Here is a 42,405-nt window from a genome sequence, read left to right as displayed (position 1 = left end):
GTAGCAAAAGCTACGGGTTTTTTCCAACTAGAATAAAATTAGCGTACTAGCTCAATCGAGTATTTTAATTTTATTTTTAGTTTTTTGTCTGGCGACAATAGCACTGTGGCACCACCTGACTCCATGCCGAACTCAGAAGTGAAACGCAGTAGCGCCGATGGTAGTGTGGGAGTTCCCATGTGAGAGTAGGTCATCGCCAGATATCTCATTTAAAGCCCTTGTCTAGTGACAAGGGCTTTTTTCGTTTATGCTATTTATTTTAATTCGGGTCAGAATATATGTCGTGGCAAACTAATTTATCTTGGGAGCTAGCAAAGCAACGTTCGGTTTTTTTTCAACAGATCCGTAATTTTTTTGAAAAAAACGGCGTGATTGAAGTTGAAACCCCAATATTGTCACAAGGTACAGTCACAGATGTGCATTTAGACGCGTTTAAGAGTCGTTATCATTTTCTCCAAGGAAGTGAAATCAGTGATGATCATTTGTACCTACAAACGTCACCTGAATTTGCTATGAAACGATTGTTAGCATCTGGTTATGGCTCAATATATCAGATTTGCAAAGCTTTTAGACATGAAGAAGCAGGACGGTTCCATAATCCAGAATTCACCATGCTTGAATGGTATCGGATTGGCTATGATCATCATCAATTGATGAACGAAGTGAGTGCATTGTTAACAGAAATTCTTGGTTGTGAAGCAGCTGAGAAAATGTCTTATCAGCAGGCATTTGAGCAGATACTAGCGCTCGATCCGTTAGATGTGACTGCCGAGCAATTGAAAAGTTGTCTATCGTCAGAAGGAATTGAGGGAGATTGGATTTCAAGCGAGCAAGATGTTGATGTGTTACTGCAAGTGCTTTTTTCAGAGTGTATAGAGCATCGCATTGGATTAGAAAAGCCCTGTTTGATTTACGATTATCCATCTAGTCAAAGTGCTTTAGCAAAGATCAGTCAGTCTGATCCTAGAGTAGCAGATCGGTTTGAATGTTATTATAAGGGAGTTGAGCTAGCGAATGGTTTTAATGAATTGACTGATGCTACTGAGCAATTACAAAGGTTCGAGCGGGATAATCAACAGCGGATAGCATTAGGGAAAAAAGTTCAGCCAATTGATAATCGTTTTATTGAAGCGCTCACCTATGGTTTACCTCAATGCGCAGGTGTTGCCTTGGGTATAGATCGATTATTTATGCTCTGTAGTGGCGCAGATCACATTGCTAAAACCATGACATTTACCGTAAACAATGCATAAATTAGTTTTGTGATAATATATCAATTGTGATATTATCTCATTATTAAACTTCATTGTTATTTTAGGTTACTATCGTGTTAGACAGAATAGGAATTACAGCAACATCATTATGTGCATTGCATTGCATATTATTGCCTATTCTTTTACCTGCGTTACCCCTTCTGGGTATTAGCTATTTAGCCGATCATACTTGGGAACATGTATTTTTAATTGTTACCGCTATTTTAGGGGCAATTGCGATGTTTTCAGGCTTCAAGCGCTACCATAAAAAAATGTATCCATTTTACCTGCTTGTAATCGGTGTTGCAGTTTATTGGGTCAAGCATGACTTTTCTGAAAGTGTACAACCACTTTTTATTATCATAGGGGCTACATTGATTGTTGCAGCCCATGTGATTAATTTAAAATTGTGTAATAGTTGTAAACAGTGCACTGATCATCAATGCGCGAGTTAAAGATTTAGATCCTTTAGTTTTCGGGTTAAAGTATTTCTTCCCCACCCTAACTTTTTAGCGGCTTCTTGTTTATGACCTTTTGTATTGGTCAATGCACTTTTAATCATAATTTCTTCAAATTGAGGAAGTGCTTTATCAATGATCCCTTGATTACCTTGTGCTAATTGTTCGTTAGCCCATTTTCTTAGCAATGCTTGCCAACTTTGCTCTCCTTGTTCCGTCATTGGACTCGTATCGGTTAATTCACTGGGTAAGTCACTTAGGTGTATTTCCTTACCACTGGCCATCACGGTTAAAAAGCGACAAATATTTTCGAGTTGTCGTACATTACCAGGCCAATCAAATTGAGTAAGATATTCCAAAGTCTCTTTGTCTAACGTTTTAGGTTCTACGCTAAGCTCTTTTGCAGCTTGTAATAAAAAGTGAGTGCATAGTTGTCCAATATCTTCTCTGCGCTCTTTGAGACTCGGAATATGAATACGAATAACATTGAGTCGATGAAATAAGTCTTCTCTAAAATCTCCATTGGCCACTTTATCTTCGAGATTTTGGTGGGTAGCCGCGATGATCCTGACATCAACCTGAATGGGTGAGTGCCCTCCGACACGATAGAATTGCCCATCTGCAAGCACACGCAATAAACGAGTTTGTATATCCAGTGGCATATCGCCAATTTCATCTAGAAAAAGTGTGCCATTATGTGCCTGCTCAAATCGCCCTTGTCGAACGCTGTTAGCACCAGTAAAAGCGCCTTTTTCATGACCAAATAACTCAGATTCAATTAAGTCTTTCGGGATCGCAGCCATATTTAAGGGAATGAAAGGTTCCTTTTCGCGCGGACTATGCATATGCAAAGCGTGGGCTACTAATTCCTTACCTGTGCCGGATTCACCATTAATGAGCACACTGATACTTGAGCGCGATAGCCTGCCAATGGCTCTGAATACTTCTTGCATTGCTGGAGCTTCACCGATAATGCCAACAGAAGCTGAACTATTTTCTTGTGCTTTTGATTTTGCTTTTAATTCTTGTGCGTGACTTAACGCCCTTTGCGTCAATGATAATGCATCATCGATATCAAAAGGTTTAGGTAAGTATTCAAATGCACCGCCCTGATAAGCATTAACGGCACTATCAAGATCCGAATGCGCTGTCATAATGATCACAGGGATAGCGGGATAACGTTGATTGATATCGTTTAGTAGTGTCATACCATCAATATTAGGCATACGGATATCAGAAATAATCACTTCAGGTTGGCCATGATCTAATGCGATTAATAAATTTTCGCCATTATCAAATGAAGCTGAGCTGATATTGGCATTGGAAAATGCTTTTTCTAATACCCAACGAATTGAGCTGTCGTCATCGACAATCCATACTTGTTCAGTGATCATGAGATAACCTCTTGAGAAATAGGTAGCAAAATTATAAATTCGGTATGACCAGGTTGGCTGACACAGGACAGCTTGCCTTGGTGTTGATTAATTAATGTCTGAGAAATAGACAGTCCTAGACCCGTACCGTTTGCACGACCAGATACCATAGGATAAAACAAGGTATCTTGGATTTTTTCAGGTATTCCAGGACCATTGTCGATAATACTAATTTTTGCTGCGAGCTTGATCCGTTTACCATTGATGGTTTTATTACTTGCTGCACGGGTTTTCAAGGTTATTTTCCCGCCTTCTCCCACGACTTGCATGGCATTATTAATGATATTTAAAATTGCTTGATGAATTTTATCTTCATCAAAATTTATGTCAGGGATTGAGGGATCATAATCCTTGAGTATTTGGCAATGCTTTGGACTGCTGAAACTGACCAACTGCTCGACCTTTTCAAGTACCACATGAATGTTTTGCTTAGCCATTTTTGGTAACTGATTAGGGCCCAGTAACTTGTCAACTAGGTTGGTGAGTCGATCAGCTTGTTCAATGATCATTTGAGTATATTCTTGTTGCTCTGTATTTAATTCTTTGTTGAGCAACTGTGCCGCACCACGTAATCCACCCAGTGGGTTTTTTATTTCATGTGCTAAGCCACGGATCAAATCTCGAGCAGATTCCCATTGTTGGTGTTGGAATGCTTCAGCACTCATTTTCTTTTGCTGATCTATCTGTTTGAACTCCAATAAAATGTACGGCTTTTTATCAAAAATCACCGATGAAGCAGTGATTTCAACGGTGATTTTTCTGCGATCAGAAAACTCTAATGTTACATCACTGTCACTGAATTCTTGGCCTGAGGTTAACAGCTGATTAAGGCGATCATCATCGATTGGGTTATTAAAAAAAACCGTATTGAGCGTGCTGTTTTTTAACTTATTGACACTTTTGATTAATAACGCTTCGGCGGCAGGGTTGGCATATTGAATACGCAACTCACTATTTAGCACGATAACAGCCGTTACCATTTGATTAGGTAAGTTTTGCTGATAATAAAGCTTATCGGATTGCATTTTATCGTTTGTTCTATACATACATTCTCTGTGCACCAAAAAGGTGCAGTTAATGTTTCAGTGTAATGCGTTAATTGGCTATTTGCACCTTTTATATGCTTAATTAGCCTTATTTACTGAAGCTCTGTGCATGTAAAAGGTGGTTGGACTTGATGATGCAATTACCTTGCCTTTTTCATCAATAAGTTCCATTTTTAATTGATGTTCGCCACGTTCGATATTACGAAGGACGAAAATGGAGTGGGATTGGGGTTTGTCATAAGGGGTATTATCCAGTAGTAACCTAATTTTTAACCCTTTTTTAAAGATAGGCTTGATGCGCCCTGATACATAAACCGAGCCAGTGTTATCACGTACTGTGGCTTTATCGGCGGGCTGAATTAATTCTACTTGGTATTTTTCTTCAATTACTTTTGGTTTGATATCAAGAATTGAGGTGTCGATTGAAGACGACATTTGATTGGACTTTTTTACTTCAACTTCTTCAGCACCTGGTTTAGGGCTGTCAGAGTACACAAGTACGCCTTCAGCATTACGCCAGACATAAATTTTAGTGGTAGTTGCATAAACCGCAGTAGATAACATTACTGCTAACATCACTAATGTACTGAATTTTAACAAAGTCAAATAGCTACCTTTTTCAAAAAGATACGTATAATCTATCCAAAATATTCGTATTTAGCTATAAAAAAAGCTCACTTAGTGAGCTTTTTTTACATGGTAAGATAAGTATATACGATTAGACGCTATAGTACATATCAAATTCTACAGGGTGTGTCGTTGAGTTTAATGTTTCAACTTCTGCGCGTTTTAATTCAATGTAAGCATCGATCATATCGGCATCCATAACACCACCTGCCATTAAGAATTCTTTGTCTGCTTCTAAGGCATTTAATGCTTCTTCAAGTGAAGATGCTACTTGAGGAATTGCAAGTGCTTCCTCTGCTGGAAGGTCGTATAAGTCTTTATCCATAGCATCACCAGGGTGAATTTTGTTTTTGATACCGTCAAGACCAGCCATTAACATTGCTGAGAATGCTAAGTATGGGTTAGCTGTAGGATCAGGGAAACGAACTTCAATACGTGTTGCTTTTGGCGTAGGTACAATTGGAATACGAATTGATGCACTACGGTTACGGGCAGAATAAGCAAGCATAACAGGTGCTTCAAACCCAGGAACAAGACGCTTGTATGAGTTAGTTGAAGCGTTAGTGAAAGCGTTTAACGCTTTAGCATGCTTAATGATACCACCAATGTAGTAAAGAGCAGTTTCAGACAATCCGCCGTACTTGTCACCAGAGAATAAGTTAACACCATCTTTTGCTAAAGATTGATGTACGTGCATACCTGTACCGTTATCACCAACTAATGGTTTTGGCATAAAAGTAGCTGTTTTACCGTAAGCGTGTGCTACGTTATGAACAACATACTTGTAGATTTGTACTTCATCCGCTTTTTTGACCATAGTGTTAAAGCGACATGCGATTTCATTTTGACCCGCAGTGGCTACTTCATGGTGATGTGCTTCAACCACTAAGCCCATTTCTTCCATTACTAAACACATGGCTGAACGTAAATCTTGAGAAGAATCTACTGGCGCAACTGGGAAGTAACCCCCTTTAACACCAGGACGGTGACCTGTGTTACCATCTTCATAATGTGTGGCGCCGTTCCATGCAGCTTCTTTATCATCAATTTTGTACATAGAACCAGACATATCTGTGTGGAACTTAACGTCATCAAATACGAAAAACTCTGGCTCAGGACCTATTAATACCGTATCGGCAATGCCTGTAGAGCGCATGTAATCTTCAGCACGATGTGCAACTGAACGAGGGTCGCGGCTGTAGCCTTGCATTGTTGCTGGTTCAACAATGTCACAACGGATATTTAAGGTAACTTCTTCTGTAAACGGGTCTAATACTGCTGTATCAGCATCAGGCATTAATACCATGTCTGATTCATTAATGCCTTTCCAACCAGCAATTGAAGAACCATCAAACATTTTTCCTTCTTCGAAAAAATCTTCATCAATTTGGTGATGAGGAAGAGAAACATGTTGCTCTTTACCTTTAGAATCAGTGAAACGTAAATCAACGAATTTTACATCGTTTTCTTTGATCATATTTAAAACTGTTTGTGACATTGAGCGTCTCCAGTGAAGTTATCGAATAAATTGTAAATGCTATATTGCATCATAAGTTGATTGCATAATAGCTAAAATCGTGCCAAGCAATAAAGCCTTTAAAATCAATAACATTAAAAGTTTAAGGAGTCATGGTTGCACGATATTGGTGCGCTTGTTGTTCTATGTTGGTGCGATCCAGCTTAGTGCAGCCGATAAAAATATGCCAGTGGAAATTTAGGTTCGCGGTACAAATTATTAATTGTCGCTATATTTTCTATTCTCCTGTACAATACGCGCCCACTTATTGAGGCCTTAAGAGCAGATGCCCGTGTTAGAAAATTTACGTAATATTGCGATTATCGCGCATGTTGACCATGGTAAAACCACATTAGTCGATAAATTATTAGATCAGTCAGGTACTTTAGATGCAAGAACGGATCTTGAAGACCGAGTGATGGATTCCAATGATATTGAAAAAGAACGTGGCATCACAATTTTAGCAAAAAATACCGCCATTAACTGGAACGAATACCGTGTTAATATTGTAGACACACCGGGTCACGCGGATTTCGGTGGTGAAGTTGAGCGTGTTATGTCAATGGTTGATTCTGTTTTATTAATTGTTGACGCGCAAGAAGGCCCGATGCCACAAACACGTTTTGTTACGCAAAAAGCCTTTGCTCAAGGGTTAAAGCCAATTGTTGTTATTAATAAAATTGACAAGCCTGGTGCAAGACCTGAGTGGGTGATGGATCAGGTATTTGATCTATTTGATAATTTAGGTGCGACTGATGATCAGTTAGACTTTCAAGTGGTTTACGCGTCAGCAATAAATGGTTGGGCATCATTAGAAGAAGGTGAAGTGGGCAGTGATATGACACCACTTTTCCAAACCATTGTTGATCAAGTACCTAAACCTGATGCGGATCCTGATGGTGCATTTCAGATGCAAATCTCGCAATTAGACTACAGTTCATACGTAGGGGTTATTGGCGTTGGTCGTGTGACACGTGGCACGGTTAAACCTAATCAGCAAGTCACCGTTCAAGGCTCTCGCGGTAAAATTCATAATGGTAAAGTGGGTAAGGTTTTTGGCTATTTAGGTTTAGATCGCCATGAAGTTGAGCAAGCTGAGGCTGGTGATATTATTGCTATCACAGGCTTAGGAGAGCTGAAAATTTCTGATACCATTTGTTGTCCAAATGAAGTCGAACCTTTGCCAGCGCTATCAGTTGATGAGCCAACTGTTACTATGACTTTCCAAGTCAATACATCACCTTTTGCTGGCCAAGAAGGTAAATATGTCACTTCACGCAATATTAAAGACAGATTAGAAAAAGAGTTAGTGCATAACGTTGCTCTACGTGTTGAACAACTTGATGATCCTGATAAGTTTAAAGTGTCTGGGCGCGGTGAATTACATTTAGGTATATTAATTGAAAATATGCGTCGTGAAGGTTATGAATTAGCAGTATCGCGTCCTGAAGTTATCATGAAGGAAGTTGATGGTGAAATTCACGAACCATATGAAACCGTTACTATTGATGTTGAAGAAGAACATCAAGGCGCCATTATGGAAAAAATGGGGCTACGTAAAGCAGAATTAACTGATATGGCACCTGATGGTAAAGGTCGGATTCGTATGGACTTTATTATGCCAAGTCGTGGTTTAATTGGTTTCCAAACTGAATTTATGACGTTAACTTCAGGTTCAGGGTTGATTTATCACACCTATTTTGAATATGGGCCTCATAAAGGGGGGGAAATCGGGCAGCGTAATAATGGAGTATTAATTGCTAATGCTACCGGTAAAGCCTTAACGAATGCATTATTTAACTTACAAGAGCGTGGACGCTTAATGATAGGCCATGGTGTTGAAGTTTATGAAGGTATGGTGATTGGTATTCATAGTCGTGATAACGATTTAACTGTTAACGCACTAAAAGGTAAGCAACTGACCAACGTGCGCGCATCAGGTACTGATGATGCACAGGTGCTAACACCTGCTATTAAAATGACATTAGAGCAGGCATTAGAGTTTATTGATGATGATGAGTTAGTAGAAGTAACGCCTGAGAATATACGTATTCGTAAAAAATGGTTAAAAGAATCCGATCGTAAGCGCGAAAGCCGCAACGCGAAAAAATAATAAATTAAGATAGTAAATAAAATGCCGCCTTGATTGATTTCAACGCGGCATTTTTTATGGCATTTCATTGGTAATTAACTTAAATGGCTGTTTAGTATTCTTCTGTTGAGTAGTAACCTTTGTAAGACATGTCTTAAATCTATGTCAGATTTTAAATCATATCTCTTTGTTTTTTATAAGTGAATCTTTTTAACTTATTGATTAGGTTGGCTTTTTTGTTTTATGGTGAAGTTGAGGATTTTATTAGTTATTCACTGGTCGATATGTAAGCTAGCTGAATCTGAAATGCTTGCTACACTTGCTATTAAGTTATAAAGCCTAATAGCACATTGCTGTATTTTGAATGGACTTAAAATGAACGGAGTGAACACAGTGGAGCAAAGGAAAGTAAACCGATTAAATACATTGTTCGAAAAAATGGTTTCAGAAAATGCGAATCTTCGCGAACGGCAAGAGCTTAACCACTTATACCAAGAGTACATTAACGATGGACGTACTCCTGCCGCCAAGAAATCGTTAGATAACTCGCTTAAGAGAATCGCGCTAGGTTAGTAACTATCTAATAAAAATAATATTGTAAAAAGGAATTAAGGGATGTCCCCCGAGCAATTACTGACACTGCAAAAACTTAGCCGACAGTTTGAGGAAGGTGTAGCGGGTCCTACACAGGTAAGGCAACTGTCTGAATTACTGTCGACAATCAACTGTCATAATGAATCAATAGAAGAGCATGTTGATAAGTTAGTGAGAAGTGATATTACTGAACAAGTATGAGTAATAAGTAGTAACAAAAACAAAAAAAGCGGTGACTTTTGTCAAGGTCACCGCTTTTTTGTATTTATATATCCGATGTTGCCATTACTCTGTTTGTTGTAATGACTCAATAAAACTTTGTGAATTGTTGATCGCTTTATTCATTTCCGAGATTAATACATTGATGTCTCGTTTCAGCCCTTTATATTCACCTTTTAACGCGCCAATCGCTTGAGCATTAAGGTTGTGTTTTAAAAATAGGGTATTGTCTTTTAATGTGGCGAGTACGGGGGGCATTTTATCAGCCGCACGATACATTGCGTTGATTAAAGTTCTGTAACGCTGTTGGGTACTGCGCAGTTTACTGCTACTTTGGCGCTTTAAACTTGCGTTTGAGTATTGTTCTATTTCTTCTTGCCACTCATCAAATAATGCCTCGGCAACATTCTCAATGGACGAAATACGTTCATTAACCTCTTCTGCTGCTTTTAGGCTGGCTTGGTAATGTTGTTCGCTCAATTCATATTGGCTTTGCAAGTCTCCACCATCAAAATTGATCAACTGGGAAAGTTGTTCAAGCGCGCTTTTAAACTCTTCTTTCGCTTCTTGCTGAGAGTCACTTGCTTCTTCAACACGGTCGATCAAAATATCACGCTTATGTAAGCCTACTTTTTCCATGGCTGAATAATAGGCTGATTGGCAACCGATGGTGCCAATCAAGATAAACACAACCCAATATGGAAATAGTTTATTCAGCGTCATATTCATGATCAGCTGCCTTTATACCGAGCTGCATCGATGACAGACCACACATGAAAAATAAAGCCGACTGCCGCCATAAAGAATAATATACCCGTGGCAGCGAGGGTATAGTTTACCCAAGTTAACAGGAAAAAGAGGATCGCAGCTAAAATTCTCCCTTGTACTAATTGACCTAACCCAGCAATAAAAAAACTACAAATAGCAGCAAGTACATTGCCACCTGAACCTTGTCCTGACATATAAACTCCTGTTGATTAAAGATCACTATAGGCTTAGCTTGTATATTCATAATATACTGTAAGGTAAGCAAATTAACTATATATGATTATGAAGCCTTTTGAAAAGAAATTTATCTTTAGCTTGTGGCGTACTTTTTGTGAGTTTATTTGGTTCTTTACCAAGCGAGCAAGTTCAGAGCAAGTGCATGTCAGTGCAGGGTACTTATCCTATGTTACGCTAATGTCATTAGTACCAATGATGGTGGTGATGTTATCAGTAATGACTGCTTTTCCTATTTTTGCTGAGATCAAGGGCATCATTGAAGGCTTTGTCTACCAAAATTTTATCCCTGCCTCAGGTGATGTGGTAAAAGAGCATATATCCAGTTTTGTCAGTAATGCTTCCAAGATGTCAGCCATTGCGATTACTTTCCTGTTCTTATTTGCTTTATTACTCATCTCGGCAATAGATAAAACATTAAATAAAATTTGGCAGGTGGATAAGAAACGAAAAGTGGTTACTGCATTTTCTATGTACTGGATGGTGTTAACTTTAGGTCCTGTTCTCGTGGGTAGTAGTATTGCAGCAACAACCTATATTGCTAAATTGATGTCCCTTGAAGAATATGACTTATTTGGCATGGCCAATATATTGATGCGCATGTTACCCATTTTTTCATCGATTGCTGCCTTCTTAATTTTGTATTTAGTTGTTCCTAATAAAGACGTTAATTTTAAATGTGCGTTGATTGGAGCCATTTTAGCGGGGGTATTGTTTGAGTTAGCCAAAAAAGGTTTTGCTTTTTATGTTACTCAGCTGCCTTCTTATCAGGCGATATATGGCGCTTTAGCGAGTATACCTATTTTATTCCTATGGGTTTATTTATCTTGGTTAGTGGTATTATTTGGTGCATTGTTTACAGTATGTTTAGAAGACTTCCTTATTGAAAGGAGTAAAGATGTCTCGTAATTTATTCCCCAAAATAGGCGCATATAAAAAAGAGTGGCTTGAGGTGGGCTATAACCATCAGGTCTACCTCGAGCAATCTGGTAATCCAGATGGCATCCCCGTACTGTATTTACATGGCGGGCCCGGTGGGGGCTCCAGTGAAAATCATCGACGTTATTTTGATCCTCAAAAGTACCGAATTATCATCTTTGATCAACGAGGTTGTGGACAATCAATACCCTCGCCCTCGGTAGAGAATAATTCGACAGAGTGGTTAATCAAGGATATTGAGCAGATCCGATTACATTTAAATGTAGATAAATGGCTAGTGGTTGGTGGTTCTTGGGGGACAACATTAGCCATGTTGTATGGAATTGCTCATGCTAATCGTGTGTTAGGGTTTATTTTACGAGGCGTATTTCTTGGTACCCAAGCTGAGTATGATTGGCTTTATTCACCTGATGGAGCCGCAAATTTTTATCCTGAATTTTATCAAGAGTTTTTAGCGCCGCTTGATGAGGCCGATAAACACAAGCCTCTACAAGGCTATCAGCATATTTTTGCCTCTGATAATGAAGTGGCGAAAATAGCGGCAAGTAAAGCTTGGTACTTATGGGAGTTACGTTTATCAACCATTGAACATTTTCAACTTGCGGCATTACATATTGAAGATACCCATCAAGCTCACTGTATGGCAGAGTTATCACAGCATTATTTTTCAAATCAATGTTTTATTCCTGAAGATTTTATTATTGATAATATTGACAAAATTAGTGCAATCCCAGCAATTATTATTCATGGACGTTACGATATGGTATGTCAATTGACCCATGCACATCGACTCACAAATGCTTGGCAAAATGCCAGCCTTCAGATTTTGCCTCAGGCTGGGCACAGTGGTTTTGAGAGACAAACTATCGATGCAATATGTAAAGCAACGGATGTTATGGTGAATTTTTTAAAAGAGCATAATGAATGATTGCATTAATTCAACGTGTCACAAATGCCAGTGTTGAGGTTGAACAAGAAATTGTCGGTGAAATTGAGCATGGTTTACTGGTGTTATTAGCCATAGAACCAGCTGACGATGAACAGAAAGCAAAGCGCTTGGCGCAACGGGTTGCTGGTTATCGTGTGTTTGAAGACGAAAATGGTAAAATGAACCTTAACGTTAAGCAAGCAGGTGGTGATATTTTAGTGGTATCACAATTTACCCTTGCCGCAGATACCACCAGAGGGATGCGCCCTAGCTTTACCAGTGCTGCTTCACCACAAATAAGTAACACCCTTTATCAGTTTTTTTGTCAGCAATTGAGAGAGCAAGGATTCAAGGTACCAACGGGAATATTTGGGGCAGATATGAAGGTTAGCCTAGTAAATGATGGTCCAGTAACGTTCAATCTTTCTATTTAACTAATACCTTAAGCCGATGGTAACTTGGTCTTATGACAACGAAATACCATGCTGCCATAGCTGTTGCCAACGGTTAAATTGATGAGGCTTTAATGGGCTGTGCTCTTTTTGTGCTACGCCAATTGTTGGATGCAAATGTACAATAATGTTTTTGTATTGCGGCACATTAAAATAAGTCAGTTCACGGTTTTGTTTAATTTTGCTTAAATAACGTAATGTGCGGTTCAATTGTTTTTCTGTTAAATCGACCAAATTGATGGTCATCCAAGCCTTACTGGTTAAGTGAGTGAGTAATTGCTGAATAAGTTCTACCGACTCTAGATCACTGCGTTGTGCCTGAAAGATGTCAAAAATTAACCAATGGCAATGCACAGTTTTTTGCTGAGCTAGCCAACTATTTGCCGCTTGACAGTTAATATCAATGTGGATGTTGTCGGGATTAAAGTATTGTTCAAAGCATTGGATCACCTGCAGGTTATTTTCAACACTCATTAGCTGGCTATCAGGAACAACAGCCTTGATAAACCTTAAGATATTTCCACCGCCTAATCCTAGCTCGATTACTTTCTTTGGCGTCATAAAGAGTAGTGGTAGCGTGATAAAATACTGGTGAGGCAAGGTCAGCTGGTGATTTTTTCGTTTGAGCATGATGCTTTGTACGATATGATCAAAGCATAAAAATCGATAATGATTGTTTTCTTTGATATTGATATTTTCATCATCGCGAACGAGATAAAGCAACTGACTTTGTTGTAAATGAATATCCAGTTTCATTTTATACTAATTTACTGATAATCAATAATAATTAACATAAAGCATAGACAATGATTGAGTGTAGAGCACCTAAAACGAAAAAAGAATTTCAACAGTACTACCAACTTAGATGGCAAATATTACGAGCACCTTGGCAACAAGCTCAAGGCAGTGAACAGGATGAATTGGAAAAGCAATCGATTCACCGTGCGATATTTGATGCTGATAATAATATCCTTGCCATTGGTCGTTTGCACTTTACCGATCAACATCATGCCCAAGTGCGTTATATGGCGGTTGAAGAAGCTGTTCAGGGGCAAGGTTATGGTCAACGCATTTTAGCTGCCTTAGAGCAAGAGGCACAATTAAGAGGCGCTAAATCTTTAAGCTTGCAGGCGCGAGAAAGTGCATTAAATTTTTATCAAGGCTTAGGTTATCAATATGTGGCTAAGTCACACCTTTTGTACCAGCAAATTCAGCATCACCAAATGGAGAAAGCGCTAGCGCCCCTGCCCGCTCATTTAAATGAGTTATCTACCGAGCTACAACAAACATGGCATAACACTATTCCGTTGAGTAAGGCGATGAATATTGAAATAAGCTTTTATGATAAGCAGCGCTTAATCACAAGTTGTGAACCAAGCTTTAATAAAAACCTGCATAACACTATGTTTGCCGGCAGTATTTACACTTTGGCTACCTTAACGGGCTGGGGTTGGGTGTATTTGCAACTGGTTAACAATGAATGTGAAGGGGATATCGTGTTAGCTGACGCATCAATAAAGTATTTAGCCCCTATTGCAGGTGTGGTTAGTAGCAGTACTTGTGAGACTCAAGTACAGGGTGATATCTTGGCGCTTCAAAGCAATCAAAAAGCGCGATTTAATGTTGCGGTTGAATTATATAGTGGTGATATTGTTGCGGCTAAATTTATTGGAAAGTATGTGGTGCTCCCTAAAAATGATTAATGTATTGAAACCTTTTATTGTCATGCTATTGATACTGTTTAGTTGTGCTCTCTCGGCGAATGATAAACTAGATCAAACCTTAGATAATTTTCATCAAGCGGCATCAGAAGCAGATTTTGAACGTTATTTTTCTCTGTTGGCTGAGGAGAGTATCTTTTTGGGTACAGATGCGACAGAGCGTTGGACCAAACAGCAATTTGCTGAATATGTGAAACCTTATTTTGCTCGCGGTCAAGGGTGGACCTACGTGAGTACTGAACGCAACTTTTCTCCTATTGCAGGCACAAATTTGGTCTTTTTTGACGAGTTACTTGAAAATGACAATTATGGTCAATGCCGAGGTACCGGTGTTCTAAGGTTAAACAACGGTCAGTGGCAAATATTACAATATAACTTATCGGTAATGGTGCCGAATCAGCTGGCAAAATCTGTTGTGTCATTGATACAAGGTAAGCAATAACAATTACGGTGAAGCAAGTGAATAATCTGCAAGAACAAACAAAAAGTGTCGGGATAATAGGTTGTGGCTGGCTAGGTAAAGCATTAGTACCTGCATTAATTAATGAGCAATATCAAGTCATTGCGACCACGCAAACATTAGATAAACTTGCCGACATTGAAGCCTTAGGCGCTAGCGCTGAGTTACTTAGTTTACCACTGAGTGGTGAGCAAATGGTAGAAAACTATCAAGTGTTTCATTGTGACGTATTGGTTATCTGCATAACGCCGCAAATAAGGCATGGGCAAAAAGACTACCCCGAAAAAGTCGCACAATTAGTGAGTTGTGCACAGCAGAGCCAGGTCAGTAAGATTATTTTGATCAGTTCAACCGCTGTTTATGATGGCTATGTTGGTGAAGTCAGTGAAGCACTGCCTTTGAAAACTGAGCTTGAAAAGGTGGCGATTCTTGCTGAAGCTGAGCAACAGGTAGTAAACTTTTCTGGTGATAGTATCGTGTTAAGGTGTGCTGGTTTGGTGGGGGAAGATCGACAACCCGGACGATTTTTTCGTCAAGGGCGGGTACTAACACAACCTAATGCCTATGTGAATTTGATCCACCAAACTGATGTTGTTCAGCAACTGATGTTGTTAATATCATCGAATGTCACAGGCATATTTAATGCGGTTGCAGATATGAAAGTAACTAAGCAGCAATTTTATACTGCAGCGGCAAAAGCTTTAAACCTAGCACCTCCTTGTTTTGACGAACAAAATAGTGAGCAAGCAAGCAAACGAGTCGTTGGTGATAAGCTCCGACAAGCATTGAATTATCAATATCATTATCCGGATTTAGTCCAATGGCTTAACTTGCAATAAGCTTTCATGCTCAACGAAATAATACTACCACCAGCAGTGAGTTACTGCTGGTGGTAGTATTGGTATAAGGTTAGTTTGATGAGGAAATTTCGGTGCCAAGCGTGGCTAACCAGGCATCAAAATCCAATAAATTGGCGGGTAAGATAATTTTTCGGCTTTGTTGGCTTAGCCCTGCCATTTTATCTAAATATTGCTGATTGAGCTGCATATGAATGGCTTGGTTACCTCCTGGTTGCTCTATCGCTTGGGCGACTTTACTGATAGCGTTACTGGTTGCTGTTGCTATGGCAATAATTTCCTCTGCTCGTCCTTCGGCAGAATTGATCCTACGCTGTTTTTCACCTTCTGAAATATTGATCATTTCTCGCATTTGCCCTTCAGAGCGGTTAATGCGACTGGCTTTATCACCTAAGCTTTTTGCTAAGATTGCTCGCTTTTCTCGCTCGGCATTGACTTGTAATTCCATAGCATTTTTCACGGTTAACGGTGGCGTTAGGTTTTTGATTTCATAACGATGGACGCGAATGCCCCAGGTTTCACCGGCTTTGTCTAATACTTCCACCACTTTAGCACTTATAATATCGCGCTCTTCAAAGGTGCGATCTAAATCAAGTGTGCCAATCACAGAGCGTGTGGTAGTTTGCGCCAATTGCATTGCGGCAAAACGATAATCGGTAATACCATAACTTGCTTTAAGCGAATCCACTACTTGAATGTAAATAACGCCATCAACTTCAACATTTACTTCGTCTTTAGAGAAGCACTCTTGGGGCGGAACATCAATGGTTTCTTCTTTGAGGTCTTGAATGAAAGCAACACGGTCAAAGAAGGGCAATAGTACGTGAAATCCGGCTTCTAAGGTACATCGATATTTCCCTAAACGTTCAACGACGTAAGCAGATTTGGTTGGTACTAAGCAGATTGCTTGAATAAACTTAAAGGCTAAATAAAGAAAAATGGCAGCCCAAATTGCTAATACAATTATGTCGATATTACTCACATTGCTCGGGATCATGATTTAGCTCCTTGTACTGTTTGGGTGACTTTATCGATACCTTCAAAAAAGCCTTCCATTTTGGCAAGTTCACTTGGTACTACTGAGACATCTGCCGTTTTTAATATATCCCCTGTTTGTTGGATAAACTGCTCTAATAAGCGCATTTTTATTGCTTTGTCACCACTTGGCTCAGCTGCCGCTTTGGCAATAAGATTGATCCCTTCGGCTGTTGCTTTAGTTAGAATATCAATTTCTTGAGCGCGTCCGTGGGCTTCATTAATTTGTCGCTGTTTATCCCCTTCAGATAAATTGATTGCTTCTTGGCGCTCACCTTCAGATAAATTAATCGTTGATTCCTTTTCTGCTTGTGCCAAGGTGATTTCAGCACGTTTTTGTCGTTCAGCTTCCATTTGTTTTTCTAAGGTGTGGATGACATTTGCTGACGGGGTGATATTTCGTACTTCGTATCTTAATACTTTGATCCCCCATGGATCAGAAGCTTTATCAATTTCACGTACGATGATCTCATTTAATGTATCACGTTCAGAAAATGTCTCACTTAAATTGAGCTTGCCAATTTCACTACGCATTGTGGTTTGCGCTAAATTTACGCTCGCACGGCGATAATCTTCGATACCATAACTGGCCTTTGCGCCATCCATCACTTGTATGTAAACCAAGCCATCGACATCAATTTGAATGTTATCGCGGGAAATACAGCTTTGTGAGGGAATATCGAGTACTTGCTCTCGGGTTTCATGCCGGTAAGCGACACGATCGAAAAAAGGGATCAGAAAGTGTAGACCTGGTTGCATAACGGCACGAAATTTACCTAAGCGTTCAATAACACACACTTCTTTCATTGGGACAATTAGCACTAATTTCATGACAATGAAAAGTAGTGCCAAAAACACAAACGTGATAATGGCTAACATAGTATGCTCCTAGAGATTATTATTTTGTTATTTAAATGAGCTAAGTGATTATTTTAGTGGTTCAACCACCAAAGAAATATTATCTTTACAGACAATCATGGCATGAGTCCCTTTATCGAGTTTGCGACCATCACTCAGGGCTGACCAGGTTGTGCCTTGGTAGCTGACACGTCCTGCATTGGTACCAGGACCAATCGCTTCAGTGACAATGACTTCCTTACCGTAGATGTCTAACTCTTCATAGACATTTTCTATGGTTTGCTCGCCTTTAAAGAACTTTTCGGTAAAAAAATACAGTACAAAAAGTAAGATGGAAGCACAGATAAACCAAGCGGTGAGTGTCATCGCCCATGTATCTAGTAATTGCTGTTGTACACCAATGGCAACCAATAAAGATGCTATCCCTAAATTGAGCAGAATACCGCCAGGGATCACTATTTCCAGACATGAAAACAGGAGAGCTAATACAATCCAAGTTTCATAATACAATATATATTCCACTGATAACTCCTTGTTGCTCAGCAGCATGAAAATTAAACAAGTATTTTATCTATGCATTAGCATAGCACAAAGTAAATATTATGTTTCATTGCTGTAATAATGAAGTTATCAGTAGTGACATAATATGTCAATAAGGTATTTTAACATCAACTAAAAAGGTGATTACTCAAACTTTGTTGCTAACGCCCGATGCGCTAACTTAGTGGAAAGAGGGCGCAAGACGCCTTCTGCAATAATTGCCGCATATAAAACAATCAGTAAGTTCACGGCAAAAGCTGGGTAGAAAACACTATGTGTGCTTATTGCTTCTTCACTAGAAAAAATCGCAATAGTGCCAATTAAGAAAGCGATAAATGCTGCGCCATAAATAAAAATTACCTGCCTTTTTAGTATGAGTGAAAGGAATTCACTCGCAGGAGAGTGGTTAATATCATTCGCGAAGATGTAACTTAATCCGTAGATTGACTTAATTAAGCCATGAGAGCCAAAAGCGATTACTGTGGACGAATAAGTAAATAATATTAAAAATAGTACACCGTAAAAATCGGCGAACATGCCTAGATCTCCGCCAAGTAAAACCAACATTAAAATTGCACCACAAACGACTAATAACGCTAAAAAACTTTGCATGATATTTTTCCTTTTCCAATTAACATCAGGGTTAGTTGAAATGGCAAATAACTCTTTTGGTGAAGTATCAAAGGCTGCTGCCAGTGCTAATTGCGTTTCAGCGGAGCAATTACCATCTTTTTCAGCCCGTTGAATTGTGCGTAAACTTAAGCCAGCGGCTTTAGCTAACAATTCTTGTGACCAACCGTTATCAAGTCGAAGTTGTTTAATCCGTTCGGGTGATAGAGTGCTACTAGATTCTGACAAGTGATACCCCTAAAAAGTTATCTGTATTTCCTGACCGAATATGACCAGAAAAAAGAAAACAAGCGATAATTTTATTACGTCATTATAGCGACATAATTACGCCAGAGCATAGTTCTATTGACTTCGCGAGTAGTTATCAAAAAAGCCAGCTAAGGCTGGCTTTTGATTTAAGCAGTTAATATCGCGTTGAATGAAAAGATATTTTCAAGGCTTTACCAAGATAGGTGAGTTAAAATATCTTCATTAACAGTGTTTGCTAAAGTTACTTTTAACTTAGGTGTGCGTGCCATTTCGCGTTTTATAGCAAAATTAGCTTCTTCGTTACGTGCCCAACTACGACGTGCAATACCATTGTTTACATCAAACAATAACATTGATTTTAAGCGACGCTCTGCGGCATTTGAGCCATCTAGCAGCATACCAAAACCACCGTTAATGACTTCACCCCAGCCAACACCACCGCCGTTGTGGATTGACACCCAAGTCGCACCACGAAAGCTGTCACCAATGACATTGTGAATAGCCATGTCTGCGGTAAAGCGGCTACCGTCGTAGATATTAGAGGTTTCTCTAAACGGTGAATCGGTACCTGAGACATCATGATGATCGCGACCTAATACCACAGGGCCAATTTCGCCGGCGTTTATTGCATCGTTAAACGCTTTGGCTATTTCCATACGTCCTTGGGCATCAGCATAAAGAATACGCGCCTGAGAACCAACCACTAGCTTGTTTTGCTTGGCGTCTTTGATCCAAGTGATATTATCCTGCATTTGCTGCTGAATTTCTTCCGGTGATTCAGCCATGATTTTATTCAACACTTGTGCAGCAATGGCATCGGTTTTGTCTAAATCTTCTGCTTTACCTGATGCACAGACCCAACGAAATGGTCCAAAACCATAGTCAAAGCACATAGGACCTAAGATATCTTGCACATAAGATGGGTATTTAAAATCAATGCCATTTTCAGCCATAACATCACCGCCTGCGCGCGATGCTTCTAACAGAAAGGCATTACCATAATCAAAAAAGTAGGTACCACGCGCTGTATGCTTATTCACCGCATCCGCATGGCGCTTTAATGTCGCTTGTACTTTCTGTTTGAATAGCTCGGGCTCTTCTCTTATTAAACGATTAGATTCTTCGTAACTAATATCAACGGGGTAATAACCACCTGACCATGGGTTGTGCAGCGACGTTTGATCTGAGCCTAAGTGAACAAAAATTTCTTCGCTGTAGAAAGTTTCCCAAACATCAACGATATTGCCAATATAAGCAATAGAAACCACTTCTTCGTTTGCTTGTGCAGCTTTAACACGAGCGATTAGCTCATCCATATTATCAATTAACTCATCCACCCAACCTTGTGCGTGACGTTTAGTGGCTGCTTTTGGGTTAACCTCAGCACATACGGTAATACAGTTAGCAATATTGCCCGCTTTTGGCTGAGCGCCACTCATACCACCTAAACCTGCGGTTAGGAAGATTTTACCTTCTGGTGTTTCACCCTTGTTTAAGACTTTACGAAAAGCATTCATCACAGTAATGGTTGTACCATGTACTATGCCTTGTGGCCCTATGTACATAAATGAACCCGCTGTCATTTGACCATATTGAGTAACACCAAGGGCGTTAAACTTTTCCCAATCATCTGGTTTTGAGTAATTGGGGATCATCATGCCGTTAGTGACTACGACCCGAGGTGCATCTTCACTTGAAGGGAATAATCCCATCGGATGGCCTGAATAAATATGTAAAGTTTGGTCACTTTCCATTTCACTTAAGTACTTCATGGCTAACAAGTATTGCGCCCAGTTCTGGAACACAGCACCGTTACCACCGTAGGTAATAAGCTCTTCTGGATGCTGTGCAACGGCTGGATCTAAGTTGTTATCTACCATTAACATGATGGCAGCTGCTTGCTGACATTTTGCCGGGTAGTCACTTACTGATCTGGCTTTCATTTCGTAGCTTGGTTTAAAGCGGTACATATAAATACGGCCAAAGTCGCTGAGTTCTTGAGCAAATTCTGTGGCTAATTCTTGGTGCCATTCTTTAGGGAAGTAACGCAAGGCGTTTCTGACAGCAAGCTGCTTTTCCTCAACAGACAGAATATCTTTACGCTTTGGCGCACGATTAGCGTCAGCGGGATAAGGTTTTGCTGGTGGCAACTCGCTTGGAATACCTTGTTTAACTTGTTGTTGAAAGCTCATCGTTGTATCCATCATAAAAACTCCCCTTAATTGACCACGGTATTAACATTAACATTAACATTGACGTTAAAGGCTTGCGTTTTGACCATGGCAATCATGGCATCAATATCAGGCTTTAATAGTCTATCTTGTTCAAGTTTGTCGACTTTTGCTCGGATTATTGCAAAGTTCTCTTCGATAATATCTGAACATTTATTCGGACGTCTAAAATCTATCGCTTGCGCCGCATACATGAGTTCTATTGCTATTATTTTCTCTAAGTTGCCTAAGATCTGATTGAACTTTCGACTTGAAATACTGCCCATGGAAACGTGATCTTCTTGTCCCATAGATGTTGGTACACTGTCTGCCGATGGTGGGAAACACAGGGACTTGTTTTCTGTAACCAACGCGGCAGTGGCATATTGTGGGATCATCATGCCAGAGTTTAAACCGCCCGACGTGGTTAATAAGCGAGGTAATCCGTGTAAACCTTCTAACAGTAGATAACAACGGCGGTCGGCAATATTACCCAATTCAGCTACAGCAATTGAGGCATAATCAAGCACCATAGCTAATGGCTGACCATGAAAACTACCACCAGAAATTGCTTCTTCATCACTGATCACTATTGGGTTATCAGTAACAGAATTCATCTCAGTTTCTGCTAATTCTTTTAAGTGGTTGTAAGCGTTACGCGATGCACCATGTACCTGCGGAATACAACGTAAAGAGTATGGGTCTTGTACGCGGTCACAATTAGTATGTGATGCCATATTTTTTGAATCTTTAAAAAAGCTTCGCATGCGCGCTGCTACTTCTATATTGCCCACAAACGGGCGGGTAGCGTGTAGCTCTTCTCGAAATGGTGACTCACTGCCTTGCATACCTTCGATACTCATTGCACCAGCTAAATCTGCTAAGTCCAACAAATAACGCATTTTTGTTAGTCCAGTAATTGCGTGCGATAAGATAAATTGCGTACCGTTAATAAGGGCTAAACCTTCTTTAGCTTGCAAATCCATTGGAGCTAGACCGTGCTCACCTAATATTTGTGCTGCTGGCACCGGTTTATCACCCTGCCAAAATTCACCTTCACCGAGCAGAGGTAAGAATAAATGTGATAGGGGAGCTAAATCACCTGATGCGCCAACAGAGCCTTGCTCTGGTACTACAGGAATAAGATCACGCTCAATAAAAGTTAACATTCTTTGTACTGTTTCTAGACGAATGCCTGAATAACCTTGGCTTAAAGCATGTACTTTAGTGATCAACATTAATTTAGAAATGGCTTTAGCAATTGGCTCACCGACACCAACCGCATGGGTGATCAGTAGGTTCTTTTGTAGCAAGTTAGTTTCTTCTGGTGTGATTTGTGTGTCACATAACGGACCAAAACCTGTGTTGATGCCGTAAACCGCTTGCTTTGACGCCGCCATTTTCTCAACTCTTTGACGGCTTGTATTAATTTTATCGATCGCTTCTTGGCATAGTTCTGCTTTAATCGTTCCGTTGGCAATATCATTGACTGTGTCAAGTGTTAAACGGTCGATACCATATTTAAACGTCATCTTAACGCTCCTAATTTAAAACTAAATGGCTACCTAAACGGTATTTATTTCCGGGTGCCGTTAATATTGCTAAGCTCACGACACCTTGGCTTGACCAGGTACGGCGCTTAACTTGTAAACAGGGGGTGCTGTCATCGATTGCCAGTAATTGACAAATGTGATGCTTGGCTAACACAGCTTCTATTTCATGAGTGGCCTCTGTTAATGGGGCTTCATTCGACAAATACTCATGAGGGGTAATTTGTGCAAAGTTTTGTTGTAAGTAATTAGGCACTAACTGACTATTGACAAAGCGTTGCTCTAATTGGATGGGTTCATTATTTTCAAAATGCAGTACTTCAGAATAAAAAACACTGTCACTATTTTCTACGCCGAGTAAAATAGCAATTTCGTCGGTGACGGGCACAGGTTTTAGCGTTAACTGCTCTGCTTGATGTTGATGACCGCGTTCATGGATTTCATCAGCAATATTACGAATTTCAAGTAATGATGATTGTGATTTAAAGGTTGCAACAAAAGTGCCGGCACCTTGAGAGCGTACTAGCAAGCCTTGTTCGGTTAATTCTTGTAACGCACGACGTGCAGTCATACGGCTAACGGTAAATTGCTCTGCAAGTTCATTTTCAGAAGGCACTTTAGCATTTTGTTGCCATTGTCCCGTTTCGATCATTTGGCAGATATGCTCTTTGATCACGGTAAATTTTGCTTTGGTTTGACTCATGGTTAATGCATTACTATTGGTTGTATATACAATTTAGCACAAGCTAAGTGGATGTCAATAGTTGTATATACAAGCTTGAGTATTCTATTCGCTTGTTGTAGAGTTCGGCTATGATCGCGTTAATGAACGCTTCACCTTCAAATTACCTTGGATAAACAATGACGGTTTCTGCAGCCAATTGGCATACATTATTTATTAACGTTAACTTAGCGACCATGACCGATGGTGCCAATAGCTATGGCATCATTGAACAGGCAGCACTGGCAGTCGCGGATGGTAAAATTGCTTGGCTGGGAGCTATGGTCGATTTACCTGAATATGATGAGCAACAAGTGCAAGTGGTTGAGGGAAATGGCCAGTGGCTAACCCCCGGTTTGATTGATTGTCATACTCATTTAGTTTATGGCGGCAACCGGGCCAATGAGTTTGAAATGCGACTTGAAGGCAAAAGTTATCAAGAAATTGCCCAAGCGGGTGGTGGGATCGTGGCAACGGTGAATGCGACGCGACATGCTAGCGAACAATCATTGTATGACAGCGCACTCCCTCGTTTACAGGTTCTGCATCAACAAGGGGTAACCACGGTTGAAATAAAATCTGGCTACGGGCTTGATACCGAAAATGAAATCAAAATGCTCAAGGTGGCGGGGAAGCTGGCTAATGCTGTGCCTGTGACCGTTAAACGTACCTTTTTAGGTGCACATGCCTTACCTATTGAGTTCAACGATCGTCCGGATGAGTATATCGATGTAGTTTGTGATGAGATGTTGCCACTAATTGCCGAACAGAGCTTAGCGGATGCAGTGGATGTGTTTTGTGAAGGTATCGGCTTTAATATTGAACAAACCGAACGAGTTTTTTCGGCGGCGAAACAGCATGGTTTGCCAGTAAAAGTGCATGCTGAACAGTTATCAAACCTTGGAGGCACTGAACTGGCGGCAAGCTATCAAGCATTATCGTCTGATCATATCGAATTCCTTGATAGCAAAGGGGTTACGGCAATGAAACAAGCCGGTATGGTTGCGGTGTTATTGCCAGGAGCATTTTATTTTTTACGTGAAACACAATTACCGCCTATTAATGAACTGCGTCAACAACAAGTACCTATAGCAATAGCGACTGATGCTAACCCAGGCTCTTCACCGATCAATAATATTCAATTAATGTTAAACATGGCGTGTACGTTATTTAAATTAACGCCAGTCGAAGCATTAGCCGGCGTAACTTGCTTTGCTGCTAAAGCATTAGCTGAAGATACAACAAAAGGAAAACTCGCTATAGGTTTTGATGCTGATATTGCCATGTGGGATATAACACAACCTGCTGAATTATCGTATCAATTTGGCGTGAATCCGTTAACAGCATTGTATAAATTAGGGAATCAGGCAATTTAATTAGCGCGAAATCATTAATGTAATTGCTATAACATTAGGATAAAGTGTCTATACTATAGAGATCACGTTAGTTAGGCGATGCCTATTGTTGTAGTGAGAGGGCCGATATGAAACGTATTGTTAATTTAATGACGAGTATATTCTTTAGTCTAATTTTGGTGCTGTCACATTCTGTGATGGCGATAACGGTCGATAATCCATCCCCCAATTATAATTTTGTTGAGTTTAACATCGCCTTTGTCTTAGGGTTATGTTTGCCTGTTTTACTCATCCTTGCCTTTTTAAAGCCAATAATGAATATCTCTTGGCGTTTTCCAGCTTTGATGACCTTATCAGTGATTGGGCAATTCTATGCCTTGGTGTATTTGCAACAGTGGCAAACCTTAGGGTTATTGTTCGCAGCGACGACTTATATTGCCTTTGCTAGCTTATGGGTGATCGAGCAGCAAGGACAAAAGATAAAGGCATTTAAATATAATTGGCTAGTAGTCGCTATGTCTATTTTGATGCTTGGCTCTGCCATCGCCTTTAGAGAGCTTGATGCTTATAAAGTTTGGTTAGGTTTTCTTATTGTCAGTATTGCAATTGCGACTTATGTGCAACTTTCGGTGCGAGATAATTCTTTAATACGTACCTTGTCAACATGGGGCATCACTGCAGGTTATGGCGTAACTCTTTATTTTTGGCTTAATGCTCAGCTTGATTTAGTCTGGTTTGTTAGTTTAACTGTGCTGAGTTATTTAGGACAAATGACTGCCGGTTGCTGGTCTTCGGTGCAAACATTGGTGAATAGATTTGAGCACATCACCCAAGTGGTCAATAGTGACGCGGAGCCATTTAAAGATGCCGAGAAAGTTTATGATCCCATTACCAATTTACCTACTTATCATCAAGGATTAAGCCACCTTAATCAAATACTCAAGTTACAAGCTAGTGGCCGTTATGTTGCTATTGTCTTTAAACCATTAAATTTTGAGCAAGTAAATCAAGTGCTTGGCCATCAAAATTCAGATATTTTATTGTTACAGTTAGCTTATAGCTTGCAAAAAAGTATGAGTGATAATGCTCTGCTGATAGACTTTTCTGATACCCGTGAAGCCGTTAAGTTATGTCGTCTCCAGGGGCTTGATTTTATGGTGGTAGTTGATACCAGTTTGTCAGAACATGATAATAAACTCGTGGTGGAAGATATTTGTCAGCAACTCAATAACGCTGTACCACAAGCGATCAGCTTTAAGAGTTTTTCACTCAACTTCCAATTGGCTTTTGGTATCTCGTTACTAAACCAAGAAAGTCAAAGTGGTGAAAACCTAATTGCGCAAGCAAGTGATGCATTACTCGAAGCCGAGAATACCTTGCAGCAGATATGTCATTTTGATCAAAAGTCTCGTTTGTATACTGAGCAACAGTTAGCAAAAATGGAGAAATTAAAACAAGATGTCAGTAATGAGCGCTTGGTCTGGTTGGCTAATCCTCAAGTATCTCTAAGTGATCGGCAGTTTATTGGTTTTGAGCTTGAAATTGACTGGCAGTGCAATGAAGGTAATAAACTGACGCAACATGAATTTGACCAAATTGCTGAATACAGTGGTGAAATTTATCAGATCACTAAACAGATGGTGAAGCAAGCATTTGATTTACTAGTCATTATGCATTCTCTCGATATCACAGAAAAAGTTGCAATTAACTTATCGAGCAAGGAGTTGCTAGAGCCTGAATTAGCAGACTTTATCGAACATCAGGTAGAACGTACCAATATTAAAGCGCAGTACCTCACCATTGAATTAACAGAGCAAGTATTATTAGGCTCACCATTTAGAGCGCGTATGATGATCGATCAATTGCGCGTACTCGGGGTAAATATTGCCATCGATGATTTTTCTGGTAGTTATGAAGGCTTACGTTATTTGCGTAAAGCGTCCGTGCAGCAAGTGAAAGTGGAATGCTCAAGATTACAGCAATCACAAGAAGCGAAATCTGAAAAAACGATCGTCAATGCGTTAATTAATCTGATCAGAAAAATGCAAATTCCATTGATAGGCACTGGAGTGAATAATCAAGAAATTGAAAAATCATACCTGTTGATGGGGGGGAATTTTGCCCAAGGTAATGCTATTCAATCGGGGATCACCTTAGATAAGGTTGAAAATTGGCTCGCCGCTTCGCAAGCCAGAAAAAATCAAGCTTAATCAATATCGAGTGGATCTGGGGATAAAATAATGCCTGTGTTATCTGCGTAAATATGATCATCGGGTAAGAAAGACACCCCAGCAAAGTTAACGGCAAGATCACTTTCACCATGATCGTGATCCGATGCCCCTACGGGGATTGAAACGAGCCCTTGAATGCCAATGTCAATATCTTCTAATGCATCAACGTCTCTGACGCTGCCATAGCAAATAATACCTTCCCAGCCATTTTTTGCCGCGGCTTCGGCGATGTAACCGTCGATCAGTGCTCTGCGAGTTGAGCCGCCACCATCGATGACCAGCACTTTCCCTTCGCCGTCAGATTCAACCAATTGCGTGATCAATCCATTGTTTTCAAAACATTTGACCGTTACAACTTTTCCACCAAATGAACTCCTACCGCCATAGTTACAGAAAATAGGCTCGACGACATCGATGAGATCAGCGTAAATATTACACAATTCTGATGTATTGTATTCCATGACTCGTTCCTTAATGATAGAAAAACAAAAATTAATATGATGCTTAGTATACCTAGCCTATGCGAGGGTACAAGCGATTTGCCGTGATATTGTACTTGTAATAGTGTTAGAAACCTTATTTAATGGGGCAAGGCTAAAGCGTTGAGAGTACATGATAGCGAATGATGGGGAATATGTTTGCCTTAGGTTTTTTATATACCTTCGAAACCATTGTTTATAGTTTGCTCGCTTTTTTAGTGTATTCGTTTTACCAAGGTTTTGGCCGTCAATATGTTAAATATTGGATGTACAGTTTACTCTCCCTTAGTATTAGTTATGCGTGTTTAGCGTGCCAACATTTTCTTGTTCAGTTTGAAGATACTTCCTCGGTGCAAATTGCCTTAACGAGCGTGATACAAGTAGGCCAATACTTATTTATTTTGCTATTTTGTATCGGTTGTTATCTGACTCGGGCAAAAAATCAACTCACTGAGCAAACCATACGTTGGTTAGTTCTGGCGGCAATGTTACTTGGCTTGGTTTGTTCTGTTACGTTTTCTTTTGATCAGCAAGATGTTTTCAATCGCTTTTATTTAAGAGAAAGTTTTGCTGATTTTATTTTTGCTGGTGCATTTTTGATGATCAGCTTTATGTTGTTTGAACATAAAACGCGGCATTTTTCAGCAAGAATATTGATGATTTATAGCGCTATTTTGTCATTTCGCTATATTTTATCGTCCTTTGCCTCGGTAATTTTCTTAACATCTGATTGGTTTCAACAGTTATTAACTATCTTAGTGAGCTTTGACTTTGGCGCAAATGCCATTTTGGGTTATGTGATGTTGCTGTGGATGCAAGGGGCAGAGCGAAACGTGGCAGAAAAAGCCATCAGTCGAGCTAGTTATTTAGGTAAACATGACCAACTCACCGGAGCATTAAATCGCGAGCAAGTGATTGAGAGTTTACCAACAGCGCTCATTGATGCGGTTAACAATCATTGTAAGTTAGCAGTGTTTTTGATTGATCTTAAACGCTTTAAATTTATTAATGATACTTTTGGTTTAAAAACAGGCGATATGATTTTAGGTGAGGTCGCCAATCGCCTGTCAGACAGCATATTATTACCTAAGGTAGTTGGTCGGTTAAGTGGAGATTCATTTATATTCGCTGTTGAAGTTAGCGATGATAACCAGCAAGAAAAAGTCGCGAAGCACTTACATGGATTAATATCGCGCCCCTGTTTTATCAATGGACAAGAAGTACACTTGCAAGCTAGCGTGGGGTATTGCTTGGCCCCTGTTGATAGCAACGATGCCGAAGAATTACTCCAACAAGCCAACTTAGCGCTTTTCCAAGCAGAGAGTAATAATATTGCCAGTGTTAAATATGTTGCAGGTATGCAATCTCAAGGACGTAAGCTGGTAGAAGTTGAAAAAGAGATCCGGCGAGCATTGGCAGAGCAGGAATTTATTTTATATTTTCAACCCCAGTTAAATATTGTCACTAATCGTATTGAAGGGGTGGAAGCTCTAATTCGCTGGCAACACCCAGAGAAAGGCATACTGGCTCCCGCAGAGTTTTTAGATGAAGTTGAAGCGCTTGGCTTAAGTGGGGATATTGATAATTACGTCTTAGAACTGACCTGTAAAACCAATGCGCGTTGGTATCAAAAATATAAGCGGCGAGTGGCAATCGCGGTAAATTTAAGTGCAGTAGAATTTCAAGATCCTAAGTTAATTACTAAAATTCAAGCATTGTTGCTCAAATATGACATTCCTCCGCGCTACCTTGAGCTAGAAATCACTGAAAATGTTGTGATGACAGAGATAAATAGTGCCATGGACACTATAGTCGTGTTACAGAATATGGGAATAAAAGTCTCCATTGATGATTTTGGCACGGGCTACTCTTCTTTAGCCTATTTAAGAAAACTACCAATTGACACCATAAAAATTGATCGCAGTTTTATTACTGAATTTGCTACAAATGATTCAGACTTAACCATTGTTAAGTCGATGATTAGTTTATCACATGGCTTGGGTAAACGGGTGTTGGCAGAAGGCGTTGAAAGCTTAGGTCAACTTGATTTGCTTCGTAAGCTTGGTTGTGATGCTGTTCAAGGTTACTTTATTAACCCTCCTTTGACAGAAGAAAAGTTTACTCGTTATTTAAGTCGGAAATAATTTTTCTAACTAAAGACTTTTCAAATTTAGCAACTATACTTCAAGTAGTTACGTTATTAGTAGAGGTATTATATGTTAATTAAGCACAAGCTTATTGCGAATACATTAGTGTTGATTGTATCAATGTTAGGTATGCTAGGTCTTATTACCTATGCCGTGTCATCGCTTAATGATGATGTGCAAATGGCTAGAACAATTGGTGATATTGAAAGTTCAGTGTTGCAGTTAAGACGTAGTGAAAAAGACTTCTTAGCTCGCAAAGACACTAAATACGCTGACAAGTTTTCCAAACAATATAAAGTATTGCAATCTGATATTAATCACCTCGAACAAGTCTTTGCTGATGAAAGTCAGGTACAGACTGATATTAGTAATTTACGTAAAATAACGCGTGACTATGATAACCACTTTAAAGACGTTGTTGATGCACAAATTATTATTGGTCTTAATTCCAAAGATGGACTTTACGGAGAGTTACGAAGCGCGGTGCATCAGGTGGAATCTTTATTAGAAGGCAGTGATTATCGTTTATTAGCTGATATGCTGCAGTTACGACGTAATGAAAAAGATTTTATGTTACGCCTAGATGAAAAGTACCTGCAACGTTGGCAAGACAATGCTGCAAATTTTAGTGAAGATGTAAAATCCAGCGAATTATCAGACGAGCTTATTAATCAAGTGGTCACTAGTATCAGTGCGTATGAGTCTGCTTTTATCAACTTAGTTGAGCAACAACGTATTATGGGGTTTTCTGCTAGTGAAGGTTTACAAGGAAAGATGCGTAATACTGTTCATCAAGTAGATACTATTTTGGCGAAATTGGTCAACGTTAGTAAAAAAATTACCGATGATCGTGTGTTGTTCGTAAAAAGTGTTTCAATTGTGGTATTTGTCGTGGTGCTTGTGATTGCAAGTGGGGCAGCAACCTTGATTGCCCGTAGTATTTTAATGGCGATCAATAAATTAAAAGATGCCATGAATAATGTGGCTGAAACTAAAAATTTAGCAATTGAAGTCTCTACCGATGGGAAAGATGAATTAGCTGAGATGGCAAAAGTGTTTAATACCATGTTAGCAAGTTTTAGAAACTTAATTATACAAGTTAATCAATCAGTTGACACGGTTAATACTGCTACACGTAACTTATCAGAAAATATTCATTCCGCTAATGAAGGGGTGCAATCACAAATTCAGGAAACTGATATGGTGGCAACCGCGGTGACTGAAATGGTAGCGACGGTTGATGAAATTGCTAAAAACACCCAAGAGGCGGCAGATAAAGCAGAATCCACTCATGATAATTCAGAACAAGGGAAAATAGGCGTTGATACCACAATTGCGAAGATTGATGAGTTATCAAACACCTTATTAGCGTCGGAAAGTGTGGTTCACGATTTGGCGAAAGATAGTGATACGATTGGCTCTGTGTTAGATGTTATCCGTGGTATTGCTGAGCAGACTAATTTGTTAGCACTGAATGCTGCCATTGAGGCTGCTCGTGCAGGAGAACAAGGCCGTGGTTTTGCTGTGGTAGCCGATGAAGTAAGAACGCTAGCAAGTCGCACTCAAGATTCTACCCAGGAAATTGAAAGTATTATTAATTCATTACAGAATCGAACCAAAGAGATAGTTTCACATATGGCTGAGTGTCGGGCTCAGGGACAAGAAAGTGCCGATCAGGCCAGCACTGCTGGACAAATGCTTGAAGAAATCACGCAAGATGTCTCGACTATTATGGATATGAATACTGCTATTGCCACAGCCATCCAACAACAAAGTGCGGTGGCAAGTGAAGTTAATGAACATGTGGTGTTGATCCGTGATGTCGCGGAAAACTCTGGTAAAACAGCCAATCAAAATGCACAAATGGGTGAAGAGCTATCACAACAAGCTGATGTGTTAAATCGAGAGGTTAATCAATTTTCTGTGTAGCCGGTAAAGTATGCTATCTAATAGACAAAACCAGCTTATCTTTAAGCTGGTTTTTTTATTGGGCTATACTAAGGTTATGCTGAAATGTGTATGCATCAATATTTCCAATCCTTTATAAGAGGCTTGATCAGGTTGAGAAGAGAGCAGTAAATGAAAACATTTGCGTTAATTAGCTTGTTGTTTTTCTCATTATATAGTGACGCAAAAACCGAATTAGTCGTGGCGGTGTCAAGTTTTGAACCATGGACAATTATTGCAGGAGAAAAAGCCACAGGTATTGATATGGAGTTAGTTGAAAAGCTAGCACAAATGCAGAACCTAACGGTTAAATACTCTCATTGTCCTTGGGTGCGTTGTTTACATCTTCTAAGGCAAGGTGAAATTGATTTAGTGACTAATGTGTTTTACTCAACTGAGCGAGAGAACTACCTTAACTATTTTGCGCAGCCTTATATTCATGGTAATTATCACACTTTTTATATCAATCGAGCATCAGATTTCACGATTAATCAGTTCAATGACTTATTACCTTTAACGATCGGTGTGCGTAGAAATGTGAATTATTTTCCAAAGTTTGATCGCTACCAAGGATTAAAGAAAAAAAAGCTGACTTACGATATTCAATTAATCAATATGCTTAAGGCTAATCGCATAGATGTGATGATCGGTGAAGAGGATGTAATGGACTATTTATTATCAAAACATGATGAAAGAGGGCAAATTGTGAAAACGAATTATCGTGTCTATCAGCAAGATGTTGGCTTCTTTGCTTTTTCAAAAAAATCTAACCTATTACATTTACAAGCAAAGATGGAAGCGAATTTGGTGACGCTAGTTGAGCAAAATTATCTTCAGGCGTTGCGCCAGAAATATCAATAATTAGAAAAAGGTGCAGATTCTACTGCACCTTTTAGTACCATGAAGAAAATCTAGAGGATAAAGCGACTTAAATCTTCGTCTTGTATTACGTTATTGAGGGTTTTCTCAACGTACGTGCGATCAATCACAATTGATTCACCGCTTCTATCATTGGCGGTAAATGAGATTTCTTCTGTTAACCTTTCCATCATGGTATGTAAACGACGAGCGCCAATATTTTCAGTAGTCTCGTTCACTTGCCAAGCAGCTTTAGCAATAGCTTCAATGCCATCTTCACTAAATGAAATATCCACACCTTCTGTAGCCATTAAGGCGATGTATTGCTCGGTCAGTGAAGCATTTGGCTCGGTTAAAATGCGAATAAAATCTTCAGTGGTAAGTGCTTGTAATTCAACACGAATAGGTAGGCGGCCTTGTAACTCAGGGATCAAATCTGACGGTTTGGCCATTTGGAAGGCCCCTGATGCGATAAACAAAATATGATCTGTTTTTACCATGCCATGCTTGGTGCTAACGGTTGAGCCTTCTACTAATGGTAGTAAATCGCGTTGTACACCTTCACGCGAAACATCAGGACCAGAGCTATCGCCGCGCTTACAAATTTTGTCTATTTCATCAACAAAGACAATGCCATTTTGTTCAACGGCCTCTAAGGCTTTCGTTTTGATGTCTTCTTGATTGACGATTTTAGCTGCCTCTTCTTCTTGCAGTGCTTTAAATGCGTCTTTTATTTTCAATTTACGTTTATTGGTCTTTTCGCTCGACATGCTTTGGAACATATTCTGCAATTGAGAAGTCATGTCTTCCATACCCGGAGGCGCCATGATTTCTACTCCTACCTGAGGAGCAGCCAAATCTAATTCAATTTCTTTATCATCAAGCTTGCCTTCGCGCAGCTTTTTGCGAAATACCTGGCGAGTACTGCTGTTATCTGTTTGCTCTTCATTGCCAAAAGTGTCACGAGGGTTTGGCAATAACACATCAAGAATGCGCTCTTCAGCTGCTTCTTCTGCTAGGTGTTTTACCCGTGCCATCTCTTGCTCTTTAGTGAGCTTAAATGCCATATCGGTTAAATCACGGATAATGGTTTCTACTTCCTTACCGACATAACCCACTTCGGTAAATTTAGTGGCTTCAACTTTGATAAAAGGGGCATTAGCAAGCTTAGCTAAACGGCGAGCAATCTCGGTTTTACCGACACCCGTAGGGCCGATCATTAAGATATTCTTTGGGGTTACTTCACTACGTAACTCGTCATTTAACTGCATACGACGCCAGCGATTACGAAGTGCAATTGCAACGGCACGTTTAGCATCGGCTTGGCCAACAATGTGGCTATCTAATTCATGAACAATTTCACGAGGGGTCATATTCGACATGATAAATTCCTTGGTGCTGACTTAAAGTTCGTCGATGGTTTGCGAGTGGTTGGTAAACACACAAATATCGCCAGCAATTTTTAATGATTTTTCAACAATTTCACGAGCAGATAACTCGGTATTTTCTAATAAAGCGGTTGCTGCAGATTGAGCAAAGTTACCACCACTACCAATGGCAATTAAGTCATTTTCAGGTTGCACTACGTCACCATTACCCGTGATGATTAATGATGCCGTTTCATCCGCCACTGCTAAAAGGGCTTCAAGCTTTCTTAAGGCACGATCACTGCGCCAGTCTTTGGCTAATTCTACCGCAGCTTTAGTTAAATGACCTTGATGCATTTCAAGCTTACTTTCAAAACGTTCAAAAAGTGTGAACGCATCAGCGGTACCGCCAGCAAAGCCAGCCAGTACTTTATCATTATATAAACGGCGCACTTTTTTTGCGTTGCCTTTCATTACGGTGTTACCAAGGGATACTTGGCCATCGCCACCAATGGCCACTTTGCCATTACGTCTAACGGATACAATCGTAGTCACAATTAACCTCTACTTAAGTTGCTGGCGCATGACGCCAGCAAGGATCAATGTAGATTAAATTGGGTATGTTTGAGAGTTTTTCAAGGAATTGATTGGAATTAATTCCATAACCAAATTTGACAGGTGGTTATGCCATTGCTTTTTAGTTTATGTTTGTCTTTTTCTGCGGCACGTTTACGTTCATAGGGCCCCAAATACACTTTATACCAAGTGCCACTTGAGCCGTTGGCTGAACTGATTTGAGAACTTAATCCGGTAAAAGCAATCGTCGCTTTCATGACTTCAGCTTGTTTTTGGGTGCGAAATGATCCGCATTGCATTTTATACGGGCCTTTTTCTTGTACTTGGTATTCCCCTTCGTCAACTTCTTTTGACTTAAGCTCTTCCATGTATTGCCATTTTTCTTCAGGTGGTTTAGGTAACTCACTGGCTTTTTTTATCGGCGTACTAGCGGGGGTAGTTGGTGTATTCTCTGGTTCTATGTCTTTAATGCTCCATAATAAATAACCAAAGCCGGCGATAGCAATTATCATCAACAGTGAGATCAACTTTACCTTGATGGAAAGCCCTGATGGTGCGGGTGCTTGCTTTTTATATGGATTGCGCTTTTTTTTAGAAGCACTAGCGCGGGAAACATAATCTTGATGAGTCATGGATGCTTTTATATCTTGAGAGTTAACAACACGAAAGGCTCATTTTAACCAAGTTCATGGAAATTGCTACCAACTTAATTCAATTGGATCAATATCAATCGACCATCGAACTTTTGACTGCCATTCATTGTTGGTCAGTGATTGTAATACTTGCGTTACACCTTGGTGTAATGCTTGTCTGGTTTTGGCTTGTAACAAAAGATGAAAACGGTATTTTCCTGCGCGTTTTTCTATGGCGGCAGGCATAGGTCCTGCCAACTCACAATCGCTGAAATTAACAGTCGCTATTTGACGAAGAAATTTTTCAGGGTAAGAAGGGTAGTTGGCATCTGCTCTAACAAGTGCCTGATAACCAAACGGCGGTAAAAATGCCATTTGTCGTTCATTTAACCCTTGTTTGGCAAAGTGTTGATAGCCGTTATTGACTAAATCTTGCAATAGTGGGTGCTGAGGGTATTGAGTTTGTACCAGTACTTTGCCCGGTTTGCTTGCTCGTCCAGCACGGCCAGCAACTTGTACAATCAATTGCGCCATATTCTCTGGGGCGCGATAATCGAAACTAAACAGTGCACCATCAATATCTAACATGGCTACTAAGGTCACATCAGGAAAGTGATGGCCTTTGGCTAACATTTGGGTGCCAATTAGAATTTGATGTTCTTTATTGAGCACTTGCTGTAATAATTTATTGAGTTCACCTTTGCGTCTGGTACTGTCGCGATCTATACGCACGGTACTGTACTGGGCAAATGTTTGTGCGAGATACTCTTCAATTTGTTCTGTGCCTTGCCCGATTGGTTTAATGCGCACGCTGCCACAACTATCACATTGAGCAGGCACTCTTTTTTGACTACCACAATGATGGCAAATCAGTAATCCTTGACCGCGATGCAAGGTGTATGGGCATTGACAGCGTGTGCATTCTGCAACCCAATGGCATTCTTGGCAATTGATGGCAGGGGAATAGCCTCGACGATTTAAGAAAATCAGTACTTGCTCGCCACGCTCTAGCGTTTGGCTGATGGCTTTTTTTAACGGTAGTGATAACCCTGCTTGTAATGTTTGATTACTGACATCGAGCAGTGAAACTTTGGCTTGGCGACTTCCGGCTGCACGTTTGGTCAGTTGATGATAATGATAGCGTTGTTTTATGGCATTATGTAGCGACTCAAAACTTGGCGTGGCACTGCCTAATATAATGGGTATATTGAGTTGTTTGGCGCGAATAATCGCGACATCTCGACCATGGTAGCGAAAGCTGTCTTGCTGTTTAAATGAAGCGTCATGTTCTTCGTCTACAATAATCAACCCAAGTTTTGGCAAAGGACTGAAGACTGCTGAACGGGTGCCAATGATAATGGCCGCATTATTCTGGTTGGCATTTTGCCATGTTGCCAGGCGCTCTTTATCGTTAAGTCCTGAGTGGTGAAGAAAAATAGGCACATTAAATCGTTGCTCAAAGCGGCTCAAGGTTTGAGGTGTTAAGCCAATTTCAGGCACCAAAACTAATACCTGTTGATGATGACTCAGCACCTTGGTCATGCTTTGTAGATAGACTTCTGTTTTGCCTGAGCCGGTAATACCATCAATGAGATGACAACTGTATTGCCCAATTGATTGTGATATGGCTGATACCACTACGGCTTGTTCCGTTGATAAAGTAAATTCATTTTCTTGATTAAGTGCGTCATCGTGCCACTGAAAAGGAGTTGCAAGCTGTTCAACACTGGCAATTAATTGTTTATTTTCTAAAGCGGATAGCTGTGCTTTATTAAAACCTAAGGTTCTAATTTCGGGCCAAGTTAGTTGCTGATGATGACTGAGTAGCTGATAAAGTTGCCATTGTTTTTTGCTACGTTTGTTGTCGAGTTTACTCAGTACTTCTGCGTTATCTTCCGTTTTAGGTAAACATTGCCAAGCGATAATTGGTGCTATTGAAGGTGGTTCGACTTGCCTTAACAATACCGGCAGCGCTTGATGAAACACATCACCAATGGGGTGATGATAATAACTGGCACAGGTGGTTAATAATTTGATTAACGCTTGGGGAATACATTGGTCGTGTTCAATGATGTTGGTGATAGCTTTAATTTTATTCGGCGCAAATTCACATTCATCGACGATAGCCATAACAATACCAATGACATGACGATGACCAAAAGGTGCCACAACACGCTCGCCAACAGTGAAACTGTGTTCAAGCAAGGCATCAGGAATGGCATACGTGAACAGCTGGCGTAGAGGAACAGGAATCGCAAGCTGTAAAAATTTTGCTTGGGGCAAGATTAATGTCTGTCATAATTCAAGGTAACTTTATTGTGAATGTTTCTGCCTTCATTGCCAAGCACAAGTCTGCTTATTTTGTTGGCATCAAGATTCTGTTCAATTATTTATCAGTTTGTCTTGCACTGATGGTGATGATCCATTATTATTCGCCCCCATTAAATTTAACTCGTATGGTGCTTGGCAACGAATCAGCGTTGACTAAGTGGCGATACGGCCTATATAGAGGTTTCCATGAAAGACGGTATTCATCCAAATTATGTAGAGATCAAGGCACATTGTTCTTGTGGTAACGTGATCAACACTCGTTCAACGTTAGGCAAAGACATCCACCTTGATGTTTGTTCAGAATGTCACCCATTCTACACTGGTAAGCAAAAAGCTGCTGAAACTGGTGGTCGTGTTGATAAATTCAACAAACGTTTTGGTGCATTGGGTAAGAAGTAAGCTTACACTTGCAATGAAATGTTTAGAAAAAGCGCCGATTGGCGCTTTTTTTATGCCTGAATAAAATAAAGCAAAAATTACTCATCGCTTTAAACCCTTTTTTGTCATACTGCATCTTACTACCAAGAACGATTAATTTATTATCAGTTTATAAACACGCAAGAGAGAGTTTGTTGTTTGGATAATCCAAAAGTTATTGATGCAACGCAGTTGTTTACCTTAGACCAAGAGCAAGAATTAGTTCAACGCGCTCAACAAGGCGATCAACAGGCTTTTCATCAATTATATCAGAATCATTACCGCAGAATTTATGCGTTATGTTGGCGTATGTTAGCTGACAAAGACAGCGCTGAAGATGTTTGCCAAGAGGTATTTGTTCAGTTGTGGCAAAAAATTAGCCACTTTCGGGGCGAAAGTAAATTTACTACCTGGCTACATAGTGTTGCAACCAATATTGTCTTGGGGCACATCAGAAAGCAAAAAAACTGGCTGCAACGTATTTTTAGTATTGAGGAACAAACTACCGAAGAAATCACGGTAGAGCTCAAGGATGAAAAAACGACGAGTGAGTTAGATAAGGCGATCCAACGCTTACCTGAACGAGCACGTTTAGTGTTTGTTTTGTTTGCTGTAGAGGGTTATCGCCATGAAGAAATCGCAAAAATGTTAAATATGGCAGTGGGATCAAGTAAATCTCAATATCATCGTGCCAAAGGTCTGTTAAAGGCTGAGCTAAGTGAGCAAGTGTTATGAACAAGCAAATATCAGATGAATTATTAGATCAGCAAATCAAGCAACTCACTAAAGAAATGGAGCCTGAACGTGATCTATGGCGCGGCGTTGAAAAAGCCATTGCGACCTTGCCACAGCAACAAGAGAAAAAGTCAACGGTGTTGCCCATGGCTTGGGCTGCTTCAATTGTTGTTGCAATCTTGGTTTCTTGGTTATCCTTTTTGCCAGAGCAAGTGACAGGGCAGGACAGTGAATTGAGTATTGCTCAAGTAATGCAGAGTGATTTTGAAAAGCAGAAACAATTAGTGTTGGCGAGCTTTGGTCAACCCAAATTATCAGAGCTCCCTACAGACCTGCAAAAGCAGTTAGACGAATTGTCGTCGGCAAGGGCGGCTATTAGTAAAGCACTCAGTGATGATCCGCAAAATAGTGAGTTATTAAACCTGTTACGGTGGGCACAAAAGCAAGAAATAGATCTGTTAAAGCAGTTGTATACGCCTCAGTGGCAAACGATTTAGAGTATAGAGGTAATGATGAAATTTATGGTAAGAATAGTGTCGTTAGTATTAAGTGTTATTGCTTTGCAAGTGTCAGCTCAGCAGGTTAACCAGCGCATTGATGCATCAGGTGCAACGAGTATTACGATTGAAAACCAACAAGGAGAGGTAGTAGTAACAAGTTGGCAACAAGAGGTGGTGGAGCTTGAAGGGCAAATATCGGATGAAGCAAAGCGTTTTATATTTGAGCGTCAAGGAAATCAAATTGTGGTCAAAGTGATTATGCCTAATCATAATCACTGGAATAACACGCATAATTCGACATTGACGCTAAAAGTGCCCCATAATTTACGCCTTTCATTTAACGGTATTTCCAGTGATATTAGTATCTCTGATATGGAAAAAAGTAGTGCGATTAAAACGGTCAGCGGTAATATTAACGTGAATAATCTCGCTGAACTCGTTGACTTATCAAGTGTGAGCGGTGATATCAAAAGTCGTGGATTATCGGGTAAAATATCTATTTCATCGGTCAGTGGTGACATTGATGATAGGGCTTCTCAAGGGCGTATTAATTTAAGTGTGATCAGTGGGCATTTAGTGAGCCATTCTCAAGCGGAAGAAGTGTCTGTCAATAGTGTTTCAGGAGAAGTGTCGTTAACCTTGGCGAAGGTTAATGAGTTGAGTATAACCACCGTCAGTGGTGACGCTGATGCGCGTTTATCACTCAATGATAATGGCTTGTTGAAAGTTGATAGTGTCAGTGGTGATATCTCGATTCAGTTCGATAATAATGTTCAAGCAAGCTTTAAAATGCGTGCAAATGCCGGTGGTGATTTAATTAATCGACTTACTGATGATAAAGTTCAGGAAGCTAAATACGGCCCAAGTTCGAAACTCTATTTTAATACAGGCAATGGCAGTGCGACGGTTAAAGCATCTACTGTCAGTGGTGACATTAAAGTCTCACGGTAATGGTCAATCGTCTTCTAAGGTAGGTGTTACCACCTACCTTATTTCTCTATTTATTTGCTTTATAAATTCTATTTTCTAATACATAATAAGCCATCTAATCAATCTCAGGTTTTTTCGGTTTGAAATCAATTCGCCGTTTAGTTTGAAGAAAGAAATACAGGTATCTGAATGGCTGATCGTAAGCCCGCTAAATTTCCAAATAATAAAACCTTCAAGCATGATCAACAAGTTGAAGAGCTAAAAGTCCCACCTCATTCGTTAGAAGCTGAACAATCAGTATTAGGTGGCTTGTTACTCGACAATGAGGCATGGGATCGTGTTGCTGAACGCGTTGTGGCACAAGACTTTTATAGTCGTGCTCATCGTATTGCTTATGAAACCATCGGTAGCTTAATTGAGTTAGGTGAACCGGTAGATTTGATCACCTTATCAGAAGCATTAGAGAACGACCAAAAACTGGAAGATGCCGGCGGTTTTGTTTACCTCGCTGAAATGATGAAAAACACGCCAAGTGCGGCTAACATTACGGCATATGCTGAGATTGTCCGTGAACGTGCAGTAACACGTGAAATGATCAGTGTCGCCAATGAAATTGCTGAAGCTGGTTTTGATACTCAAGGTAGAACGAGTGCGGATTTACTCGATTTAGCGGAAACTAAAGTGTTTGCTATCGCAGAGCAACGGGCTAATAAATCTGAAGGTCCGGAAAATATTCATGCGGTATTAGAAAAAACAGTTGATAGAATTGAGAAACTATACCAGCAGCCGCATGATGGTGTGACAGGGGTTTCCACGGGGTTTTCTGATCTGGATAAAATGACGGCTGGCTTACAGTCCTCCGACCTAATTATTGTCGCGGCTCGTCCTTCCATGGGTAAAACAACGTTTGCCATGAACTTAGCTGAACATGCGGCTATGACTGAAGATAAGCCTGCGCTTATTTTTAGTTTAGAGATGCCTTCAGAACAGTTGATGATGAGGATGCTGGCCTCACTCGGACGTATCGATCAAACCAAAATCCGTACCGGACAATTAGGCGACGAGGATTGGGCAAGACTGTCTTCGACCATGGGCCTGTTAATAGAAAAAGGTAAAATGTATATTGATGATGCCGCTGGGTTAACGCCTACTGAAGTTCGTTCGCGAGCGCGTCGTATTGCTCGAGATAATGGCGGACTCAGTATGATCATGATCGATTACCTACAATTAATGCGCGCACCGCAATTTTCCGATAACCGAACCTTAGAAATAGCTGAAATTTCTCGCTCGTTAAAAGCCTTAGCAAAAGAGCTTGAAGTGCCTGTTGTCGCACTTTCTCAATTAAACCGGAGTTTGGAACAACGCTCGGATAAACGCCCAGTTAATTCTGATTTACGTGAATCAGGTTCAATTGAGCAAGATGCTGACTTGATCATGTTTATCTACCGTGATGAGGTTTATCACGATGATTCAGAATTTAAGGGCATGGCAGAAATTATTATTGGTAAGCAACGTAACGGGCCGATCGGGCGTGTACCTTTAACTTTCCAAGGTCAATTTTCCCGTTTTGATAATTATGCTGGCTCACATGTGCTAGAAGAAGATTAATCACGGTATGACCATTCGAAGTGCGACTGCCGTGATCGATCTGGCGGCTTTACAACAGAATTTTTCTGCGATTAAAAAGCTTGCACCGCAATCTAAGGTGCTAGCGGTATTAAAAGCCAATGCTTATGGACATGGCTTAGAGCGTGTTGCTAAAGCCTTACATCAGGCGGATGCGTTTGGAGTTGCCAGAATAGAAGAAGCATTGGCATTACGCGCAGATGGTATTACTCAGCCGATCGTATTGTTAGAAGGTTTTTTTGCTCAGGATGAATTGCCGATTTTAGTTAAAAATAATCTGCAAACTATCGTGCATAGTGAACAGCAATTGACAGCACTTATTCAGGCAAAGCTTGATACACCATTAAAAGTATGGCTAAAAATTGATACTGGAATGCATCGGCTAGGTATTGATCCTGAACAATTACCTTATTTTTATCAGCAGCTTGAAGCAAGTGCTAATGTGCATAAAGCGTTAACGCTGATGAGTCATTTAGGTTGCGCCGATAATACGCAAGATGATGCGACCGAAGCACAGTTACAGCGTTTTTCACAATTAACGGCAGATTTTGATAATGATAAAAGCCTAGCAAATTCTGCGGGGATCTGGGCTTGGCCTGAAAGCCATTACCATTGGGTGCGTCCTGGCTTAATGCTCTATGGTATTTCACCAATGCTGGCAGATGATAAGTCTTTTTACCAAGAAATTAAGCCAGTTATGTCATTACAAGCTGGTTTGATTGCCACCAGAAAAATTACTGCTGGTGAGACGGTCGGTTATGGTGGCGCTTGGCAAAGTGAACGAGATACGATTATAGGGGTGGTGGCGATAGGCTATGGTGATGGCTACCCAAGACATGCTAAAAATGGCACGCCAGTGTTGTTGAATGGTCGACGAGTGCCGT

At 40.1% G+C, this 42,405-nt stretch carries 41 protein-coding genes and 1 rRNA gene (1 of these 42 cut by a window edge); 23 read left to right on the top strand and 19 right to left on the bottom strand.

Features of this window, described 5'->3' with window-relative positions; translation table 11 throughout:
- Positions 1–87: 87 nt before the first annotated feature.
- The 3 genes from rrf to IV514_RS17050 all read left to right on the top strand — a co-directional run bounded on the left by rrf (position 88) and on the right by IV514_RS17050 (position 1,708).
- Positions 88–202 (top strand): 5S ribosomal RNA (gene rrf, locus IV514_RS17060).
- A 76-nt stretch (positions 203–278) separates the two neighbouring features.
- Positions 279–1,253 (top strand): elongation factor P--(R)-beta-lysine ligase, encoded by a 975-nt coding sequence (gene epmA / locus IV514_RS17055; protein ID WP_206486522.1) that lies wholly within the window; start codon positions 279–281, stop codon positions 1,251–1,253.
- Positions 1,254–1,327: 74 nt separating this feature from the next.
- Positions 1,328–1,708: a MerC domain-containing protein gene (locus IV514_RS17050; protein ID WP_206486521.1), complete on the top strand. Its 381-nt coding sequence runs from the start codon at positions 1,328–1,330 to the stop codon at positions 1,706–1,708.
- On the opposite strand, the gene glnG is transcribed toward IV514_RS17050, so the two are convergent.
- The 4 genes from glnG to glnA form a co-directional block, all read right to left on the bottom strand.
- On the bottom strand, positions 1,705–3,105 hold the full coding sequence (gene glnG, locus IV514_RS17045) for a nitrogen regulation protein NR(I) (RefSeq protein WP_206486520.1): 1,401 nt from the start codon (positions 3,103–3,105) through the stop codon (positions 1,705–1,707). The two genes, IV514_RS17050 and glnG, sit on opposite strands and share 4 nt — an antisense overlap.
- A complete protein-coding gene (gene glnL / locus IV514_RS17040; protein ID WP_241242443.1) occupies positions 3,102–4,190 on the bottom strand; it encodes a nitrogen regulation protein NR(II) in 1,089 nt (362 codons plus the stop codon). The genes glnG and glnL overlap by 4 nt, the downstream gene beginning before the upstream one ends.
- A gap of 78 nt (positions 4,191–4,268) precedes the next feature.
- Positions 4,269–4,796 carry a DUF4124 domain-containing protein gene (locus IV514_RS17035; RefSeq protein WP_241242442.1) on the bottom strand — a complete coding sequence of 176 codons (528 nt, stop codon included), beginning with the start codon at positions 4,794–4,796 and terminating at the stop codon, positions 4,269–4,271.
- A 112-nt stretch (positions 4,797–4,908) separates the two neighbouring features.
- Positions 4,909–6,315 (bottom strand): glutamate--ammonia ligase, encoded by a 1,407-nt coding sequence (gene glnA / locus IV514_RS17030; protein WP_206486519.1) that lies wholly within the window; start codon positions 6,313–6,315, stop codon positions 4,909–4,911.
- A gap of 304 nt (positions 6,316–6,619) precedes the next feature.
- Between glnA and typA the strand changes: the two genes are divergently transcribed.
- The 3 genes from typA to IV514_RS17015 all read left to right on the top strand — a co-directional run bounded on the left by typA (position 6,620) and on the right by IV514_RS17015 (position 9,220).
- Positions 6,620–8,446, top strand: a complete 1,827-nt coding sequence (gene typA, locus IV514_RS17025; RefSeq protein ID WP_206486518.1) for a translational GTPase TypA — start codon at positions 6,620–6,622, stop codon at positions 8,444–8,446.
- 354 nt (positions 8,447–8,800) lie between these two features.
- The gene (locus IV514_RS17020) at positions 8,801–8,998 is read left to right on the top strand and encodes a hypothetical protein (protein WP_206486517.1); all 198 of its coding nucleotides are present in this window, start codon (positions 8,801–8,803) and stop codon (positions 8,996–8,998) included.
- A gap of 42 nt (positions 8,999–9,040) precedes the next feature.
- Entirely contained in the window at positions 9,041–9,220 is a 180-nt protein-coding gene (locus IV514_RS17015) for a hypothetical protein (protein ID WP_206486516.1), read from the top strand.
- A gap of 84 nt (positions 9,221–9,304) precedes the next feature.
- On the opposite strand, the gene IV514_RS17010 is transcribed toward IV514_RS17015, so the two are convergent.
- The gene (locus IV514_RS17010; protein WP_206486529.1) at positions 9,305–9,961 is read right to left on the bottom strand and encodes a DUF2959 domain-containing protein; all 657 of its coding nucleotides are present in this window, start codon (positions 9,959–9,961) and stop codon (positions 9,305–9,307) included.
- 8 nt (positions 9,962–9,969) lie between these two features.
- The gene (locus IV514_RS17005) at positions 9,970–10,200 is read right to left on the bottom strand and encodes a hypothetical protein (protein WP_206486515.1); all 231 of its coding nucleotides are present in this window, start codon (positions 10,198–10,200) and stop codon (positions 9,970–9,972) included.
- Positions 10,201–10,288: 88 nt separating this feature from the next.
- Between IV514_RS17005 and IV514_RS17000 the strand changes: the two genes are divergently transcribed.
- From IV514_RS17000 to dtd, 3 genes are read left to right on the top strand one after another with little or no spacing between them, the layout of a single operon-like run.
- Positions 10,289–11,149 carry a virulence factor BrkB family protein gene (locus tag IV514_RS17000; protein ID WP_206486514.1) on the top strand — a complete coding sequence of 287 codons (861 nt, stop codon included), beginning with the start codon at positions 10,289–10,291 and terminating at the stop codon, positions 11,147–11,149.
- Positions 11,139–12,107, top strand: a complete 969-nt coding sequence (gene pip, locus IV514_RS16995; RefSeq protein ID WP_206486513.1) for a prolyl aminopeptidase — start codon at positions 11,139–11,141, stop codon at positions 12,105–12,107. The genes IV514_RS17000 and pip overlap by 11 nt, the downstream gene beginning before the upstream one ends.
- A complete protein-coding gene (dtd, locus tag IV514_RS16990; protein WP_206486512.1) occupies positions 12,104–12,541 on the top strand; it encodes a D-aminoacyl-tRNA deacylase in 438 nt (145 codons plus the stop codon). Before pip ends, dtd begins: the two co-directional genes overlap by 4 nt.
- Positions 12,542–12,571: 30 nt before the next feature.
- Here dtd and IV514_RS16985 read toward each other — a convergent pair whose 3' ends face one another.
- Positions 12,572–13,315: a hypothetical protein gene (locus IV514_RS16985; protein ID WP_206486511.1), complete on the bottom strand. Its 744-nt coding sequence runs from the start codon at positions 13,313–13,315 to the stop codon at positions 12,572–12,574.
- Positions 13,316–13,365: 50 nt separating this feature from the next.
- On the opposite strand from IV514_RS16985, the gene IV514_RS16980 reads away from it, so the two are divergent.
- From IV514_RS16980 to IV514_RS16970, 3 genes are read left to right on the top strand one after another with little or no spacing between them, the layout of a single operon-like run.
- The gene (locus IV514_RS16980) at positions 13,366–14,262 is read left to right on the top strand and encodes a bifunctional GNAT family N-acetyltransferase/hotdog fold thioesterase (protein WP_206486510.1); all 897 of its coding nucleotides are present in this window, start codon (positions 13,366–13,368) and stop codon (positions 14,260–14,262) included.
- On the top strand, positions 14,255–14,722 hold the full coding sequence (locus IV514_RS16975; RefSeq protein ID WP_206486509.1) for a nuclear transport factor 2 family protein: 468 nt from the start codon (positions 14,255–14,257) through the stop codon (positions 14,720–14,722). The genes IV514_RS16980 and IV514_RS16975 overlap by 8 nt, the downstream gene beginning before the upstream one ends.
- Before the next feature lie 17 nt (positions 14,723–14,739).
- Entirely contained in the window at positions 14,740–15,579 is an 840-nt protein-coding gene (locus tag IV514_RS16970; protein ID WP_206486508.1) for an NAD(P)H-binding protein, read from the top strand.
- Between the two features lie 70 nt (positions 15,580–15,649).
- Here IV514_RS16970 and IV514_RS16965 read toward each other — a convergent pair whose 3' ends face one another.
- The 7 genes from IV514_RS16965 to hutC all read right to left on the bottom strand — a co-directional run bounded on the left by IV514_RS16965 (position 15,650) and on the right by hutC (position 23,372).
- Entirely contained in the window at positions 15,650–16,594 is a 945-nt protein-coding gene (locus IV514_RS16965; protein ID WP_206486507.1) for a stomatin-like protein, read from the bottom strand.
- A complete protein-coding gene (locus IV514_RS16960) occupies positions 16,591–17,511 on the bottom strand; it encodes a stomatin-like protein (protein WP_206486506.1) in 921 nt (306 codons plus the stop codon). Before IV514_RS16960 ends, IV514_RS16965 begins: the two co-directional genes overlap by 4 nt.
- Before the next feature lie 48 nt (positions 17,512–17,559).
- A complete protein-coding gene (locus IV514_RS16955; protein WP_206486505.1) occupies positions 17,560–18,012 on the bottom strand; it encodes an NfeD family protein in 453 nt (150 codons plus the stop codon).
- A gap of 162 nt (positions 18,013–18,174) precedes the next feature.
- Entirely contained in the window at positions 18,175–18,888 is a 714-nt protein-coding gene (locus IV514_RS16950) for a helix-turn-helix transcriptional regulator (RefSeq protein ID WP_206486504.1), read from the bottom strand.
- 212 nt (positions 18,889–19,100) lie between these two features.
- On the bottom strand, positions 19,101–21,113 hold the full coding sequence (locus tag IV514_RS16945) for a urocanate hydratase (protein WP_206486528.1): 2,013 nt from the start codon (positions 21,111–21,113) through the stop codon (positions 19,101–19,103).
- A gap of 14 nt (positions 21,114–21,127) precedes the next feature.
- Complete coding sequence (hutH, locus tag IV514_RS16940; RefSeq protein ID WP_206486503.1) at positions 21,128–22,651, bottom strand: histidine ammonia-lyase; 1,524 nt, start codon at positions 22,649–22,651, stop codon at positions 21,128–21,130.
- A 10-nt stretch (positions 22,652–22,661) separates the two neighbouring features.
- Positions 22,662–23,372: a histidine utilization repressor gene (gene hutC, locus IV514_RS16935; RefSeq protein WP_206486502.1), complete on the bottom strand. Its 711-nt coding sequence runs from the start codon at positions 23,370–23,372 to the stop codon at positions 22,662–22,664.
- Positions 23,373–23,530: 158 nt separating this feature from the next.
- On the opposite strand from hutC, the gene hutI reads away from it, so the two are divergent.
- Both hutI and IV514_RS16925 read left to right on the top strand, forming a co-directional pair.
- Positions 23,531–24,766 carry an imidazolonepropionase gene (gene hutI, locus IV514_RS16930; RefSeq protein WP_206486501.1) on the top strand — a complete coding sequence of 412 codons (1,236 nt, stop codon included), beginning with the start codon at positions 23,531–23,533 and terminating at the stop codon, positions 24,764–24,766.
- Positions 24,767–24,873: 107 nt separating this feature from the next.
- Complete coding sequence (locus IV514_RS16925; RefSeq protein WP_206486500.1) at positions 24,874–26,955, top strand: GGDEF domain-containing phosphodiesterase; 2,082 nt, start codon at positions 24,874–24,876, stop codon at positions 26,953–26,955.
- Here IV514_RS16925 and rraA read toward each other — a convergent pair.
- A complete protein-coding gene (rraA, locus tag IV514_RS16920) occupies positions 26,952–27,437 on the bottom strand; it encodes a ribonuclease E activity regulator RraA (RefSeq protein ID WP_206486499.1) in 486 nt (161 codons plus the stop codon). The two genes, IV514_RS16925 and rraA, sit on opposite strands and share 4 nt — an antisense overlap.
- 161 nt (positions 27,438–27,598) lie before the next feature.
- Between rraA and IV514_RS16915 the strand changes: the two genes are divergently transcribed.
- The 3 genes from IV514_RS16915 to IV514_RS16905 all read left to right on the top strand — a co-directional run bounded on the left by IV514_RS16915 (position 27,599) and on the right by IV514_RS16905 (position 32,410).
- Positions 27,599–29,599 (top strand): GGDEF and EAL domain-containing protein, encoded by a 2,001-nt coding sequence (locus IV514_RS16915; RefSeq protein WP_206486498.1) that lies wholly within the window; start codon positions 27,599–27,601, stop codon positions 29,597–29,599.
- 72 nt (positions 29,600–29,671) lie between these two features.
- Positions 29,672–31,531 carry a methyl-accepting chemotaxis protein gene (locus IV514_RS16910; protein ID WP_206486497.1) on the top strand — a complete coding sequence of 620 codons (1,860 nt, stop codon included), beginning with the start codon at positions 29,672–29,674 and terminating at the stop codon, positions 31,529–31,531.
- A gap of 150 nt (positions 31,532–31,681) precedes the next feature.
- Positions 31,682–32,410 (top strand): transporter substrate-binding domain-containing protein, encoded by a 729-nt coding sequence (locus tag IV514_RS16905; RefSeq protein WP_206486496.1) that lies wholly within the window; start codon positions 31,682–31,684, stop codon positions 32,408–32,410.
- A 50-nt stretch (positions 32,411–32,460) separates the two neighbouring features.
- Here IV514_RS16905 and hslU read toward each other — a convergent pair whose 3' ends face one another.
- From hslU to priA, 4 genes are all read right to left on the bottom strand, one after another.
- On the bottom strand, positions 32,461–33,789 hold the full coding sequence (gene hslU, locus IV514_RS16900; protein WP_206486495.1) for an ATP-dependent protease ATPase subunit HslU: 1,329 nt from the start codon (positions 33,787–33,789) through the stop codon (positions 32,461–32,463).
- Positions 33,790–33,810: 21 nt separating this feature from the next.
- Positions 33,811–34,329: an ATP-dependent protease subunit HslV gene (gene hslV, locus IV514_RS16895; RefSeq protein ID WP_206486494.1), complete on the bottom strand. Its 519-nt coding sequence runs from the start codon at positions 34,327–34,329 to the stop codon at positions 33,811–33,813.
- Between the two features lie 98 nt (positions 34,330–34,427).
- A complete protein-coding gene (locus IV514_RS16890; protein WP_206486493.1) occupies positions 34,428–34,982 on the bottom strand; it encodes an SPOR domain-containing protein in 555 nt (184 codons plus the stop codon).
- 66 nt (positions 34,983–35,048) lie between these two features.
- Positions 35,049–37,265, bottom strand: coding sequence for a primosomal protein N' (priA, locus tag IV514_RS16885; protein WP_206486492.1), 2,217 nt, complete (start codon positions 37,263–37,265; stop codon positions 35,049–35,051).
- Between the two features lie 234 nt (positions 37,266–37,499).
- Between priA and rpmE the strand changes: the two genes are divergently transcribed.
- From rpmE to alr, 6 genes are all read left to right on the top strand, one after another.
- Positions 37,500–37,712 (top strand): 50S ribosomal protein L31, encoded by a 213-nt coding sequence (rpmE, locus tag IV514_RS16880; protein ID WP_206486491.1) that lies wholly within the window; start codon positions 37,500–37,502, stop codon positions 37,710–37,712.
- A 177-nt stretch (positions 37,713–37,889) separates the two neighbouring features.
- The gene (locus tag IV514_RS16875; RefSeq protein ID WP_206486490.1) at positions 37,890–38,465 is read left to right on the top strand and encodes an RNA polymerase sigma factor; all 576 of its coding nucleotides are present in this window, start codon (positions 37,890–37,892) and stop codon (positions 38,463–38,465) included.
- Entirely contained in the window at positions 38,462–38,962 is a 501-nt protein-coding gene (locus IV514_RS16870) for a hypothetical protein (RefSeq protein ID WP_206486489.1), read from the top strand. The genes IV514_RS16875 and IV514_RS16870 overlap by 4 nt, the downstream gene beginning before the upstream one ends.
- 36 nt (positions 38,963–38,998) lie before the next feature.
- Positions 38,999–39,916 carry a DUF4097 family beta strand repeat-containing protein gene (locus IV514_RS17735; protein WP_206486488.1) on the top strand — a complete coding sequence of 306 codons (918 nt, stop codon included), beginning with the start codon at positions 38,999–39,001 and terminating at the stop codon, positions 39,914–39,916.
- A gap of 168 nt (positions 39,917–40,084) precedes the next feature.
- Positions 40,085–41,503, top strand: coding sequence for a replicative DNA helicase (gene dnaB, locus IV514_RS16860; RefSeq protein ID WP_206486487.1), 1,419 nt, complete (start codon positions 40,085–40,087; stop codon positions 41,501–41,503).
- A gap of 13 nt (positions 41,504–41,516) precedes the next feature.
- A protein-coding gene (gene alr / locus IV514_RS16855) for an alanine racemase (RefSeq protein ID WP_206486527.1) crosses the window boundary here: on the top strand, positions 41,517–42,405 show its 5' portion. Its footprint extends 191 nt past the window's final position; only the first 889 of its 1,080 coding nucleotides appear in the window; it begins with the start codon at positions 41,517–41,519; its stop codon lies beyond the right edge, outside the window.

This window comes from Thalassotalea sp. G2M2-11 (assembly GCF_017168195.1).
GTDB lineage: Bacteria > Pseudomonadota > Gammaproteobacteria > Enterobacterales > Alteromonadaceae > Thalassotalea_E.
This window is presented reverse-complemented; position numbering and strand designations above follow the sequence as displayed.

Coding starts and splice junctions, on each gene's coding strand:
- epmA (WP_206486522.1), top strand. CDS start 279: ATGTCGTGGCAAACTAATTTATCTTGGGAGCTAGCAAAGCAACGTTCG.
- glnG (WP_206486520.1), bottom strand. CDS start 3,105: ATGATCACTGAACAAGTATGGATTGTCGATGACGACAGCTCAATTCGT.
- glnL (WP_241242443.1), bottom strand. CDS start 4,190: ATGTATAGAACAAACGATAAAATGCAATCCGATAAGCTTTATTATCAG.
- glnA (WP_206486519.1), bottom strand. CDS start 6,315: ATGTCACAAACAGTTTTAAATATGATCAAAGAAAACGATGTAAAATTC.
- typA (WP_206486518.1), top strand. CDS start 6,620: ATGCCCGTGTTAGAAAATTTACGTAATATTGCGATTATCGCGCATGTT.
- IV514_RS17020 (WP_206486517.1), top strand. CDS start 8,801: ATGAACGGAGTGAACACAGTGGAGCAAAGGAAAGTAAACCGATTAAAT.
- IV514_RS17015 (WP_206486516.1), top strand. CDS start 9,041: ATGTCCCCCGAGCAATTACTGACACTGCAAAAACTTAGCCGACAGTTT.
- IV514_RS17010 (WP_206486529.1), bottom strand. CDS start 9,961: ATGACGCTGAATAAACTATTTCCATATTGGGTTGTGTTTATCTTGATT.
- IV514_RS17005 (WP_206486515.1), bottom strand. CDS start 10,200: ATGTCAGGACAAGGTTCAGGTGGCAATGTACTTGCTGCTATTTGTAGT.
- IV514_RS17000 (WP_206486514.1), top strand. CDS start 10,289: ATGAAGCCTTTTGAAAAGAAATTTATCTTTAGCTTGTGGCGTACTTTT.
- pip (WP_206486513.1), top strand. CDS start 11,139: ATGTCTCGTAATTTATTCCCCAAAATAGGCGCATATAAAAAAGAGTGG.
- dtd (WP_206486512.1), top strand. CDS start 12,104: ATGATTGCATTAATTCAACGTGTCACAAATGCCAGTGTTGAGGTTGAA.
- IV514_RS16985 (WP_206486511.1), bottom strand. CDS start 13,315: ATGAAACTGGATATTCATTTACAACAAAGTCAGTTGCTTTATCTCGTT.
- IV514_RS16980 (WP_206486510.1), top strand. CDS start 13,366: ATGATTGAGTGTAGAGCACCTAAAACGAAAAAAGAATTTCAACAGTAC.
- IV514_RS16975 (WP_206486509.1), top strand. CDS start 14,255: ATGATTAATGTATTGAAACCTTTTATTGTCATGCTATTGATACTGTTT.
- IV514_RS16965 (WP_206486507.1), bottom strand. CDS start 16,594: ATGATCCCGAGCAATGTGAGTAATATCGACATAATTGTATTAGCAATT.
- IV514_RS16960 (WP_206486506.1), bottom strand. CDS start 17,511: ATGTTAGCCATTATCACGTTTGTGTTTTTGGCACTACTTTTCATTGTC.
- IV514_RS16945 (WP_206486528.1), bottom strand. CDS start 21,113: ATGGATACAACGATGAGCTTTCAACAACAAGTTAAACAAGGTATTCCA.
- hutH (WP_206486503.1), bottom strand. CDS start 22,651: ATGACGTTTAAATATGGTATCGACCGTTTAACACTTGACACAGTCAAT.
- hutC (WP_206486502.1), bottom strand. CDS start 23,372: ATGAGTCAAACCAAAGCAAAATTTACCGTGATCAAAGAGCATATCTGC.
- hutI (WP_206486501.1), top strand. CDS start 23,531: ATGACGGTTTCTGCAGCCAATTGGCATACATTATTTATTAACGTTAAC.
- IV514_RS16925 (WP_206486500.1), top strand. CDS start 24,874: ATGAAACGTATTGTTAATTTAATGACGAGTATATTCTTTAGTCTAATT.
- rraA (WP_206486499.1), bottom strand. CDS start 27,437: ATGGAATACAATACATCAGAATTGTGTAATATTTACGCTGATCTCATC.
- IV514_RS16915 (WP_206486498.1), top strand. CDS start 27,599: ATGATGGGGAATATGTTTGCCTTAGGTTTTTTATATACCTTCGAAACC.
- IV514_RS16910 (WP_206486497.1), top strand. CDS start 29,672: ATGTTAATTAAGCACAAGCTTATTGCGAATACATTAGTGTTGATTGTA.
- IV514_RS16905 (WP_206486496.1), top strand. CDS start 31,682: ATGAAAACATTTGCGTTAATTAGCTTGTTGTTTTTCTCATTATATAGT.
- hslU (WP_206486495.1), bottom strand. CDS start 33,789: ATGTCGAATATGACCCCTCGTGAAATTGTTCATGAATTAGATAGCCAC.
- IV514_RS16890 (WP_206486493.1), bottom strand. CDS start 34,982: ATGACTCATCAAGATTATGTTTCCCGCGCTAGTGCTTCTAAAAAAAAG.
- rpmE (WP_206486491.1), top strand. CDS start 37,500: ATGAAAGACGGTATTCATCCAAATTATGTAGAGATCAAGGCACATTGT.
- IV514_RS16870 (WP_206486489.1), top strand. CDS start 38,462: ATGAACAAGCAAATATCAGATGAATTATTAGATCAGCAAATCAAGCAA.
- dnaB (WP_206486487.1), top strand. CDS start 40,085: ATGGCTGATCGTAAGCCCGCTAAATTTCCAAATAATAAAACCTTCAAG.